Raw genomic sequence first — 54,676 nt, 5'->3', positions numbered from 1 at the left:
GGAGTTCAGGAGCTTGGCGAGCTTCTGGATCCGCGGGTCGCTCTGGTTGCCGTCCTTGACCGCGAGGAAGTTGGCGTAGGGGTTGCCCTCGGCCTTCTCCAGGGCGATCGCGTCCTTGGCGGGGGCCAGGTTGGCCTCCAGGGCGTAGTTGCCGTTGATGACGGCGGCGTCCACGTCGTTGAGGGCGCGCGGGACGGTGGCGGCCTCCAGCTCCTTGAACTCCAGGCCCTTCTTGTCGGTGATGTCGGACAGCTTGGCGGCCGTGCCGACGCCCTCCTTGAGGGTGATCAGGTTGTTCGCGGCGAGCAGCTGGAGCGCGCGGCCCTCGTTGGTGGTGTCGTTGGGGACGGCGACGGTCTGGCCGGGCTTGATGTCGGTGAGGGCCTTGGCCTTCTTGGAGTACAGGCCCAGCGGCTCCAGGTGCACGTTGGCGACGGGCACGACGTGGGTGCCGTTCTTCTTGTTGAAGTCGTCGAGGTACGGCTTGTGCTGGAAGTAGTTGCCGTCGACCTGGCCCTGCTCGGTGGCGGTGTTGGGCAGGACGTAGTCCGTGAACTCCTTGACCTCCAGCTTGAGGCCCTCCTTCGCCGCGAGCTTGTCCTTGACGAAGTTCAGGATGTCGGCGTGGGGGCTCGGGGAGGCCGCGATGACCAGGGGCTTGCTCTCGTCGGCCTTGCCGCCGTCCGCCTTCGCGGAGGACGGGTCGGAGGAGCTGCCGCAGGCGGTGAGGCCCAGGGTCAGCGCGGTGGCGGTGGCGGCGAGGGCGGTGAGCTTGATGTTCTTACGCACGAAGAGTGCCTTTCTTGCGGAACAAGTACGGAGTGACTTGCTGGTGGTGGCCCAAGCACGACAAGTGCGGGCTCTGAGGGGGAAATCGGTGGGGGCCGGGGCCCGGAGCGGGGCTCAGGCCGTGCGGCCGCGGCGGGCCAGCAGGCGTACGACGCCGTCGCCGATCAGCTGGATCACCGTGACGAGGACGACGAGGACCACGACGGTGGCGACCATGAAGCCGGTCTCGAAGCGCTGGAAGCCGTAGGTGATGGCCTTGGAGCCGAGTCCTTCGCCGCCGACGGCGCCCGCCATGGCGGAGTAGCCGACGAGGGTGATGACGGTGGTGGTGACACCGGCGACCAGCGAGGGCAGGGCCTGCGGGAGGAGCACCTTGCCGACCAGGGTCGGGACGCCGCCGCCCATGGACTCGACGGCCTCGATGAGACCGTGGTCCACCTCGCGGACGGCGGTCTCGACGAGCCGGGCGAAGAAGGGGACGGCGCCGATGGCGAGCGGGACGATCATGGCGGTGGGGCCGATGAAGGTGCCGACGACGGCGGTGGTGACCGGGATCAGGAAGATCAGCAGGATGATGAACGGCAGCGAGCGGCCTATGTTCACGATCACGCCGAGCACCTTGTTCAGTGGCTGGTTCTGCAGCAGTCCGCCCTTGTCGGTGAGGACGAGCAGGATGCCGATGGGCAGGCCGCCGAGCACGGTCACCAGGGTGGACCACAGCACCATGTAGAGGGTGTCGTAGGTGCCCTGGCTGAGCAGGGGCTGCATCTCGGACCAGGTCACTTGGCACCATCCTTGACCAGTTCGGCCAGTTCGTTGTCGATCTCGTCGACGACGTCGACCTGGAGGCCCTGCTCGCGCAGGAAGCCCACGGGCACGACGTTGTCCTCGTAGCGGCCGGGCAGTTCGATGCGCATCCGGCCGATCAGCCGGCCGGCGACGGTGTCCATCGCGGCGCCGAGGATCGAGATGTCGATGTTGTACGTGCGCGACAGCTGCGAGATGACCGGCTGCGCGGCGGCCTCACCGTGGAAGGTGACGTCGACGACCGTGCGGTCGGGCCCGGAGGCGGTGCCGGTGACCGGGAAGAGTTCGCCGGCCAGCTCGGAGCCGGGGGTGGCGAGCAGTTCGGCGACGGTGCCGGACTCGACGATGCGGCCCTTCTTCATCAGGGCGGCCGAGTCGCAGACGGTCTTGACCACGTCCATCTCGTGCGTGATGAGCAGGACGGTCAGGCCGAGCTGCTGGTTGAGGTCGCGCAGCAGTCCCAGGATGGAGCGGGTGGTCTCGGGGTCCAGGGCGCTCGTGGCCTCGTCGGAGAGCAGCACCTTGGGGTCGCCGGCCAGGGCGCGGGCGATGCCGACGCGCTGCTTCTGGCCGCCGGAGAGCTGGGCCGGGTACGCCTTGGCCTTGTCGGCGAGGCCGACCAGGTCGAGGAGTTCGAGGGCCTTGCGGGAGCGCTCGCGGCCGGAGACGCCCAGGATCTCCAGGGGCAGCTCGATGTTGGCCTGGACGGTGCGCGAGGACAGCAGGTTGAAGTGCTGGAAGACCATGCCGATCCGGCTGCGGGCCTCGCGCAGCTCCTTGCCGGCGCGGCGGCCCTTGCCGGCGAGCGCGGTGAGGTCGACGCCGTCGACGTGCACGCTGCCGGTGGTGGGGCGCTCCAGCAGGTTCACGCAGCGGATGAGGGAGGACTTGCCCGCGCCGCTCTGGCCGATGACGCCGTAGACCTCGCCGGGGCGGACGTGGAGGTCGACGCCGTCCAGGGCGGTGACCTCGCGGCCACGGGACTGGTAGACCTTCGTGAGGCCCGATGTGGTGATCACAGGAATTCCGTCGCTGTCGAGTGCGCGGCGCAGCGGGGTGCCGGCACGGGGCAAACATCTGGGGACGCGATACGGGACGAACCGCAAGAAATCGGCGGGTCCGGCGCATGCGCGGGGAAGCAGGGGGCCGAGCTCTTCATCAGCTGGTGACGTACTCGCGCGGCTGGTCTCGCTTCGGGGCGCGAGGCTCAGGAAGGGGCCCTCAGAAGGCGCACATTCGACACATACAACGAGCACCGGGCGTCATCGTCGCCTCGGTCGCAAGGGTGCGGCTGCTCGTCGTGGTCATGGGCCCCAGTAAAGCAGACGTATCCCCTCACCGATCAAAATTGTCCGCATAGCGGACGTGAATCGGCCGCATACCGGACAGTGCCGGTCAGGGCCGACAGCCCGTCCCACCCCCCGGATCCCTGCCCTGACCTGGCTCTACGCGGCTCTGGCGGGAGGCGGGAGGGGTGGCCCGGGGAGCCGCGCCGACGGGGTGGTTGTGGTCAAGGCCACGGTCCGCGGGCCGGGCGGGCGCAGGGGCGGCCGGAGCGGGCGTCCGGGGCGGGCGGACGGAGCGGGCGGACGGCTCCGCGCAAGGGGCGCGCACATCGGGCTCCCGCGCCCGTAATACCCTCGCTGCATGCTCGACGCCCTGACGGTCGCCATCGGCGTGGCCGCACTCGCCCTCGCCGCCTGGTGCGCCCATGCCGCCTGGCGGGACCAGCCCACCAAGGACTGGCACTTCATCGGCATGGCCGTCGTGACCGTGCTGGTCCTGGCCCAGCTGGTGATCGGCCTGGTCCAGCTGGCCCGGGGCGAGAAGCCGGACGAGGGCACGGTGATCTTCGTGGCCTACCTGCTCGGCGCCTTCGCCGCGGTACCGGCCGCCGGGCTGCTCTCACTGACCGAGCGGACCAAGTGGGGCTCGGTGACGGTGGCCGCGGGCGCGGTCGTCCTCGCCGTCCTCGAAGTACGGCTCTACGACATCTGGGGAACCACCGGTGCCTGACGCAGACACGACGACCGCCACCCCCGCCCCCGCCGGGCGCAAGCGGCTGGTCTCCGGGCCGGGGCTGCTGCTGGTGTGGCTGTACGGGGTGATGGTGGTGGGCGCGGTCTCGCGCTCGGCCTACCAGATCTCCACCGAGTTCCACCGGGCGCCGCTGGCCTACTCGCTCTCCGCCGTGGCGGCGCTGGCGTACGCCTTCATCACGTACTCGCTGGTGCGCGGCGGCGAGACCGCGCGCAGGGCGGCGCTGTTCTGCTGCGCCGCCGAGCTGGCGGGCGTCCTGGCCGTGGGCACGTGGACCGTGCTGCGGCCGGATTCCTTCCCGGACACCACCGTGTGGTCCCAGTTCGGCATGGGCTACCTGTTCATCCCGGTGATCCTTCCGGTCACCGGGATGCTCTGGCTCCGCAGGAAGCGCTAGTACTGAATCCCTGTGAGCGCTAGGCGCTGACCGCGAAGTCCGTCGGGCTCTTGGCGTCCTTCTCCAGGATCACCAGCTGCACGCCGTCCGAGGCGGTGCGGCCGCCGACCAGGACGTAGCCGGCCCGGCGGTAGAGGCGGATGTTGGACTCGCTCTTGTGTCCGGTGTGCAGGCGGAAGCGGGTGGCGGTGCCGGGGCTCGCGAGGGCCGCCTCCACCGCGCGCAGCAGGCGGGCGCCGAGGCCGTGCCCCTGGAGGCGGGGGTGGACGCAGAGCTTGGCGATCTTCGCGGTGCCGTCCTCGTCGACGCTGCCGCGCACGGTGCCGACCACCTCGTCGCCGAGCCGGGCGACGAGCACGGTGTCCGTGGCCAGCTCGCCCTTGAGGGAGTCGAGGGACTGGGTGAGCGGCTGGATGAGGTAGTTGCCGTACAGCTCGGCCTCGCGCTGGAAGGCCAGGTACTGCAGCTTGAAGATCTGTTCGGCGTCCTCGGCAGTCGCCGCCGAAATGGTCACGCTCATGCCCATGTGCGCATGCCTCCGCTCACCCGCTAGCCCGCTGGTCTACGGCTCCCTTCCCCGAAGGCCGGGAGCCGCAACCTCTGCCGCGAGCATTCTGCGCAGACATCCCAGGCAACGGGAACGTACGGGCCCTAAACTTCCTTGTGAGATACCCAACTCTCCTGCGATTTCACGGTAGGTGAGGTCCCTGGGCGAAAGAAGTGCCCTGAGCAGTTCGGGGCAGCGCCCGGGCAGCCGGGCGACGGCCGACCGGAGGGCCCGGTTCTCCTCCCCGTCCAGAAGGGCCGGTTCCGGTTCCTGCCCGGCGCCGCCGCCGGTCCGCCCGCCGCCCTCCTCGGGATGCCGGGGGTGGCCGTACGGGATCTCCCGGCGGGCGCGCCGCCGGGCGAGGCGAGCCTCCGCGCGGACCGCCCGGCGCAGCCAGCGGGCCGGTTCGGCCGGGTCCTCGGGATCGGGGGCTCGCCGGCTGCTCTCCAGCAGCCTGACCCAGACGGCTTGTTCCAGGTCGGCGGCGTCCATCCCGGCGCCCGGGGCCTCCGCCGCGGCCTCCGCGGAGAGCAGCGGGCCCAGTTCGCCGACGAGGTCGGGGTCCTTCAACAGGTCCATGCCGGGCGGGACGATTGGGCGGGGCCCGGCGGTTTCCCCGCCGGGCCCCGCCCACTCGTTCGGGAAGCCGCGGTCAGCGGTTGACGGGGCGCCGGCCGGGGTGGAACGCCTCGGCGGCGTGCAGTCCGGTGTCCGGGTTGTCGGTGAAGATGCCGTCGATGCCCTGCTCGAAGTAGGTGCGGAAGGCGGTGAGGGCGTCCCCGTACGCGGCCGGATCCGTACCCCTGCGGTATTCGGCGGGCAGGAAGCTGTTCTCGTTGCGCGCGGTGTAGGGGTGCAGCAGCAGTCCGCGGGCGTGGGCGTCGCGGACCAGGGTGGTCGGCCTGCCGAGCCGGCCGTCGGCCTCGCGCGGCAGGATCAGGTCCATGGTCGGGCCGATGCCCTGGGCGAAGCCGGAGATCCACCTGAGGCCCGCCGGGGTCACCAGGTCCGCGACCGTGCGCGGGTCGCCCGCCTGCTCGAAGTCCCAGGGGCGGGTGGCGGCCCCGGAGAGGAGGACGACGCGGGGCGCGGAGACCAGCCGGGAGAGCCGCTGGATGCTGGAGGGCTCGAAGGACTGGAGGAACATGGCGGCGTTCCGGCCGTCGCGGCCGTACCGGCGCAGCAGCCGGGCCAGGGGCTCCTCCAGGCCGAGGCCGAGGGCGCGGAAGTAGCTGGGGTGCTTGGTCTCGACGTGCAGCCAGACGCGGCGGCCGCGGCGGCGGCCCTCGCGGTCGGCCCAGCGGAGCACGTCCTCGAAGGTGGGCACGGCCCACTGGCCGTCGTAGAGGGTGTTGCGCTGGCGGATGGCCGGAATGCGTTCCTTCGCGCGCAGCCTGCGCAGCTCGGCGAGGGTGAAGTCCTCGGTGAACCAGCCGGTGACCGCGACCCCGTCCACGGTCTTGGTGGTGCGCCGGGCGGCGAAGGCGGGGTGGTCGGCGACGTCGGTGGTGCCGCCGATCTCGTTCTCGTGGCGGCACACGAGGTGGCCGTCCTTGGTGGGGACCAGGTCCTGTTCGACGATGTCCGCGCCGAGGTCCAGGGCGAGCTGGTAGGAGCCGAGGGTGTGCTCGGGCCGGTAGCCGCTGGCGCCCCGGTGGCCGATGACGGTGGGGTACGGCAGGTCCCGGTAGCCGCCCTCGTCGTGCCCGCCGCCGTCGGCCGCGGCCGCGGCCGGACCGGCCGTGAGCCCGGTGATGCCGGTCCCGGCCGCCAGTACGGCCGCCCCCAGGACCGTGCGCCGCGCTGCTGCCCCACCCTGCGTCATGAGTGCCACTCCTCGTCGTGGAGGCCCTACGGGCCGTGAAGGTCGTGATCGGCCCGCCGATGGTAGGCAAACGCGGGTGTCCGCGGGGGGTGCGCGGGAGGCACGGGCGGGGAACGTGGCGAAAACGCGCGTCAACAATGCGTATCCGACACGTGAACCCGATGTGCGCGCGGAGCGGACCCGCGAGTATCGTCCTCACCTGCGCCCCTGCCGTGCGGTCGGGGCGCGCGCCGCTTTTCGATGCCGGAGGGCCCACGTTGTTCCGTACGAAGCTCATCAAAGCCACTGTCGGACCGGTCATGCGCATGATGTTCCGCACCCGCGTGGAGGGCATCGAGAACATCCCCGGCTCCGGGCCGGTGATCCTGGCGGGCAACCACCTCACCTTCATCGACTCCATGATCCTGCCGCTGGTGTGCGACCGTACGGTCCACTTCATCGGCAAGGACGAGTACGTGACGGGCAAGGGCCTCAAGGGCCGCGCCATGGCCTGGTTCTTCACCGGCGCGGGGATGATCCCGGTGGACCGGGACGGCGCCAACGGCGGTGTCGCCGCGCTGATGACCGGCCGCCGGATCCTCGAAGAGGGCAAGATCTTCGGCATCTACCCGGAGGGCACCCGCTCCCCCGACGGCCGCCTCTACCGGGGCCGCACCGGCATCGCCCGCCTCACCCTGATGACCGGCGCCCCGGTGGTGCCGTTCGCGATGATCGGTACGGACAAGCTGCAGCCCGGCGGCGCGGGCATGCCGCGTCCGGGCCGGGTCACCGTCCGCTTCGGCGAGCCGATGGAGTTCTCCCGCTACGAGGGCATGGACCGCGACCGCTACGTCCTGCGGGCCGTCACCGACTCGGTGATGGCCGAGGTCATGCGGCTGTCGGGCCAGGAGTACGTGGACATGTACGCGACCAAGGCGAAGGCCGCGTAGCCCCCTTCCCTACTGGCGTCGCAGGGACCGGCTGACGCCCGCCGCCGTGGTGGTGGCGAGGACCCAGCCGGTCACGATCAGCAGGTACGACAGCCACTGGTACCAGCCGGCCGGCGCATAGGCGGACTCCTGCCCGAAGCCGATGATCGGCAGCATCAGGTCGATCGTGTAGAAGACGGCGTTGAAATCGGGGGCCTCCCCCGCCTTGAGCGGGCGCGGCGGGGTGAGCGCGTAGGCGATCGTCCCGGTGAGCAGGAGCGCGGCCAGCCAGCCGGTGGCCCGCAGCGGCCGGAAGCCGTAGCCGACGGTGGCGTCCTGGAGCAGCCCCCAGGCGCGGGCGTGCCGGGGCAGGGTGCGGCGGTGCCGGCGCAGCTTGGCGAGCATGACCGTACGGGCGGCCGCCTCGTCCCCGGCGGTGCGGTAGGCCGCGGCGAGCTGTTCGTAGGCGTACGGGAGGTAGCCGGACTCCTCCCGCTCCAGCGCGGGCAGCCGCTCCTCGGCGGGCAGGTGCGGGGCCAGGGTGCGGTAGGTGAGCCCGTCGATGCGGATCCGGTCGGGCCAGGTCTCCGACGGTACGTGCAGGATGTCGATGTGGGAGCGGCGCAGGTTGAGCGTGCCCTGGATCCGGTCGCAGCCGCGCAGCCACATCTCGCCGATGGCGCAGCTGGAGGCGCGCAGGGCGGTGCCCTCGGGGTGGGCGAAGACGGCGCTGGCCAGGTAGAGCTGGCGGGGTATCCGGGCGCCGGAGAGGTTGACGGTGCCGCGGGCCTCCAGGCCGTGGGCGCGCAGGTCCGTGCCGACGGCCAGGGTCTCGGCGTGCAGGGCGATGCCGCCGGGGGCGAGCAGGCGGGCGTTGTCGAGGAGGACCTGACCGCCGACGACGGCGCCGTTCAGGCGGAGCTGGCCGTGGACGGTCAGGTCGTTGGCGATGATGTCGGTGCCGACCTCCACATGGTTGAGCTGGAGCGGCGGCTCGGCGGACTCCTCGCCCGGGGCGGGGCCGATGACCGCGCCCTGGAGGAAGAGACCGCCCGCGATCTTGGCGCCCTGGAGCCGGACGGGGCCGGTGATCCGGCAGCAGGAGAGCCGCAGGACGACATCGACGCGCAGGGTGGCGGCGGTGAGACCGGGGAGGGTGGAGTAGCCGAGGACGAGGGCCTTGAGCTGGGCCCCGTAGATGAGGGGTTTGCGCTCGAACCAGCAGTCGCGCAGCCGGATGGGGTGGTCGATCACCGCGTAGCGCAGGTCGAGCTTGCCGGTGATCCGCGCGCCCTTGATCTTGAGTCCGGCGACGCGGCTCTCGGCGGCGGGGGCCGCGCCGAGCAGGAGGGCCCGCAGCACCTCGGCGCGTACGGTGCGCCCGGGGCCCCAGCCGGCGCCGTCGGCGGAGCTGTCGTCCGGGCGCTCCCGGAAGTCGACACCTTCGCCGCGGGGGAATGCCTCCCATACGCGGCGTTCGGCCGGGGTCAGGTCGTTGATCTCCATCGCCTCGGATGGTGTCCCGGCTGTCACGGGCTGTCAACTCGTGTCGGGACACCACCCGTTGGCGGTGTGGGTCAGTGCTCGACGCCGTCTTGGAGCCGCTGGCCGCGCAGCAGGAACCAGGCGGCCACGGCGGTGGCCAGGAGGACGGCCGCGCCCACGCCGGAGGCCATGCGCAGGCCGTCCACGAAGGCGTCCTGGGCGGCGCCCACCATCTCGGAGGCGGTGGCCGGGTCCAGGGACTTGGCCGCCTCGACGGCTCCGCCGAGGGAGTCGTGCGCGGCGTCGGCCACCGGGCCGGTGACGGAGGCGGGTGCGGTGAAGGACTGGTAGACGCCGGTGACGATGGAGCCGAGCAGGGCGATGCCGAGGGCGGCGCCGAGCTCGTACGCCGTCTCGGAGACGGCGGAGGCCGAACCGGCCTGCTCCTTGGGCACGCTGGAGAGGATGACGTCGGCGGTGACGGTGAAGGAGAAGCCGGCGCCGAGGCCGACGACGAGCAGGGCGGCGCCGAGCAGCGGGTAGCCGCTCTCCTTGTGGATCACCGTGAGGACGGCGAGGGCCAGGCCGATGGCGCCGAGGCCGCCGGCCACGACGGACCGTACCGAGTACCTGCGGGCGTAGCGGCCCGCGACGAGTCCGGTGACCACCGCGCCGATGGCGGCGGGCAGTTCGGCCAGGCCGGCCTCCAGCGGGTCGCGGCCCTGCACGAGCTGGAGGAACTGGGAGAGGAAGAAGACCAGTCCGGAGAGGCCGAAGACGGTGAGGAGGTCGGCGAGGACCGCGCCGGAGAAGCCGCGGTGCCGGAAGAGCCGCATGTCGAGGAGGGGGGAGGACAGGGTGAACTGGCGGCGGACGAAGGCGTACAGCGCGGCGGCGCCGAGGACGGCGGCGCCGGCCACCTCCCAGGTCAGGCCGTGCGTGGCGGCTTCCTTGACGGCGTAGACCACGCTGATGACGCCGACGAGGGAGAGGGCGACGCTGACCAGGTCCCAGGGGCCCGCGACGGGGTTCTTGGACTCGGGCAGCAGCTTGATGCCGACGAGGACGAGGGCGATCATGACGGGCAGGTTGATCAGGAAGACCGAGCCCCACCAGAAGTGCTGGAGCAGGGCTCCGCCGACGACCGGGCCGACGGCCGCGCCGGCGGAGGCGGTGGCGCCCCAGATGCCGATGGCGAGGCTGCGCTCCTTGGGGTCGTGGAAGATGTTGCGGATCAGCGCGAGGGTGGACGGCATCAGGGTGGCGCCGGCCACGCCGAGCAGGGCGCGGGCGACGATCATCATCTCGGGGCTGGTGGCGTAGGCGTTCAGGACCGAGACCGCGCCGAAGGCGGTGGCACCGGCCAGGAGGAGCTTCTTGCGGCCTATGCGGTCGCCGAGGGAGCCCATGGAGACCAGGAGTCCGGCGATGACGAAGGAGTAGATGTCGCCGATCCACAGCAGCTGGGTGCCGGAGGGCTTGAGGTCCTCGCTGAGGGAGGGCGTGGCGAGGCCGAGGACCGTGGCGTCGACCGCGACCAGCAGTACGGCCAGGACGAGCACGGACAGGGCGAGCCAGCGTCCGCGGCTCTTCCCCTCCACCCCCGTCTGACGGTTCAGCAGTTCGGTACGGGTCATTTCTCCACACTCCGTCGGGCGCCACCGAGCAGCAGCTCGGTGATCATGTACTGGAAGTCCTTGGCGGCGACCCGGCCGTCCATGACGGCCCAGGCGCAGCTGCCGATGAGGCCGTAGAACGCCTCGGTGAGCCAGGCGGGGCTCAGGTCGATCCGGATGTCGCCCTCCTCCTGGCCGCGCCGGAAGAGCGCGGTGACGCGGGCGTCGAGGCGGGCCCAGCCCTCGTTGACCTCGTCGCCCTCGAAGAGCTGGTTCTCGGTGACGAGGAAGGCCAGCAGCTGGGCGTTGGGTTCGGCCTCGCCGACCAGCCGCCGCAGCGCGTCGACCGCGGAGCCCTCGTCGAGGCGGGCCCGGTCGAAGGCGGCCCCGAACTCGCGGATGCCGAGGTCTTCGAGGGCCCGTACGAGGGCGTCGCGCCCGGCGAAGTGCCGGTGCAGGGTGGCCCGCCCGACACCGGCGGCGCGGGCGACCTCGTCCATCGTGGCGGTCGACTTGCGGGAAAGCAGGGCCGCGGCATCGCGCAGCACCTGGTCACGATCCATGGCCATGAGACAAGCATACCCCAAATGAGACGTCGACGTCTCATTCCATCGAAAAACGAGCTGCCCCTGGGCGGCGGAACGGACACCCTCCCCCGATGAAGCCCTTGCTGCTGATCGACGTGGACGGCCCCCTGAACCCCTACGCGGCCAAGCCCCAGCGCCGCCCCGCGGGCTACACCACCCACCGGATGCGCCCGGCGGGCTGGACCGAGAAGGAGAGCGCGAAACCGCTGCGGCTCTGGCTGAACCATGCCCACGGCGCGGAGCTGCTGGCCCTCGCCGGCTCCTACGACCTGGTGTGGGCCACCACCTGGAAGGACGAGGCGAACGACTGGATAGGCCCGCACCTGGGCCTGCCCCGGCTCCCCTGGATCGACTGGCCCCGGATGCACGGCCGCGCCCCGCGCGGCACCTTCTGGAAGACCCAGTACATCCTGGAGTACGCGGGCGAGCGCCCCTTCGCCTGGATCGACGACGACATCACGGCGCCGGACCGCGAGTACGTCACCCTGCACCACCCGGCCCACGCCCTGCTGCTGCGCGTCGACGAGCAGATCGGCCTGACGGCCACCGACTTCGAGACCCTGGCCGACTGGGCGCGGTGACGGGCGGCGGGGCCGGACGCACCGAAGGGGCGGCCCCGGGAGCGTGGGCTCCGGGGCCGCCCCTTCGGGGGTTCCGTCGCGTGCGGACGTACAGGCCCGGCGGGTTCGGCGGGCGTGCGGGACGCAGGGCGGCGGGGGCTGGGGGTGGCTACCGCTTGTGGGTGGCCCAGGCGTGCTGGATGACCAGGTCCGCCTTGAGTTCGGTGAGCTGGAGGGCGACCGCCGAGGGGGCCGTGCCGCCGCGGCCGTTGCGGGAGGCCAGCGCGCCCGGCACGTTGAGCACCGTGCGCACCTCCGGGGTCAGGTGCTCGGAGATCTTCGCGAACTGCTCGTCCGTGAGCTCGTCCAGCTCGATGCCCAGCGCCTCGCACTCCTTGACGCACTCGCCGGCCACCTCGTGCGCCACCCGGAAGGGCACACCCTGCTTGACCAGCCACTCCGCGATGTCGGTGGCGAGGGAGAAGCCCGCCGGGGCCAGCTCCTCCATCCGCTCCCGGTGCACCGTGAGGGTGGCCATCATGCCGGTGAAGGCCGGCAGCAGGACCTCAAGGGTGTCGCAGGAGTCGAAGACCGGCTCCTTGTCCTCCTGGAGGTCCCGGTTGTAGGCGAGCGGCAGCGCCTTGAGGGTGGCGAGCAGGCCCGTCAGATTGCCGATGAGCCGGCCGGACTTGCCCCGCGCCAGCTCCGCGATGTCCGGGTTCTTCTTCTGCGGCATGATCGAGGAGCCGGTGGAGAAGGCGTCGTGCAGGGTCACGAAGGAGAACTCCTTCGTGTTCCAGATGATGATCTCCTCCGCGATCCGGGAGAGGTTGATCCCGATCATCGCGGTCACGAAGGCGAACTCGGCGACGAAGTCGCGCGAGGCCGTGCCGTCGATGGAGTTGCCCACCGAGCCCCGCTCGAAGCCCAGGTCCGCGGCGACCGCCTCCGGGTCCAGGCCCAGCGAGGAGCCGGCCAGCGCGCCCGAGCCGTACGGGGAGACCGCCGTCCGCGTGTCCCACTGCCGCAGCCGCTCCGCGTCCCGGGACAGGGACTGGACATGGGCCAGGACATGGTGGGCGAAGAGCACCGGCTGCGCGTGCTGGAGATGGGTCCGGCCCGGCATGGCCACGTCCGCGTGGCTCTCCGCGAGCCCGACCAGCGCGTCCTGGAGGTCCGCGATCAGACCGCCGATGATCCGGGCGTGGTCGCGCAGGTACATCCGGAAGAGGGTGGCCACCTGGTCGTTGCGGGAGCGCCCGGCGCGCAGCTTGCCGCCGAGGTCCGGCCCGAGCCGTTCCAGCAGGCCGCGCTCCAGGGCGGTGTGGACGTCCTCGTCGGCGATGGTGCCGGTGAAGGAGCCGTCGGCCACATCGGCCTCCAGCGCGTCGAGACCGGCGATCATGCTCTCCAGCTCCTCGGCCGTGAGCAGCCCGGCCCCGTGCAGCACCCGGGCGTGGGCGCGGGAGCCGGCGATGTCGTACGGAGCGAGGCGCCAGTCGAAGTGGACCGACGCGGACAGCTTCGCCAGGGCCTCGGCCGGGCCGTCGGCGAACCGTCCGCCCCAGAGCCGGACGTCACCACCGTTGTTGCTGCTGACCACTACTGCTCCTCAGGACCGCGTGCATGGTGTGGATGTACGACGGACTCCCCGCCGCGGAGGTAGCGGGGAGGCCGTCCTGGTACGCGTAACGACGGGGACCGGGCCGGGTCGCGCCCGGCCGGGATCCTCGGCGGCGGAGCGCGGATCCATCCAACGACAGGCATAACTATGCACTGCTCCGTATGTTTCGTCAATCTGCCCCCGCCCCGGACCACCGGCCGGCCCGTGCATCCGGCCCGTATATGGGGCGCGCCCCGCCCCGCGCCCCGCCTACGCTCTGCGGACCAGCCGGTAGAGGAGGACGTATGGGTGCCGGGACGGAAGCGGAGGCGGCGGCGGGCCGGGACGCGGCGGCGGCCCTGCTGCGCGGCGCGCGCACGGGCCTCGGCGGGGTCCGCCTGCCCTCACTGCCCCTCTCCTGGCTCGCCTTCGACGAGGAGGTGCGCCGCGGCCACTCCGGCCCGCGCCCCGCCCGGGTCGAGCTGCGGCTCTGCCACCCCGACGGCCGGATCCGCGCGGCCGCGCTGGACGACCCGCGCCCGCCGCTCCCGCTCGTCGCGATCCGCTGCGCCGACTGGGCACCGGCCGTGCGCGAGCGGGCCCGCGAGGTCCTGGCGGAGGCACTGGCCGCCGATCCCGGCCGCACCCTGACCGAGCTCACCCCCCTCGTGCTCCGGCTGGCCCACCGCGAGCGCGGGCACTGGGCCCGCGAGCTGTTCACCGCGGTCCTCGGCGCCGAGGACCCGGTGCCCGCCCCCTGGTGGCGCCCCGCGCGCCCGGCCCTGTGGTGGCGCCCGGCGCGGGCCGCCCGCACCCTGACCGGCGAGGAACCGGACACCGTACTGGCCTGGCTGCGCCGCAGCGGCGATCTGCCGACCCGGCGGTTCGCCGCCGGGCTGACCCTCGCCGCCGGGCTGTTCGGCGTACGGGAGGTCGCGCGCCGGGCCGCCGCGGAGCGGGATCCGGCGACCGCCGCGCTGTGGCTGGACGCGGCCCTGGCAGCGCTGGCCGCGGAGGGCCCCGACACGGAGGCGGTGGACACCCTGCTGGCCGGGCACCTCCCGCAGGTCCGGGCCGGCGGGGTGACCGCCCTGCGCGCGGCCGGGCGCGGAGCCGAGGCCGCGGGCTTCCTGGCGGACCGCTCGGCGCTCGTACGGGCCTGCGCGCGCTGGCTGCTCCGGCAGGAGGGCGGGGACCCGTACGGGCACTGCCTCGCGCTGGTGTCGGATCCCGCGCGGATCACCCCGTACGCCGTCAGGGGCCTGGTCGAATGCGGCCGGGGGACGGACGCGCCGCTGCTGCACGCCCTGCTGGAACGGCCCGGCCGCGGCGGTGACCCCGTACGCGCCGCCGCCCTCGCCGGCCTGCGCACCCTGGAACCGCCGGACCCGGAACTGCTGCGGCCACTGCTGGACGACCCCTCGCCCGCGGTGGTCCGGGAGGCCGCGCTCGGACTGCTCCCGGCGGCGGGCGGGCTGCCCGCGGACTGGCTGCTGGAGCGCATCGCCCCGGACCGCCCCGTCCCCACCCGCCGGGCCGCGCACCGACTCCTGCGCGCGCACGGCGGACCCGCCGCTCTGCGGGCCGCCGCCGCAGCGCTGACGGACCCGGACCCGCGGGTGCGAAGTCGGGGCCGGGCGCCGGTCGTTCCGGACGCGGCGGGCCGATAATCGGCCCATGGGAAAACTTCACGAACGGATAGACGACCGGCTGCGGAAGTTCATCGAGGCGCAGCCGGTCTTCTTCACCGCGACCGCGCCCCTCGCGGGTGACGGCCACATCAACCTCTCCCCCAAGGGCCGCGCCGGGACGCTCGTCGTCCTCGACGAGGAGCGGCTCGCCTACCTGGACTTCGGCGGCAGCGGCGCCGAGACCATCGCGCACGTGCGCGAGAACGGCCGGATCACCCTCATGTGGTGCGCGTTCAGCGGGCCGCCGAACATCGTCCGCATCCACGGCCAGGGCGAGGCCGTCTTCCGCGACGACCCGCGCTGGGCGGAGCTCATCGGGCTGTTCGCCGAGGCCGACGGGCCGGGCGCGCGGGCCATCATCCTGGTGCGGGCCCACCGGATCGCGGACGTCTGCGGCTATGCCGTCCCCTTCATGGAGTACCAGGGCGAGCGCACGCTCCACGCCGAGTTCCTGGGCCGCAAGACGGACGAGGAGTTCTCGGACTACTGCGAGAAGAAGGATTTCATCGCGACGAGTGTCGACGGCCTGCCGGGGCTCCCGCTGCCCCTTCCGCCCCGTACCGTCTGACATGTGCTGCGTACCGCTCTTGTCACCGGCTCACTGATCGTCACCGCCCTGCTCCCGCAGGTGCCTTCGCCCGCCCCCGGCCCGCTGCCCGACCGGCTCGCCGACACCGGCGGCGGCAGCCAGCTGATCACCGCCGTGGCCCCCGGCCCCGGCTCCACCACCGGCCTGCTGACCTGGTGGGACCGGCGGGCCGGGCGCTGGTACGAGGCGGGCAGCGCGCCCGCCCGCTTCGGGGCGAACGGCCTGGCGGAGGGCACGACCCGTACGCAGGGCACCAGCACCACCCCGGCCGGCCTGTACGCGCTCCCGTACGCCTTCGGGATCCGGCGGGCACCGGCCGGGACGCAGCTGAGCTACCGGCCGGTGACCGCGGACTCCTGGTGGTGCCAGGACAACGCCTCCACCGCCTACAACCGCTGGGTGGAGCCGCTGCCCGCGGACTGCGCGCCGGGCGAGGCCGAGCACCTGGTCACGTACGAGAAGCAGTACACGCACGCGGTGCTGATCTCCTTCAACTACGACCGGCCCGTACGCGGCCGGGGCGCGGGGATCTTCCTGCACGCGAACGGCAAGGGGGCGACGGCCGGTTGCGTGTCGGTGCCGGAGCGGTCCATGCGCGCCATCCTGCGCTGGGCGGATCCGGACCGGCGCCCGCACATCGCCATCGGGACGGAGTCCGGGGCGCTGGACGTCACCCGCTACTAGCGGCTGGGGCGCCCGGCCCGCTCAGTAGGCGCCGGGCAGGTCCATGCCGGTATAGATGCGGTTGAGGAGCGTGGGCAGCATGGCCTGGGCGGTGGTCCGGTCGTCGGGGGCCACGGTCAGGTTGGTCCAGACGACGAGGGTGACGTCGTTGTCGGGGTCGTGGCCGATGAAGGAGTTGAAGCCCGGCAGTTCGCCGCCGTGGTAGTACATCGCCGCGCGGGGGCCGAAGCGCTGGTGGGCGATCCCGTAGCCGTACTTCTGCCCGTCCGGGCGGGCCGGGTCCTCGGCCTGCGGGCTGTCCCGCCACTGCTTCTGCGTGGCGGGGGCGAGCACCTTGCCCGTGGTGAGGGCCCGGATCCAGGTGGCGAGGTCGTCGGCGGTGGAGACGGCGCCTCCGGCGGCGGTGGCGTAGGACGGGTTCTGGTGGGTGTAGTCCACCGGTGGCAGCTTCCCCGAGCGGATGTCGGCCTTCATGCGGGCGGAGTAGGGAGTGTCGACCAGCGCGTAGGCGGTTCCGCCGTACATGTAGCCGTGCGCGTAGGGCTCGGGCAGGGCCGTGTCCCGGATGCCGGGCAGTTCGGTCCCCCGGAGGCCGAGCGGGGCGAAGAGCCGTTCGCGGAACTGCTGTTGCAGCGGCCGGCCGCCCGCCTTCTCGGCGACGAGGCCGAGCAGCGCGTAGTTGGTGTTGCTGTACTCGTATTGCGCGCCCGGCGCGAACCCGGGCGGGCGGGCGAAGGCGAGCGCCAGCATCTCCTGCGGGGTGCGGGCGGCGCCCGGGTCGGCGTCGAGGGAGGCGGCGAGTTCGGGGGCGTTCGTGTAGTTGTAGAGGCCGCTGCGCATCCGCAGCAGGTCGGCGAGGGTGATGCGGTCGCCGCCGGGCACGCCGGGGACGTAGCGGGAGACCGGGTCGTCCAGCCGGAGCCGGCCCTCCTGGGCGAGCCGGAGGATCAGGGCGGCGGTCATGGTCTTGGTGTTGGAGGCGATCCGGAAGTGGTCGCCGGTGGTGGGCGTCCTGCCGCCACCCCGCTCGGTGGTGCCGGTGGCCACCCGGAAGGTGCCCTGCGGGGTACGGACCAGGACCACGGCGCCGGGGACGGAGAGGGCCTTGGCGGCGCGCTCCACGGCCGCCTGGAGCTCGGCCGGATCGATGCGCTTCACGGCGGGGCCGGTGGGGTCGGGGGGCTCGGGGGTGCCGGCCGGGGCCGTCGCGCGCGCCGCGGCGCCGGGAGGCGGGGCCGGGTCGGCCGGTCCGGCGGGCGGGGAGAACCCGGCGGCGAGCAGGGCCGCGCACGGGAGCAGCAGCAGGGCGCGCCGGCCGGCGGATCGGGAACGGCTCATGCGGCTCACAGCCCCTCGTGCTCGGAGACCCCCGCCGCCCGGAAGAGTGGGACAAACCGGCACGATTTTATCATTTTGCCGCCATGGGCCGCCCCCGCGTGGCCTAGCCCTCCTTCTGCGCCAGGCGCAGCAGGTGGTCCGCCAGGGCCTGGCCGCCCGTCGGGTCGCGGCTGATCAGCATCAGGGTGTCGTCACCGGCGATGGTGCCCAGGATCGCGCTCAGTTCGGCCTGGTCGATGGCCGAGGCCAGGAACTGGGCCGCGCCCGGCGGGGTGCGCAGGACCACGAGGTTGGCCGACGCCTCCGCCGAGATCAGCAGCTCCCCGGAGAGGCGCCGCATGCGCTCCTCCTTCGCGGACTCGCCGAGCGGCGCCTGCGGGGTGCGGAAACCGCCCTCGCTGGGCACCGCGTAGATCAGCTCGCCGCCGGTGTTGCGGATCTTGACCGCGCCCAGCTCGTCCAGATCGCGGGAGAGCGTCGCCTGGGTGACGCTCAGCCCGTCGTCCGCCAGCAGCTTCGCCAGCTGGCTCTGGGAGCGGACCGGCTGCCGGTTGAGGATGTCCACGATCCGGCGGTGCCGCGCGGTGCGGGTCTGCGGGACGGCCTGCCCGCCTTGCTCGTTGTCCTGCGCCTGGGTCATCGTCGTCTCATTCTCCGGATCCGTCCCCGCCGCTTGCGTCCAGGATGCCGGGCAGGGCCCGGACGAACGCGTCCGCCTCCGCCTCGGTGAGTACGTACGGGGGCATGAGGCGTACGACGTCGGGCGCGGGCGCGTTGACCAGGAAGCCGGCATCCTGAGCCGCCTGCTGCACCCGGGCGGCGGACGGCTCGGTCAGCACGATACCCAGCAGCAGGCCCGAGCCCCGGACGTGGGAGACCAGCGGGTGTCCCGTGCCCTCGATCCCGGAGCGCAGCCGCTCGCCGCGTGCCTTGACCTGGTCGAGCAGCCCGCCGGTGGCGATGGCGTCGATGACGGCGAGGCCGGCGGCGCAGGCGACCGGGTTCCCGCCGAAGGTGGTGCCGTGCTGGCCGGGCCGGAGCAGGTCGGCGGTGGGGCCGAGGGCGATGACCGCGCCGATGGGCAGTCCGCCGCCCAGCCCCTTGGCGAGGGTGACGATATCGGGCTCGACGTCCTCGTGGGCCTGGTGCTCGAACCACTGGCCGCAGCGCCCGATGCCGGTCTGGACCTCGTCCAGGACGAGCAGGGTGCCGGTGGCGCGGGTGATCTCGCGGGCGGCCGTCAGGTAGCCGGCCGGGGGGACGACGACGCCGTTCTCGCCCTGGATGGGCTCGATGACGACGATCGCGGTCTCCTCGGTGACCGCGGCCCGCAGCGCCTCGACGTCGCCGTAGGGGACATGGGTGACATCGCCGGGCAGCGGCAGGAAGGGCTCCTGCTTCTTCGGCTGGCCGGTGAGGGCGAGGGCGCCCATGGTCCGGCCGTGGAAGCCGCCGTCGGTGGCGACCATGTGGGTGCGCCCGGTCAGCCGGCCGATCTTGAAGGCGGCCTCGATGGACTCGGCGCCGGAGTTGCAGAAGAAGACCTTGCCGGGGCGGCCGATGAGCTGGAGCAGCCGCTCCCCGAGCGCGACGACCGGCTCGGAGATGAACAGGTTGGAGACGTGCCCGAGGGTGGAGATCTGCTCCGTGACGGCGGAGACGATCGCCGGGTGGGCGTGGCCGAGCGCGTTGACGGCGATGCCGCCGACGAAGTCGGTGTACTGCTTGCCGTCGGCGTCCCAGACCTGGGAGCCCTCACCGCGCAGGAGGGTGACCGCGGGCGTGCCGTAGTTGTCGGTCAGCGCCCCCTGCCAGCGTGCGGCGTACGCCTGATTGCCGGTGCCACTGGTCATTTCGTTCCCCCAGGCTTGCCGTCGGGCACGACCATCGTGCCGATGCCGGAGTCCGTGAAGATCTCCAGCAGGATCGAATGCGGGACCCGTCCGTCGAGGACGCGTGCGGTCTTCACGCCGCCCCGGACGGCGTGCAGGCAGCCCTCCATCTTGGGCACCATGCCGCTGGACAGCTCGGGCAGCAGCTTCTCCAGCTGGCTGACGGTGAGCCGGCTGATGACCTCGTCGCTGTGCGGCCAGTCCGCGTACAGGCCCTCGACGTCGGTGAGGACCATCAGGGTCTCGGCGCCGAGGGAGGCCGCGAGGGCCGCGGCCGCCGTGTCGGCGTTGACGTTGTAGACGTGGTGGTCGTCGGCGCTGCGGGCGATGGAGGAGATGACCGGGATCCGGCCGTCCGCGAGCAGGGCCTCGATGGCGCCGGGGTCGACGGCGGTGATCTCCCCGACCCGGCCGATGTCGACGGTCTCCCCGCCGATCTGCGGGCTGTGCTTGACCGCCGTGATCGTACGGGCGTCCTCGCCGGTCATGCCGACGGCGAGCGGGCCGTGCTGGTTGAGCAGCCCCACCAGCTCGCGCTGGACATGGCCCGCCAGCACCATCCGTACGACGTCCATCGCCTCCGGGGTCGTCACCCGCAGGCCGGCCTTGAACTCGCTGACCAGTCCCTGCTTGTCGAGCTGGGCGTTGATCTGCGGGCCGCCGCCGTGCACCACGACCGGCTTGAGGCCGGCCTGGCGCAGGAAGACCACGTCCTGGGCGAAGGCGGCCTTGAGGTCCTCGTCGATCATGGCGTTGCCGCCGAACTTGATCACGACGACCTTGCCGTTGTGGCGGCGCAGCCAGGGCAGGGCCTCGATGAGGATCTGCGCCTTGGGCAGGGCGGTGTGCTTGCGGGCGGTGCCGCCGGAGGCGCCGGGCTGGCCGGCCTTCGCGTCGCTCATGAGGAGTAGGCGCTGTTCTCGTGGACGTACTCGGCGGTCAGGTCGTTGGCCCAGATCACGGCGGACTCACTGCCCTCGGAGAGATCGGCGGTGATGCGGACCTCGCGGTCCTTCATCGAGACCAGGTCGCGGTCCTCGCCGACGGAGCCGTTCTTGCAGACCCAGACGCCGTTGATGGCGACGTTCAGCTTGTCCGGGTCGAAGGCGGCGCTGGTGGTGCCGATCGCGGAGAGCACGCGGCCCCAGTTGGGGTCCTCGCCGTGGAGGGCGCACTTGAGGAGGTTGTTGCGGGCGATGGAGCGGCCCACCTCGACGGCGTCGTCCTCGGTGAGGGCGCCGACGACCTCGATGCGGATGTCCTTGCTGGCGCCCTCGGCGTCCCCGATGAGCTGCCGGGCGAGGTCGCCGCAGACGGTCTGGACGGCCCGCGCGAACTCCTCGTACGCCGGGACCGCACCGGAGGCGCCGGAGGCCAGCAGCAGCACGGTGTCGTTGGTGGACATGCAGCCGTCCGAGTCGACCCGGTCGAAGGTGGTGCGGGTGGCGGCGCGCAGGGCCTTGTCCAGGGTGGCGCTGTCCAGGTCGGCGTCGGTGGTGAGGACGACGAGCATGGTGGCGAGGCCCGGGGCGAGCATGCCCGCACCCTTGGCCATACCGCCGACGGTCCAGCCGTCCTGGGAGACGGAGGCCGTCTTGTGGACGGTGTCGGTGGTCTTGATGGCGATCGCGGCCGCCTCGCCGCCGTCCTCGGACAGGGCGGCGGCAGCCGTCTCGATGCCGGGGAGCAGCTTGTCCAAGGGGAGCAGGACGCCGATCAGGCCGGTGGAGGCCACGGCGATCTCGCCGGCGTTGAACGCCTCGCCGAGGACCTCGGCGGCCTTCTCGGCGGTGGCGTGGGTGTCCTGGAAGCCCTTCGGGCCGGTACAGGCGTTGGCGCCGCCGGAGTTGAGGACCACGGCGCCGACGGTGCCGCCGCGCAGGACCTGCTCGGACCAGTGCACGGGCGCGGCCTTGACGCGGTTGGAGGTGAAGACGCCCGCGGCGGCGAGGCGGGGACCGTGGTTGACCACGAGGGCCAGGTCCGGGTTGCCGTTGGCCTTGATTCCGGCGGCGATGCCTGCCGCCGAGAATCCCTGTGCAGCCGTAACCGTCACGGCGCGACTCCAATCGTCGAGAGCCCGAGCTGCTCCGGCAGCCCGAGGGCGATGTTCATGCTCTGCACCGCGCCACCGGCGGTGCCCTTGGTGAGGTTGTCGATGGCGCTGACGGCGATGATCCGCTGGGCGGAGGCGTCGAAGGCGACCTGTACGTGGACGGCGTTCGAACCGTGGACGGACTTGGTGGACGGCATCCGGCCCTCCGGGAGGAGGTGGACGAAGGGCTCGTCCGCGTACGCCTTCTCGTAGGCGGCGCGCAGCGATTCGGCGGTGGTGCCGGGCAGCGCCTTGGCCGAGCAGGTGGCGAGGATGCCGCGGGCCATGGGGACGAGGGTGGGCGTGAAGGAGACGGAGACCCGCTCCCCGGCGAGCGGGCTGAGGTTCTGCACCATCTCGGGGGTGTGCCGGTGGCCGCCGCCGACGCCGTAGGGGGTGACGGAGCCCATCACCTCGGCGCCGAGCAGGTGCGGCTTGAGGGCCTTGCCCGCGCCGGAGGTGCCGGTGGCGGCGACGATCACGGCCTCCGGTTCGGCGAGCCGGGCCTGGTAGGCGGGGTAGAGCGCGAGGGAGACGGCGGTGGGGAAGCAGCCGGGGACGGCGATGCGCTTGCTGCCCTCCAGGGCGCTGCGGCCGCCGGGCAGTTCGGGGAGGCCGTAGGGCCAGGTCCCGGCGTGCGGGGCTCCGTAGAAGGCGTCCCAGTCGGCGGAGTCCTTGAGCCGGTGGTCGGCGCCCATGTCGACGACCAGGACCTCCTCGCCGAGCTGGGCGGCGACGCCGGCGGACTGGCCGTGCGGGAGGGCGAGGAAGACGACGTCGTGGCCGGCCAGGACCTCGGGGGTGGTGGCCTCCAGGGTGCGTCCGGCGAGCGGGACGAGGTGGGGCTGGAGGGAGCCGAGGAGCTGTCCGGCGTTGGAATTGCCGGTCAGGGCGCCGATCTCGACCTCGGGGTGCGAGAGCAGCAGGCGCAGGACTTCTCCGCCCGCGTATCCGCTCGCTCCGGCCACCGCTACACGTACCACCATCGGACCCTCCTCATTGATGGCATGACTATACGTACGTCTGCACGTTTATGCAATGTCGGAGATCTTGGCGGACGGGCCACGCCGGAGGAACGGGCGCGCGGCGCACCGTTCTGGAAGATGTCTAGCAGGAAAGCCGGGATTCCGGCGGTGATTCCGGAGGTCCGGCCGGGAGCGGATCCCGGAGTTGGACCGCACTGGACGGTCAGGTGCCGACCGCGCCCCCGCACGGAATGTCACACGGTGTTCACGCGGCGGGCTGGAGGCAGAGGTGCCAGTCCCCGGGGCGGCCGGTCAGGGTGACCGTGGACAGCGGCCGGACGTCCACGTTCCAGTACGTCGGCGGGGGCGCCTTGAGCGCGTAGACCAGCGCCGCGCGGATCACCGAGGGCTCGGCCACCGCCACGATCGCGCCGCCGTCCTCGGCGGGCCGGGTGTCGAGCCAGCCACCGATCCGGGAGATGAAGGCGAGCAGGGATTCACCGCCGTGCGGGGCGGAGTACGGATCGCTGAGCCAGAGGTCCACCGCCGCCGGCTCCCGGGCGGTCACCTCGGCCAGGGTCAGCCCCCGCCAGCGGCCCATGTCGCACTCGCGCAGCGCGGGCTGGGCGAGGGGCGCGTAGCCCAGGGCCTCCCCGGTGGACCGGCTGCGCGGGGTCGGGGAGCAGTAGCGCAGCTCGGCGGCGGCCAACGGCACCAGACCGGGGGCGGCGTACTCCACCGAGCGCCAGCCGATGCCGTCCAGCGGGCGGTCGTCGTCGAAGCGCTCGGCGAGCAGCGCGGAACTGCGGGCTGCGGCGACGAGCGAGACCCGAACAGGCATGCGGTGATGGTGGGCCGCGTACGGCCTGCGGTCAAGCGTCCGGACCGGGCCCGCCGGGGGCGGGGGCCGGCCGGAGGCTGTCCAGGCCCGCCCGCAACCGCTGGACGCTCTCGGCCAGTTCGCCCGGCCCGGAGACCCCGGCGAAGCTCAGCCGGACGTACGGAGCCGGCGGTTCCGCGCAGAAGTAGGGGCGCCCGGGAGCCACCGCGACCCCGGCCCGCAGGGCGGCCGCGGCGAAGGCCGCGTCGTCGCCCTCGGCCAGCCGGGCCCACAACTGGTAGCCGCCGGAGGGCAGATGGGGCAGGGCCAGCTCGGGCAGCTCCCGCCGCAGGGCGCCCGCGAGCACGTCCCGGCGGTGGCGCAGCTCGGTGGCGACGGCCCGCAGATGGCGTGGCCAGGCGGGCGCGCCGACCAGCTCCAGGGCGGCTTCCTGGAGGGGCCGGGGTACGAAGAAGCTGTCCACGACCTGGATGGCGCGCAGCCGCTCGGTGACCGGGCCGCGGGCGGCCAGCGCGCCCACCCGCAGGCTGGGCGAGGTGGCCTTGGTGAGCGAGCGCACGTGCACCACCACCCCGTCGGGGTCCTCGGCGGCGAGGGTCGCGGGCAGCGGTCCGCAGTCCTCGTGCGCGAGGGCCCGCGCGTAGTCGTCCTCGACCACGAAGGCGCCGGCGGCGCGGGCGATCCGCAGCACCTCGGCCCGCCGCCCCGGGGCCAGGACCGCCCCCGTCGGGTTCTGGAACAGCGGCTGGCATACGAAGACCCGCGCGCCGGTGGCCTCGAAGGCGGCGGCCAGCAGCTCCGGCCGGACCCCCTCCGCATCCACCGGCACCGGTACGGGCCGGCACCCGGAGGCGCGGGCGAGGGCGAGCAGCCCGGGGTAGGTCGGGGACTCCACCAGGATCGGGGCGCCGGGCGGGGCGAGCGCCCGCAGGGCGGTGGCCAGGGCGCTCTGCCCGCCCGCGGTGACCAGCACATCGGCGGCGGCCACCGCTCCGCCGATCTCCCGGGCGAACCAGTCGCGCAGCTCGGGCAGCCCCTCCATGGGCGGCCGCTCCCAGGCCCCGGGGCGCCGCCCGGCGCGGGCGAGCGCGGCGGCCATGGCCCGCTCGGGCTGGATGGAGGCGTGCAGGTAGCCGCTGTTGAGCCCGATCACCGAGGGCGGGGGCGCGGCCAGGCAGGCCAGCACCCCGGAGGCGTCCACCGAGCGCGGCACGATCTCCCCGGACGCCTCCGCGCTCAGGGCGACCTCCTGCCAGGAGGTGTCCCCGGCGGTGGGGGCACTCGTACGCGGCGCCGCGCGGAAGACCCCGGCGCCGGGCCGGGTGACGACCAGGCCCTCGGCGGCGAGCTGCGCGAGGGCCCGGGAGACGGTGACGGGGCTGACCCGGTGGCGCTCCACCAGGGCCCGGCTCGACGGGAGCTTTCCACCTACCGAGTAGCGGTCGAGCTCGGACCGCAGGGATGCCGCCAGCTCCGCCACACTGCTACGCTCATACATGACAGCACAGAATAGCGCTACTCTCCCGGCCGCGATAGCGGTCAAGGGGGACAGGAACCCCCTGGCACGCGGGACCGCCCTCGCCGCGCTCGGCGTCGTCGCCTTCTCGCTGACCTTCCCCGCCACCGCGTGGGGGCTGGAGAGCTTCGACCCCTGGTCCCTGGTGGCCCTGCGCAGCGTCCTGGCGGCGGCCGTCGCCGGGGTCTTCCTGCTCGCCCTGCGGGTACGGCCGCCCGCGCGCGAGCACTGGGCCGGGCTGGCGGTCGTCGCGGGCGGGGTCGTGATCGGCTTCCCGCTGCTGACGACGCTGGCCCTGCGCACCTCCACCACCTCGCACGCCGCCGTCGTCGTCGGCCTGCTGCCGCTCACCACGGCCGCGCTCTCCGCGCTGCGCACCGGGCACCGGCCCCCGCGGGCCTTCTGGGCCGCGGCCGTCGCCGGGGCCGTGGTGGTGCTCGGCTTCACCCTCGCGCAGAGCGGCGGCTCCCTCTCGGCGGGCGACGGCTACCTCTTCGGGGCGCTGCTGGTGTGCGCCGCCGGGTACACCGAGGGCGGGCGGCTCGCGCGGGTGCTGCCGGGCTGGCAGGTGATCGGCTGGGCGCTGGTGCTGTGCCTGCCGCTCAGCGTGGCCGGTGCGGTGCTGGGGCTCGCGTACGAGCCGGTGCGCCTCACCGGCCACGGGGTGGCCGGGCTGGTCTGGGCGGCGGCCGGCTCGACCTTCCTCGGCCTGTACGTCTGGTACCGGGGCATGGCCGAGATCGGCACGGCCCGGGCCAGTCAGCTCCAGCTCGCCCAGCCGCTGCTGACCCTGGTCTGGTCGGTGGCGCTGCTGGGCGAACGGCTCTCGCCCGCGGCACCGGCCGCCGCCTGCGCGGTCCTCGTCTGCATCGCGGTCACCCAACGGGTCAAACACCCCTAGAACGACCTAAACTGCTAGCACCGGATCGGATCCCCACCGAGGGAGGTCAGTGATGCGAGCGACCGAGGGCGACCAGCTGGTGCAGCACGGCAGGATCGTCGGACAGCATGACAAGGTGGGCGAGATCACCCAGGTGCTCGGCGAGAACGGCACCCCTCCCTACCGGGTCCGTTTCGAGGACGGGCACGAGGCCCTGATGGCTCCCGGACCCGACTGCACGGTCCGCCACCCCGCGGAGCCCGCGCACTGAGTCCCCGCACCGGGTCCCGGCGCCGAGCCCGGGCACCGGGTCCCCGCCCGCCGGATCAGCGCGGGGGCACCGCCGAGCCGTAGTGGTCGGCCACCACCCGCGCCATCGCGCCGTTGGGGTCCGCGGCCACCTGCGTCGCCGCGAAGTAGACGTGGCCGAGCACCTCGGGGTACCCGCGCGCGAACCGCACATGCTTCGACAGCTCGGCCGGATCGCGCCAGGCGGGGGTGTCGCTGTTGCGGTCGCAGCGGTACAGCCCCTCCCCCACGTACAGGTCGACGCCGGTGCCCGCGACGGTCCGGGCCCACCAGGGCACCAGGGCCGTGTAGTCGGCCGTCGGGTGGCCGATGTGCCAGTACGCCTGGGGCGCGATGTAGTCGATCCAGCCCTCCCGGACCCACCGGCGGGTGTCCGCGTAGAGGTCGTCGTAGGCGGCGAGCCCGCGGGTGGCCGAACCGGCCGGGTCCCGGTCGGAGTTGCGCCAGATCCCGAAGGGGCTGATGCCGAAGCGCACGGCGGGCCGCAGGGCGCGCAGCCGCGCGGACATCTCGCGGACCAGGGTGTCGGTGTTGTTGCGGCGCCAGGCGGCGCGCGAGGAGAAGCCGCCGCCGTAGGCGTCGAAGGCTTCGTCGTCGTCGAAGTACTCCCCCTCCACCGGATAGGGGTAGAAGTAGTCGTCCCAGTGGACGGCGTCCAGCCGGTAGCGGGTGACCGCGTCGAGCATGGCGTCCTGCACGAAGCGCCGCACCTCGGGCAGTCCCGGGTTGTAGTAGAGGCGGCCGCCGTACTCGACGGTCCAGCCGCTGCGGCGCGCCGGGTGCCAGGAGACCAGCCGGCCGAGGTCGGCGTGGTTGGCCACGCGGTAGGGGTTGAACCAGGCGTGCAGCTCCAGCCCGCGGGCGTGCGCCTCGGTGACCGCCGTGCCGAGGGGGTCCCAGCCCGGGTCCACGCCCTGCTGGCCGGTCAGCCACTGCGACCAGGGTTCGAGGGGCGAGGGCCACAGGGCGTCGGCCGCCGGACGGACCTGGAGGATCACCGCGTTGAGCCGGCGGCGGACGGCGGTGTCGAGGAGGCCGAGCAGTTCCGCGCGCTGGGCGGCGGCCGACAGCCCGCTGCGCGAGGGCCAGTCCACATTGGCGACGGAGGCGATCCACATCCCCCGGAACTCCGCCGTAAGGGCGCCGCCGGAGCCCGACCGGCGCCGCCCGGGGTCCCGCGTCCCGGCGAACGCCGGCCCCCCGGTCGCGGCGGCGACCACCCCCGCCGCCCCGGCCAGCAGCGCCCGTCGACCGATGTACGCCATGTGATGACTCCGTTCCGCTGAGTGACAGTGCACGGTGTCCGCTCAGCATGCCCGCCCCGGGCCCCCGTCCCGCGCAAGTGCGGGGGTAACGTCGGGGGGCGTGGCGGGCGCCGGAATCGTACGGGGGACCCGCCGACGGATGAGCTGCGAAAGGCACGAAGTGACTGACCTCCCTTCCGACATCACACGAGTCGGCGTAGTGGGCTGTGGCCAGATGGGCGCGGGTATCGCCGAGGTGTGTGCCCGCAGCGGCCTTGAGGTCAAGGTCGCCGAGACCACCGGCGAAGCCCTGGAGATCGGCCGGACCCGGCTGTACAACTCGCTGACCAAGGCCGCCGAGCGCGGCAAGATCACGGAGGAGGAGCGGGACGCCACCCTGGCGCGGCTCAGCTTCACCACCGACCTCGGGGAGTTCGCCGACCGTGATCTCGTGATCGAGGCGGTCGTGGAGAACGAGCAGGTGAAGACCGAGATCTTCCAGGTCCTGGACCAGGTGATCACCCGGCCGGACGCGATCCTCGCCTCCAACACCTCCTCGATCCCGCTGGTCAAGCTGGCGGTGGCGACCTCGCGGCCCGACCAGGTCATCGGCATCCACTTCTTCAACCCGGCCCCGGTGCAGAAGCTCGTCGAGCTGATCCCGGCCCTCACCACCGGCGAGGAGACGGTCAAGCGCGCGGAAGCCCTGGTGCGGACCGTGCTCGGCAAGCACGCGGTCCGCGCCCAGGACCGTTCCGGCTTCGTCGTCAACGCCCTTCTCGTGCCCTACCTCCTCTCCGCGATCCGGATGTTCGAGTCGGGCATCGCCAGCCGCGAGGACATCGACAACGGCATGGAGCTGGGCTGCGCCCACCCGATGGGCCCGCTCAAGCTGTCCGACCTGATCGGCCTGGACACCATCGCCTCCATCGCCGACTCGATGTACTCCGAGTACAAGGAGCCCCTGTACGCCGCTCCCCCGCTGCTCCAGCGGATGGTCGACGCGGGCCGCCTGGGCCGCAAGACGGGCGCGGGCTTCTACCCGTACAGCTGACCCGTACGGTCTGCGCTCAGGGCCTGCCCAGCCGCAGATGGTGCAGGAGGAGCAGCCCGGCCGCCATGTTGGCGGCCGGGATCTCCCCGCGGGCGATCATGTCCGGCACCAGCTTGAGCGGGACCCACTCGCGGCGCGAGGACTCGAAGTCGTCCTCGGGATGCCCGGTCCAGGTGGCCCCGTCCGCCCAGTACAGGTGGTGGCGGGCGTCGGTCAGGCCGTTGGAGGGCTCGACGGTCATCAGGTGATGGAGCGGGCCGGGCCGCCAGCCCGACTCCTCCTCCATCTCGCGCGCCGCGGCGGCCGCGATGTCCTCGCCGTCCTCCACCACCCCGGCGGGCAGCTCCCAGCCCCAGCTGTCGGTGATGAACCGGTGCCGCCAGAGCAGCAGCACCTCGTCGGCCTCGTTGACCGCCGTGGCGACGGCGACCGGGCGCAGCCGGATCACGAAGTGGTCCAGGTGCCGGCCGTCGGGGAGTTCCACATCCGCCAGGTTCACATCGAACCAGCGGTTCTTGTACACGGTCTGCTCACTCAGGTTCGTCCACTGCACGACTGTGCCACCTTTCGTTCGAGTAGGTGGCACACATGGCATCAGCTCCCCTGTCACAGGGGAACGCGCAGCGCTCCGTCGATGAGCTGCGCGGTCTCCCGCGCGTCCGGACAACCGCTGGTCAGAAGCTGTGCGCGGACCGTCCGCAGCCGGTCGCGCAGTCTCAGCGACTCCATCCCGCGCGCCCGCTCGGCCATCTCGGCCGCCCCCGCCGCCGCGCGGTCCGCCTCCCCCTGGCGCAGCTGGATCTCGCACAGCATCGCCAGCCGGTGCACCCGGCCGCGGTCGTGCGCGGGGGTGCCGACGGCGGCCGTGGCCTGCGCCCGCGCGGCCTCCAGATCGCCCAGGCTGAGCAGGGCCTCGGCCACCTGGACGTTGACCAGGCCGGGCTGGACGTAACCCGTCTCGTCCGGTTCGCTGCCGGGTCTGATCAGCGCGGCGGCCGCCTCGGCCTGCCGGATGCAGGCCAGCGCCGCCCGCGCGTCCCCGAGCTGCGCGTACGCCTTGGCCTGCATCGCGTACAGGTCGGCGCAGAGCGCGGCCGTGGTGTGCCGGCCGGCGGCGCGCAGGGCGGCCTCGGCGAAGGCGACGGCCTGGCGGTACTCGCGCAGGTGCAGGGACTGGTTGACGATCAGCGCGATGACATAGGCCCCGAGCCCCCGGTCCCCGCTGGCCTTGGCCAGCCGCAGCGCCTGGTGGAAGTAGCGCTGGGCCAGGCCGTGCGCGTCCGAGTCGTAGGCGCAGATCCCCGCCACCGCCACGAGGGAGCCGGTCGCCCGGTGGAGGCGGCGGCCGAGGCCGTCGGAGTAGCTTCCGCGCAGCATGGGCGCCGTCTCGCTGCCGAGGAAGCGGACGATCCGGTCGCGGGTGGCGACCCCGCCCGCCCGCCGGTACATCAGCTCGTAGTGGGCGCGGGCGGCCTTCAGCACCTCGATGTGCTCGGGGCCGATCCGGTCCGGCCCCTCGCGCGAGACGTCGGCGTCCTCGGGCGGGTTCTCCCATTCCCAGACCGGGATGACGGCCGGCGTACCGGTGACCGCGGCGGCCTTGAGGAGCTGGGGGCGGGCCTGGCCGTCCGAGCGCCAGAGCGCGGCCGCCCGGTCCACGAACCCGTTGAGCTGCGAGGCGTGCGGGGAGAGCGGCCGGCCGGGCACGCCGAGCCCGATGTCGTCCAGGCCGACGGGCCGCCCGAGGCGGCCGCCCAGTACCTCGCAGATCAGGTCGGGGACCTGGCCGCGCGGGCGCTGGCCCTTCAACCACCGGGCGACGGCGGTGTGTTCGTAGCGCAGGGCGAGACCGCGGCTGCGGCCCGCCTGGTTCACGTGGGCGGCCAGTCCCGCATGGGACATGCCCGCCTCGGCGAGGAGGGCGTCGAGCAGGACATTCGACTGCATGGGCCGCTCCTGGGGCTCGTCGGTCTCAGGCTAGTGGGTACGCGGTTCACACGGGGTGTGAAGTGAGTACGCGCATAAATGCGCTGCGCACCCTGCCGCACGGCCCCCCGCTCGCGGTTCACTTGAGTCCCTCGCCAAGAGGAGCTCGGGTCGTCGGCTCCCCCTCGAACAGTGCGACGACCCGTCACCGCGCCGCCCGTCCTGCTGTCTGCCCGACACTCCATGGCAGGCGGGCGGCGCGCCCCGGTCCCGGCCGGCGCCCGGTTGGTCGCCGGGCCCCGGCAGGGACCGGAACGGGCGCGTGCCGGGCCCCTCCACCGGGTCCGGCACGCGTGTCCACGCCCGCCACCAGCCGCGCGGGCGTGAGCCGCGCCCGCGCGTGATCATCCGTAGGACTCCCCTCCCGGCCGGAACGATTGTGGCGACCGGCCGGTGCCCGCCGCACACGGACCCCCGGCGTTCTCACCCGAAGGAGTGAGCGGGCCCCGGCCGCGGCCGTCGGGCCGCCCGAACATGCGGAAGGGGCGCATCCGGTGATCCGGATGCGCCCCTCGGCATGCCTGGAACGGCCCGACGGCCGCGCGGCGGCTACGCGCCCCGCAGCACCGCCCCGGTCCGCTCGCCCGCCAGCGCCACCGCCGCGTCACGCGCGGCCGTGGACTCCTCGGCGGTCAGCGTCCGGTCGGCCGCGCGGAAACGCAGCGCGTACGCCAGGGACTTCTTGCCCTCGCCGACCTGCTCACCGGTGAACACGTCGAACAGCCGCAGCGACTCCAGCAGTTCGCCCGCGCCCTTGCGCAGCGCGTCCTCCACCGAGGAGGCCGGGACCGACGCGTCCACGATCAGCGCGACGTCCTGGGTCGCCACCGGGAAGGAGGAGATCCGCGGCGCCGCCACCGGCTCGCCGCCGGCCGCCGCGAGGCGGTCCAGGTCGAGCTCCATCGCGCTGGTCCGGGCCGGCAGGCCCATCGCCTTCACCACACGCGGGTGCAGCTCACCGGCGTGGCCGATGACCTGCTCCACACCGTCGACGGTGACGACCAGCTCGGCGCAGCGGCCCGGGTGCCAGGGACCGTACTGGCCCTGGCGGACCACCAGTTCGGCACCGGCCTCGACGGCCAGCGCGCGGGCCGCCTGCACGGCGTCCGCCCAGTCGGCCGGACGGCCCTTGCCCCACCAGCCGGCCTGCTCGCGGGCACCGGCCAGCACGACCGCGGCGTACCGCGGCTGCGCGGGCAGCGCCGCGTCCAGGGTGGCGATCTCCTCGTCCGTGGGACGCCGGTCGACGGGCAGCCGTACGGCGACACCCGGCCGGGCGGCGGCCCGGAAGACCGAGCCGGTCTCGAAGAGCGCGAGGTCGTGGCTGCCCCGGCTGTCGTTGCGGCGCAGCGCGCCGAGCAGACCCGGCAGCAGCGTGGTGCGCAGCGCCGGCTCCTCGTCGGAGAGCGGGTTGACCAGCGTGACCACCTGGCGGGCCGCGTCGTGCGCCGGCAGCTGGAGCTGGTCGAAGACGCCCTCGCCGAGGAACGGGTAGTTCAGCGCCTCGACGTAGCCCGCGCCGGCCAGCGCGCGGCCCACCCGGCGGTGCAGCTGCTGCCGTTCGGTCAGACCGCGGCCGGACGGCGCCTGCGGCAGGGTCGACGGGAGGTTCCCGTAGCCCTCCAGCCGGATGACCTCCTCCGCGAGGTCGTTCGGCGCGGCGAGGTCGGGACGCCACGAGGGCACGGTCACGACGAGCTCGTCCTGGCCGTAGACGTCGCAGCCGACCTCCTGGAGCCGGCGGACGACGGTCTCGCGGCCGTACTCCATGCCCGCGACCCGGTCCGGGTGGTCCGCGGGCATCGCGATGGTGCGCGGCGCGCCCGGGGCGACGACCTCGGTGACGCCCGCCTCGGCGGTACCGCCGGCGAGCAGCACGAGCAGGTCCACGGTGCGCTGCGCGGCCGCGGCGGCGGCCGCCGGGTCCACGCCGCGCTCGAAGCGCTTGGACGCCTCGGAGGACAGCTTCATCCGGCGCGCGGTGCGCGAGATCGCCACGGCGTCGAAGTGCGCGGCCTCGATGACCACCTCCGTGGTCCCCGTGACCTGGCCGGTGGCCGGGTCGGTCACGGAGTCCGCGATCTCGGTGTCGGCGCCGCCCATGACACCGGCGAGCCCGATCGGCCCGCTGTTGTCGGTGATCACCAGGTCCTCGGCGTCGAGCGTGCGCTTGACCCCGTCGAGGGTGGTGAACTTCTCGCCCTGCTCGGCCCGGCGCACACCGATGGTGCCGTCGATCCGCGAGCGGTCGTAGGCGTGCAGCGGCTGGCCGAGCTCCAGCATCACGTAGTTGGTGATGTCCACGGCGAGCGAGATCGGGCGCATGCCCGCCTTCTGCAGGCGGCGCTGGAGCCAGATCGGGGACCGGGCCTCCGGGTCGAGACCGGTCACCGTGCGCGCGGTGAAGCGGTCGCAGCCGGCCGGGTCCTCGACGGAGACCGGGTGGCCGTACGCGTTCGGCCCGGGCACGTCGATCAGCGCCGGGTCGCGCAGCGGCAGACCGTAGGAGGTGGCCACCTCGCGGGCGATGCCGCGCAGGGACATGCAGTAGCCCCGGTCGGGGGTGACGTCGATGTGCAGCACCTCGTCGACGAGCTGGAGCAGCTCGATCGCGTCGGTGCCGGCCTCGTGCTCCGGCGGCAGCACGATGATGCCGTGCGTGCCGTCGTCGCCCATGCCCAGCTCCTCGCCGGAGCAGATCATGCCGTGGGAGGTCTTGCCGTACGTCTTGCGCGAGGCGATCGCGAAGTCGCCGGGCAGGACGGCGCCGGGCAGGACCACGACGACCTTGTCCCCGACGGCGAAGTTCCGCGCGCCGCAGACGATCTCCTGGGGCTCGCCCGTGCCGTTGGCACCGGCGACGTCCACCGTGCAGAAGCGGATCGGCTTGCGGAAGCCCTCCAGCTCCTCGATGGTCAGTACCTGGCCGACGACGAGCGGGCCCTGGAGCCCGGCGCCCAGCCGCTCGACGGTCTCGACCTCAAGGCCGGCGTCGACGAGCCGCGCCGCGACGTCGCGACCGGTCTCACCCGCGGGGAGGTCGACGTACTCCCGCAGCCACGAAAGCGGGACCCGCATCAGATCTCCATCCCGAAAGGCCGGGTGAAACGGACGTCACCCTCGACCATGTCTCGCATGTCTTCAACGTTGTGACGGAACATCAGCATCCGCTCGATGCCGAATCCGAAGGCGAACCCGCTGTACTTCTCCGGGTCCACACCGCAGGCGGTCAGCACCTTGGGGTTGACCATGCCGCAGCCGCCGAGCTCGATCCAGCCCTCGCTGGAGCAGGTGCGGCACGGCCGGTCGGGGTTGCCCACCGACGCGCCCCGGCACACGTAGCACTGCATGTCCATCTCGGCGGACGGCTCGGTGAAGGGGAAGAAGTGCGGGCGCAGCCGGGTGGTGGTCTCCTCGCCGAACAGCTCCTTGACCATGTGGTCGATGGTGCCGCGCAGGTCCGCCATGGTCAGGCCCTCGTCCACGGCGAGCAGCTCGACCTGGTGGAAGACCGGGGTGTGCGTCGCGTCGAGCTCGTCGGTGCGGTACACCCGGCCCGGGCAGACGATGTAGACGGGGGGCTTGCGCTCCAGCAGCGAACGCGCCTGCACCGGGGAGGTGTGGGTGCGCAGCACGACACCGGACTCGTCGCCCTCGGTGCCCTCGGGGCCCCGGACGAAGAAGGTGTCCTGCATCTGGCGCGCCGGGTGGTCGGGCGTGAAGTTGAGGGCGTCGAAGTTGAACCACTCCGCCTCGACCTCGGGCCCCTCGGCGACCTCGTAGCCCATGGCCGTGAAGATGTCCGCGATGCGGTCCATCAGCGTGGTCAGGGGGTGCCGGGCGCCCGCGGGGGTGCGGTCGTAGGGCAGCGTGACGTCCACCGCCTCCTCGACCAGCACCCGCTCGTCGCGCTCCGCTTCGAGCTGGACGGTGCGGGCCCCGAACGCCTTGTTCACGGCGCCGCGGGCCTGGCCCACGCGCTTGCCCGCCTCGGCCTTGGCCTGCGGGGGCAGGGCGCCGATCTCGCGGTTGGCGAGCGCCAGGGGCGAGCGGTCGCCCATGTGCGCGGTCTTCGCCTCGCGCAGCGCGTCGAGGTCGCCGGCGGACGCGAAGGCGGCGAGCGCCTCGTCCCGCATGCGCTCGATCTCTTCCGGTTTCAGTGCCTCGACCTCGACAGGGTCGTACGACTTGTTCGGTGCCGACATCTCTTCCCGTACTTCCGATGGCTGGCTGGTTGGGTCCCCCGCGCGACGAGCGGTGCGCGCTCGGCACAAGGACACAAAGGTGCCAAAGGACGAGTCTAAGGGCCGCGGGGGGTGAGGAAGCCCGTGGGCCGCCCGCCGGGACGCTCCGCAGGACTACTGCGTGAGGTACGCCGGGGCGCTCACGGGCAGGATAAATCGGAACTCGGCGCCGCCGCCGGGGCCGCGGCCGACGGTGATCGTCCCGCCGTGGGCCTCCACGATGCCCTTGACGATGTACAGGCCCAGGCCGGTGCCGCCGCGCTTGCTCCCCCGCCAGAAGCGGGTGAAGACGCGCGCCATCGATTCGTCGGGGATCCCGGGGCCTTCGTCGCTCACGGTGACGGCGGTTCCCTTCTCGTGCGGCGATACCCCGATGGTGACCGTTCCGTCGCCGTGGCGCACCGCATTTTCGAGGAGGTTGCCGAGGATCTGGTCGATCTTGTCCGGATCGGCCCACAGATCGGGGAGCGGCCGGGTGACGCTGACGAGGAAGCGCTCGGGGGCCTGCCCGTTCGCGGTGAGGGCCTGGACGTGGCGGCCGACGGCGGTGGCGATGTCCACCGGCTGGCGGCGCACCTCCAGCCGCCCCGAGTCGATGCGGGAGATGTCGAGCAGTTCCGCGATCAGGCGGGTGACGCGGTTGGCGTCGGCGTCGACCGTCTCCAGCATCAGCCGCTTCTGGTCGTCGGTGAAGCGTTCCCACTTGGCGAGCAGGGTGGCGGTGAACCCCTTGACGGAGGTCAGCGGCGAGCGCAGCTCGTGGGCGACCGTGGCGATCAGCTCGGCGTGGCTGCGCTCGGTGCGCCGACGCGCCTCGGTGCCGCGCAGGGTGACCACGAGGCGGCGCACCGGGCCGGTGGGGTGGGTACGGACGTAGCTCGCGGAGACCAGCACCTCGCGGCCCCCCGGGAGCAGCAGGTTCCGCTCGGGCTGTCCGCGCCGGGTGGCGAGGCCGCCGTACGGGTCGGTCAGCGCCCACCAGCGGCGGCCCTCCAGGTCCTCCAGCGGGAGCGCGCTCTCGATGGGGGCGCCGAGGGCCCGGTCCGGCGCCAGGGCGGTGATCCGTGCGGCGGCGGAGTTGAAGCAGATCACCCGGCCGCGGTCGTCGGCGACGACGAGCCCGTCGGGCAGGCAGTCGGGGTCCACCCCGAGCGGGCCGGGGGAGATCCCCTCGGCGGGGGCGTCCGCGGGCACCGGCGCGGCCCGCCGCGCGCGGGCGCCGGAGGCCCGGCCCGAGTCCACGGCCTGGGGCGGTACGCCGCTCAGTCCGTCGGCGGCCGCGGCGGCCTCGGGGGCGCCCCGGAACCGCTCCTCGGCCGCTCCGGCGGCCCCGGGCGAGCTGTTCGTACCCACGGTCATGTCCCCGTACCCCACATCTCCGAGTAGCGCAGTGGGCCCCCGGGCCGCCACATTACTAGCTGGGGGTCACGGAGCGGCACCCTCCGGGCGCCCGCTGTGCACGGGCGGACGCGTAGAGACACACGGCGGCGGCCGTCGCGAGGTTCAGGCTCTCCGCCTTTCCGTGGATCGGGACCCGCACCACGGCGTCCGCGAGGGCCCGGGTCTCCTCGGGCAGACCCCACGCCTCGTTCCCGAAGACCCAGGCGGAGGGCCCGCCCATGGTGCCCGCGTCCAGCTCGGCGTCGAGGTCGTCCTCACCGGCGCCGTCCGCCGCCAGGATCCGTACGCCCGCCGCGCGCAGCCCCTGCACGGCATCCTCCACCGGGACGCCGACCGCGACCGGGAGGTGGAAGAGGGAGCCGACGGAGGCCCGTACGGACTTGGGGTTGTACAGGTCCACGGAGGCGTCCGTCAGCACTACGGCGTCCGCGCCCGCGGCGTCGGCGCAGCGCAGCACCGTACCGGCGTTGCCGGGGTCGCGGACGTGCGCGAGGACGGCGACGAGCTTGGGCCCGGCCTTGAGGATGTCCGCGAAGGGCGAGTCCAGGAAGTGGCAGACGCCGACCAGCCCCTGCGGGGTGACGGTCTGGGAGACCTCGGCCAGCACCTCGTCGGAGGCGTAGTGCACGCGGGCGCCCGCCTCGCGCGCGGCCTCGACGATGCCGGCGTAGCGCTCGGCCGCCTCGACGGTGGCGAACAGCTCGATCAGCGTGGACGCCCCCGCGGCACCGCGGTGCTCGACGGCCTCGCGGACCGCCTGCGGGCCCTCGGCGATGAACCGGCGCTCCTTGGTGCGGAAGTTGCGCCGCGCCAGTCGCCTGGCGGCGGCCACCCGCGGGGATCGGGGGGAGATCAGCTCGGCGGGGGTAGCCATGGTCTTCGCGGTTCTCTCTCGGGGTTCCGGAGCGCGCGGGGCGCGGCCGGCGCGGGCGGGCGTGGAGCGGGGCGAGGTGCGGGGAGCGGTGCCGAAGCACGCGGAGGGCCGAAGCACACGGAGGGGGGCAAAGCACACGGACCCGCAGGCGAATGCCTGCGGGTCCGTGGGGGCCGGCCGCGTGAGCGGGCCGGCTAGCCCTTAGGCAGCGGCCTTGGGGGCGTTGACGTCGGCCGGGAGGGCCTTCTGCGCGACCTCGACCAGCGCGGCGAACGCGTTGGCGTCGTTGACGGCCAGCTCGGCGAGGATCTTGCGGTCCACCTCGATGTTGGCGGCCTTGAGACCCTGGATGAGGCGGTTGTAGGTCATGCCGTTCTGGCGGGCAGCGGCGTTGATGCGCTGGATCCACAGCTGACGGAAGTCGCCCTTGCGCTTCTTGCGGTCGTTGAAGTTGTAGACCAGCGAGTGGGTGACCTGCTCCTTGGCCTTGCGGTACAGGCGCGAACGCTGACCGCGGTAGCCGGAGGCCGCCTCGAGGATCGCCCGGCGCTTCTTGTGGGCGTTTACTGCCCGCTTGACGCGTGCCACTTTTTAACTCCTTGTAGCGGGGCCGTGGAAGTCCTCACACGGCCCGAAATTCGATGGGGTCCCGGTCTGAACGTGGATCCGCTCCCTGCACCGGGAGCGGAGGACGTCAGATGCCGAGAAGCTTCTTGATCTTCGCGGCGTCGCCGGGAGCCATCTCCGCGTTGCCGGTGAGGCGACGGGTCAGGCGGGACGACTTGTGCTCGAGCAGGTGGCGCTTGCCGGCGCGCTCGCGGAGCACCTTGCCGGAGCCGGTGACCTTGAAGCGCTTCTTGGTACCGCTGTGCGTCTTGTTCTTCGGCATGGCGCCGTTATCTCCTCGTCGGTGGCGCTCCCACCGGCCCAGTCTCGGACCGGCTCACGGGAGCGTCAGTTGTGTGGGTGATCAGGGACGGATGTCCCGGATCATGCCTCGTCGTTCGGCCCGTCGGCCTCGGCGGAGGCGACCTCGGGGGCGGCCTCGGTGGCGTCCTCGGCCGGCGCGGTCTCCTCCGCGGGAGCCTCGTCGCCTGCCGTGGCAACACCCTGGCGCTCCGCCTTGCGGGCGGCCTGCGCCTCGCGGGCCTCGGCCATGGCCTCGGTCTTCTTCTTGTGCGGACCGAGAACCATGATCATGTTCCGGCCGTCCTGCTTCGGGTTCGACTCGATGAAGCCGAGCTCCTCGACGTCCGAGGCGAGACGCTGCAGCAGCCGGTAGCCGAGTTCCGGCCGGGACTGCTCACGACCGCGGAACATGATCGTGATCTTGACCTTGTCGCCCTGCTTGAGGAACCGGACGACGTGACCCTTCTTGGTGTCATAGTCGTGCGGGTCGATCTTCGGCCGGAGCTTCATTTCCTTGATGACCGTGTGCGCCTGGTTCTTGCGCGCCTCACGGGCCTTCATGGCCGACTCGTACTTGAACTTGCCGTAGTCCATGAGCTTGCAGACCGGCGGGCGTGCGGAGGCCGCGACCTCGACCAGGTCGAGGTCGTACTCCTGCGCGAGCTCAAGCGCCTTGGCAAGCGGCACGATGCCGACCTGCTCACCGCTGGGACCGACAAGCCGTACCTCGGGAACGCGAATCCGGTCGTTGATGCGGGGCTCGGTGCTGATGGATCCTCCTCGGTTGCACCCACGACTGCCTGGCAGACAGCCGCTGACGTGTATGTCCGTCGGACCGACCACAGCGGGAGAATGAAAAAAGCCCCGCCGGGCACAGGCAGGGGCTCCAAAACAACCGGAACACCGCCGCATGCGGGACGCGGGGCGCAACATCGGGCGGCTTTCCATCGTCCGTACGGAACGATGGATGCCGCCTGACCGGTGACCCGCCGCCCCGGAGGGTGGTCGGGTGGGAGAACGGAGCCTCCACTTGTGGGCCGGACACGCGAGTATCCGGCCGGTCGTGCTTCATACTAGCACCCGCGATGCAAGCCCGCCGCACGGCATATCGTGGGGCGTATGACTGACGCGACCCCCTCCACCGAAACCGCCGCCGACGGCGCCCCCGACTACGACGCCATGACCCGCGACATCGCGGACGTGCCCGCCGTCGAGGTCATCACCACGGTGGCCGTGCACCTGCTGAGCGCCGCGGCGGTCAACCTGGGCCTGGACAAGCCGGACTCCGAGCACAAGGACCTGGACGAGGCCCGCAAGCTGATCACGGCCCTCGCCGGCCTGGTCACCGCGAGCGCCACCGAGGTCAGCTCCTTCCACGCCGCCCCGCTGCGCGACGGCCTCAAGTCCCTCCAGCTCGCCTTCCGCGAGGCGTCGGTCGTCCCGGACGAGCCGGGCCAGGGTCCGGGCGAGAAGTTCACGGGCCCCGTCTTCGCCTGATCCCCGCACAGCCTGGTCCCCGCACCGCAGGAGAGGCGGGTCACACGGATGTCCTCCGTGTGACCCGCCTCTCTCTGTCCTCCGGGTTCTCCGCTCTCCGGGTGCTCCGCGCCCCTCAGCGCGTGAACAGCGGCTCGCCGGGCGGTACGGGCCCCTCCGCCGGCAGCAGCGCCAGGTTCAGCCCGCGCACCAGCCGGGCCCGCAGGGTGGGGTCCGCGGCCAGGGTCTCCGCGACCCGCCGGGCCGCCGCCTGGGCCGGGGCGTCCGGGGCCAGCACGATCGCGAGGGTGCCGTCGGCCTCGGCCCCGCCCGGCCCGAGGTGGGCCCGCAGCACGGCGGGCTCCGCCGCCACGGCAGCCCGTACGGCCTCCCGTACGGCCGGATCGGCCAGCGGGTCGGCGTCGGTGCGGCCCTCGGCGAGGGCGAGCAGCGCGGGGCCGGTCAGCTGGTAGGTGACGGGCCCGGCGAGGTCGATCACCACGGTGTCGGCCTTCTCGTGCGCGGCGGCCGCGAGGGCCTGGTGCAGCGGCACCGCCACCGGGCGGGCGGCCGGGTCCCAGAGCGCGAGCGAGGCGATGGAGGTGAAGGCGGGCAGGGCCCGCCGGTCGCCCGCGCGCAGGGTCGGGACGGCCATGTCGCTGGTCTTCTCGCGCCGGAGGCCGGTCTCCGGGTCGGTCTCGACCTCACCGAGCACGGCGACGACGGGCACCAGCAGCCGGGCGCCCTTGAGCGCGGCCAGCACGCGCGGCTCGGCGCTCCGGTCGGCGGCCCAGGCCGCCAGGGCCTCGGTCAGCCCGGGGTCGGCGGAGCCGTCGTCGTCGGAGAAGCCCGGGTCGGGAATGTTCTTGTTCGCCATGTTCGCCATGTTCGCCACAGTTACCCGACCCTACTCGGCCGCGAGCGTGTCCCCGTCCCGGGTCCCCCGCCGCGGGCGCCGGGCCAGTACGCCGGCCAGCACGAGGAGCACCGCCCCCGCGGCCGCTGCCGCCGCGGCGACCGGCCGGGAGCCGTGCCCGGCGGGGCGGACCGGCTCCGGGCCGGGCCCGAAGTACGTACGGCCGGCCGCGACCGGCGCGGGCACCGCGGGCTCCGGGCGCAGGGCGTCGGCGCTCTGGAGGGCGGCGACCGGGTCCACCGTGCCGTGGCCGCGGGCGTCGTCGCGGCCACCGGCCGGGGAGTCGGTGGCGGTGTCCTCCAGCAGCTTCTTGATCTGCGCCGGGGAGAGGCCCGGGTGGGCCGCCCGGACGAGGGCCACGGCGCCGGAGACGAAGGCCGCGGCCGCGCTGGTGCCCCAGCCCTCGTAGTAGGAGCGGTCGGGGTCCGCGATGACCACGTCGACGCCGGGGGCGCTGACGGTGGCGTACCAGTTGCGGGTGGAGAACTTGGCCTTCTTACCGCGGCGGTCCACGGCCGTGACGGCGATGACCCCCGGATAGGCCGCCGGGTAGGAGACGCGGTCGCCGGATTCGCCGCCGTTCCCGGCGGAGGCCACCACGACCACGCCCTTGGCCAGGGCGTACTGCACGGCCTCGTCCTCGCCGGCCTCGTGGTGCGCGGAGTCGCTGTCGTCGCCGAGGGACAGGTTGATGACGTCGGCCCCGTGGTCGGCGGCCCAGCGGATGCCCTCGGCCAGGGCGCCGCCCTTGTTCTCGCGGGCCTTGGCCCGGCCCGGGTCGCCCTCTTCGAGGATCACGCGGACCGGCAGGATCCGGGCCTGCGGCGCGATGCCGAGGACGCCCTGGGAGCGGCTGGGGCCGTGGCCGTGTCCGGCGATGATGCTGGCCATGGCGGTGCCGTGGCGGGCCCAGGTGCGGTCCCCGCGGCCGGCGCCCGTGCCGATGAGGTCGTTGCCCGCGAGGACCTGCCCGGCGAGGTCGGGGTGGGAGTCGTCGACCCCGGTGTCGAGGACGGCTACGGTCACGCCGTCGCCGCGGGTGGTGCCCCACGCCTCCTCGGCGCGCAGGGCGAGCAGCCCCCACTGGCGGTCGCGGACGGTGTCGGCGGCGGCCGGGGAGGCGGCCACGGGCACCAGCAGCGCGGCGGCGGCCAGGGCAGCGGCGCCCCGCGCGCGGGTCCGGCGTACGGGACGGCCCACGGGTCCGCGGGCTTCGGCGGTCATCGGGCGGGCTCCGGGGCGGGGGTGGCGGGCGGCGGCAGGGCGAGGGCGGCGAGGCCGTCGTCGAGGCGGGCGGCGACGGCCTGGGCCTCGTGGCCGAGGCCGGCCTGGGCGGCCGCGCCGGTGGCCTCCTTCTTGACCAGCTCCTCGGCGGGCCGGGGCGCGTCCACGGGGCGGCCGTCGGCGAAGGCGGAGACGGCGTAGACGACGACGGGGGCCTCCTCGCTGACGGAGGCGGCCCAGGCGGCGCGCCGGCCGTCGGCGAAGCCGTAGGCGGGCGGGGCGGTGAGGCGGCCGCGGAGGGCGCCCAGCGTGGGGGCGTCGGCGGGGGTGAAGACCATGCCGACGGCGATCAGGGAGCTGCGGGTGGCGTCGGTGTAGGTGGCGCGCAGGACGCGGGTGCAGCCGGCCGGGGCCAGCAGTGCCTGCCAGTCGGCGGCGAGGGCGGCCGGGCAGTCGGCGTCGGGGGCGACGGAGAGGCGGGTCCAGGTGCGGTCGGCTCCGCCGGGGCCGGTCGCGGCGCCGCTGAGCACGGGCGGCAGGAGGCTGTCCACGGGGGCGGAGCGCCAGAGCGAGCCGGCCTTGCGGTAGGCGGCGTCGGCGGGCAACGGGCGCTGTGCGGCGCGGTGTTCGGCCCAGGTGGAGACGGCGGCTCCGCCGAGGAGGCCGCCGCCGAGCAGCAGGCAGAGGGAGGCGGCGAGGACCCGCCCGGGGTGGCGGCGCGGGGGTGCGGGGGCGGCCGGGGGCGGCGGGAGCCAGGGGTCGGGCTCGCCGGGGATCGTGGTCCGCGGTGTCGTCGTGGTCATCCGGCGGCTCCGCCCCCCGTTCCGTACGGCTGCCTGTCCGTACTCTACGGGGTTCCCGGCGGCGGCCCGGCCGGGCGGCGGGGGCGCGGGGAGGCGGAGGGCGGGCCGCGGACCCCTACCCACCGGTACGGACCTCTGGCAAGCTGCCGCCCATGAACTCCCCCGCCGCCGACCGCGCCCGGTACGACCGGGCGACCGCGCATCTGGACGCTCCGCTGGCCGTCGTGGATCTCGGCGCCTTCGACGCCAATGCCGAGGATCTGGTGCGCCGGGCCGGCGGGAAGCCGGTGCGGGTCGCCAGCAAGTCGGTCCGGTGCCGCGCCCTGCTCGAACGGGTGCTGGCCCGGCCCGGGTTCGCCGGGATCATGTCGTACACGCTCGCCGAGTCGCTGTGGCTGGCCCGCTCCGGTTTCGAGGACGTGCTGCTCGCGTATCCGTCGGCCGACCGGGCCGGGTTCGCGGAGCTGGCGGGTGACGCGAAGCTGGCCGGCGCGGTCACGGTGATGGTGGACGACCCGGCGCAGCTGGAGCTGATCGACGCGGCGCGGGAGGGCGGCGCCGAGGAGATCCGGGTCTGCCTGGAGCTGGACACGGCCCTGCGTCTGCTGGGCGGCCGGGTGCGGGTGGGGGCGCGGCGCTCCCCGCTGCGCGAGCCGGAGCAACTGGCCGCTCTGGCCCGTACGGTCGCGGCCCGGCCCGGGTTCCGGGTGGTGGGGCTGATGGCGTACGAGGGCCATGTCGCGGGGGTCGGGGACCGGCTGGCGGGGCGCCCGCTGCGGTCGCGGGCGATCCGGCTGATGCAGGGCGCGGCCCGCAGGGAGCTGGCGGCGCGGCGGGCGGCGGTGGTGCGGGCGGTGCGGGAGGTCGTACCGGACCTGGAGTTCGTCAACGGCGGCGGGACCGGCAGTGTGCAGGGGACGGCGGCGGAGGAGGCGGTGACGGAGATCGCCGCCGGGTCGGGGCTGTACGTACCGCGGCTGTTCGACAACTACACCTCGTTCCGCGGCCGTCCGGCGGCGCTGTTCGCGCAGCCGGTGGTGCGCCGGCCGGGGGTGGGGGTGGTGACGGTGCTCGGCGGCGGCTATCCGGCCTCGGGCGCGGCGGGCGCGGACCGGCTTCCGGAGCCGTATCTGCCGCAGGGGCTGCGCTACGACCCGCAGGAGGGGGCGGGTGAGGTGCAGACCCCGCTGCTGGGGAGCCCGGCGGACGATCTGCTGATCGGGGACCGGGTGTGGTTCCGGCATGCCAAGGCGGGTGAGCTGTGCGAGCGGTTCGACGTCCTGCACCTGGTGGAGGGCGAGCGGGTCACGGCCACCGTCCCGACCTATCGCGGTGAGGGGCGCACCTTCCTCTGACGGGCCGCGGCCGGGCGTCCTGGGACGCCCGGCCGGGTGCCGCTAGAGCGGGGTGACGTAGGCGCCGGAGATGCCGCCGTCGACGAGGAAGTCGGTGGCGTTGATGAAGGAGGAGTCGTCGCTGGCCAGGAAGGCGACGGCGGCGGCGATCTCGGTGGGCTCGGCGAACCGGCCCAGCGGGATGTGCACGAGCCGGCGGGCGGCGCGCTCGGGGTCCTTGGCGAACAGCTCCTGGAGCAGCGGGGTGTTGACGGGCCCCGGGCACAGGGCGTTGACGCGGATGCCCTCGCGGGCGAACTGCACGCCGAGCTCGCGGGACATGGCGAGGACGCCGCCCTTGGAGGCGGTGTAGGAGATCTGCGAGGTGGCGGCGCCCATGATGGCCACGAAGGAGGCGGTGTTGATGATGGAGCCGCGGCCCTGGCGCTGCATGTAGGGCAGGGCGGCCTTGCAGCACAGGTAGACGGAGGTGAGGTTGACGTCCTGGACGCGCTTCCACGCCTCCAGGCCGGTGGTGAGGATGGAGTCGTCGTCCGGGGGTGAGATGCCCGCGTTGTTGAAGGCGATGTCGACGGAGCCGTAGGTGTCGAAGGCGGTGCGGAAGAGGGCTTCGACGTCCTCGGGGCTGGTGACGTCGACCTTGACGAAGGTGCCGCCGACCTCCTCGGCGGCGGCCTTGCCGGCGGTCTCGTCGATGTCGCCGCAGACGACGTTGGCTCCCTCGGAGGCGAGGCGGCGGGCGGTGGCGAGGCCGATGCCGCTGCCGGCTCCGGTGATGACGGCGGTGCGGCCGACGAGGCGGCGGCAGACGATCTCGTCGGTGCGGTCGGCGGGGGCGGTGGTGCCGGTGGTGTCGGTCATGTCGGTTCATGCCTCCGTGCTGATGAAGACGTTCTTGGTCTCGGTGAAAGCGGTGAGGGCGTCGGGGCCGAGCTCCCGGCCGAGGCCGGACTGCTTGTATCCGCCGAAGGGGGTCCAGTAGCGGACGCTGCTGTGGGAGTTGACGGAGAGGTTGCCGGCGGCGACGGCGCGCGAGACGCGCAGCGCGCGGCCGATGTCGCGGGTCCACAGGGACCCGGACAGTCCGTACTCGGTGGCGTTGGCCAGGCGTACGGCGTCCTCCTCGTCCTCGAAGGGCAGGACGACGGCGACGGGGCCGAAGATCTCCTCGGTGGCGACGGGCGCGGTGGGGCCGGCGCCGGTGACGAGGGTGGGCGGGTACCAGAAGCCGGGGCCCTCGGGGGCGCTGCCGCGGACGGCGGTGAGGTCGTCGGTGACGAAGGACCGTACGCGTTCCAGCTGGGCCCGTGAGATCAGCGGCCCCATCTGGGTCTTCTCGTCGAGGGGGTCGCCGACGGTGACGGCGGCGATGCCGGGGGCGACGAGCTCCAGGAAGCGGTCGTAGGCGGAGCGCTGGACGAGGATGCGGGTACGGGCGCAGCAGTCCTGGCCGGTGTTGTCGAGGAAGGACATGGGGGCGGCGGCCGCGGCGGCCTCCAGGTCCGCGTCGGCGAAGACGATGTTCGGGCTCTTGCCGCCGAGTTCGAGGGTGACCCGCTTCACCCGGTCCGCGCACTTCGCCATGATCTGCTTGCCGACGCGGGTGGAGCCGGTGAAGACGATCTTCGCCACGCCGGGGTGCTCGACGAGGGCGTCGCCCGCGGTGTCGCCGTGACCGGGGAGCACCTGGAAGAGGTGCTCGGGGAGCCCGGCTTCGAGGGCGAGTTCGGCGAGGCGCAGCGCGGTGAGCGGGGTGGTCTCGGCGGGCTTGAGGAGGACGGCGTTGCCGGCGGCGAGGGCCGGGGCGAGGCCCCAGGCGGCGATCGGCATGGGGAAGTTCCAGGGGGCGATCACGCCGATGACGCCGAGGGGTTCGAGGAAGGTGACGTCGATGCCGCCGGCGACGGGGATCTGGCGCCCGGAGAGCCGTTCCACTCCCCCGGCGGCGAAGTCGAGCAGGTCGCGGACGTTGCCGGCCTCCCAGCGGGCGTTGCCGAGGGTGTGGCCGGCCTCGCGGACCTCCAGCAGGGCCAGTTCCTCGGTGTGCGCGTCGACGACGGCGGCGAAGCGGCGCAGCAGCCGGGCCCGGTCGGCGGGGGCGGCCGCGGCCCAGCGCTCCTGGGCCGCGGCGGCGCGGGTGACGGCGGCGTCGACGTCGTCCCGTGTGGCGGCCGGGACGACGGCGACGAGTTCCTCGGTGGCCGGATTCAGCACTCTCAGGTGGGAAGGGTCCAGCGCATCGGACACGTGGTGCCTCACAGTTTCGGTTCGGTGGCGCGGATGGCTACAGGCGTTCGAAGGAGCGGCGCAGCTCCCAGTCGGTCACCGCGGAGTCGTAGGCGTCGAGTTCGACGCGGGCCATGTTGCGGTAGTGGGCGACGACCTCGGGGCCGAAGGCGGCCTTGGCGATCTCGCTGTTCTCCCAGAGCTCGGCGGCCTCGCGCAGGGTGGCGGGGACGTGCGCGTACTCGCCGGTGTAGGCGTTGCCGGCGCAGACGGGCGGGAGTTCCAGCCGGTTCTCGATGCCGTAGAGCCCGGCCGCGACCAGGCCGGAGACGGCGAGGTAGGGGTTGACGTCGCCGCCGGGGAGGCGGTTCTCGAAGCGCATGGAGCGGCCGTGGCCGACGACGCGCAGGGCGCAGGTGCGGTTGTCCACACCCCAGGCGACGGCGGTCGGGGCGAAGGATCCCGGCCGGAAACGCTTGTACGAATTGATGTTGGGGGCGTAGAGAAGGGAGAAGTCGCGCAGCGCGGCGAGCTGGCCGGCCAGGAAGTGGCGCATCACCGGTGACATGCCGTGCTCCTGGTCCTCCCCCTCTCCGGCCATCACGTTGCGCCCGTCGGAGTCGGTGAGCGAGAGGTGGATATGACAGGAGTTGCCCTCGCGCTCGTCGTACTTGGCCATGAAGGTGAGCGAGACGCCCTCCTGGGAGGCGATCTCCTTGGCGCCGGTCTTGTAGACGGCGTGCTGGTCGCACGTGGTCAGCGCCTCGTCGTAGCGGAAGGCGATCTCGTGCTGGCCGAGGTTGCACTCCCCCTTGGCGGATTCGACGGTCAGGCCCGCGGCCTGCATCTCGTTGCGGATCCGGCGCAGCAGGGGCTCGATGCGGCCGGTGCCGAGGACGGAGTAGTCGATGTTGTACTGGTTGGCGGGGGTCAGGCCGCGGTAGCCGGTGTTCCACGCCTGCTCGTAGGTGTCCTGGAAGACCATGAACTCCAGCTCGGTACCGACCATGGCGGTGTATCCGTGCTCGGCGAGGCGTTCCAGCTGGCGGCGCAGGATCTGCCGGGGCGCGGGGACGACGGGTGTGCCGTCGTTCCAGGCGAGGTCGGCGAGGAGGAAGGCGCTGCCGGGGTTCCAGGGGATGCGGCGCAGGGTGGCGGGGTCGGGGCGCATGGCGAAGTCGCCGTAGCCGCGCTCCCAGGAGGACATCTCGTACCCGTCGACGGTGTTCATGTCGGTGTCGACGGCGAGGAGGTAGTTGCAGCCCTCGGTGCCGTGCTCCAGGACCTCGTCCAGGAAGAACTGTGCGGCGAACCGCTTGCCCTGGAGCCGCCCCTGCATGTCGGGGAAGGCCAGGACCACTGTGTCGATCTCACCGCTGGCGACGAGGGCGCGGAGCTCCTCGGGCGCGAGCGGGGGCTTGCGGTCTACCACGGGAATCTCTCCTTCGGTGAGCCGAGGAGCCCTAAGGTATTGAACAGAACCATTGCTTGGGAAGGGGAGGAGCCGAGATGACCGGGACGACGAGCGGGGGCGACGCCGCCCGGCGCCTGGATCCGGTACTGCGCCAGGTGCGGGCGGGCAACGGCTTCGAGGAGGCGTTGCAGCAGATCCTGCAGGTGGTACGGCTGGGTCTGGTGCCGGGCGGGGAGCGGCTGCCGCCCGAGCGCGAGCTGGCGGAGCGGATGGGGATCAGCCGGGTCACGCTGCGCGAGGTGCTCAAGGTGCTCCAGGACCAGGGCCTGGTGGAGGCACGGCGCGGGCGCTACGGCGGAACGTTCGTGCTGCCCCGCCCCGACACCCCGGCCGGCGGCGCCGAGGAGGAGCTGCGGCGGCGCGTGGCGGGGGTGGACATCGAGGACGTCCTGCGCTTCCGCGAGGTCCTGGAGGTGGGCGCGGCCGGGCTGTGCGCCTCCCAGGGACTCTCGGAGGAGGGCACCGAGCGGCTGCTCGCCGCCCTGACGGCCACCCATGACGCCCCGCTCGCCGACTACCGCCGCCAGGACACCCTCTTCCACCTCACCCTCTGCGAGCTGGCCGGATCCGCCACCCTGACGGCCCAGTACGCGGCCGTCCGGGCGAGCGTCAACGACCTGCTCGACTGCATCCCGCTGCTCGTCCGCAATCTGGAGCACTCCCAGCAGCAGCACAGCGCGCTGGTGGAAGCGGTGCTGGAGGGGGACGCGGCGGGGGCCCGGGAGACCATGCGCGAGCACTGCTGCGGCACGGCGGCGCTGCTGCGCGGCTTCCTCGCCTGAGGGGGCCGGGGCGGATGTTCCGGGAGGTGCCCGAGAGGTTTTCGTAACCTCTGTTTTACGCAAGGGTCTTGCGCGCCCCGCTCCCCTCGGACAAAGGTACGCCCCACAACCATTGCCCCGAGGCAGGAGCGCACGATGGCCGACGAACCCGAGGCACGGCTGGCAGCCGTACCCGCATCCCCCGCGTCACCCGCCGGCGGCGACGGCCCGGACGACTACCTGGAGCGCCGCACCCTGCGCCGCGGCAGCGCCGGCTGGCTGCTCCTCACCGGCCTCGGCGTGGCCTACGTGGTCTCCGGCGACTTCTCCGGCTGGAACGTCGGCCTCGACAAGGGCGGCTTCGGCGGCCTGGCCATCGCCACCGTCCTCATGGGCACGATGTACGCCTGCCTGGTCTTCTCCCTCGCGGAGCTGTCCACCATCCTGCCCACGGCGGGCGGCGGCTACGGCTTCGCCCGCCGCGCCCTCGGCCCCTGGGGCGGCTTCCTGACCGGCACGGCCATCCTGATCGAGTACATCCTGGCCCCGGCCGCGATCGTCATCTTCATCGGCGACTACGTCGAATCCCTCGGCCTCTTCGGCCTGACCTCCGGCTGGCCGGTCTACCTCGGCTGCTTCGTGATCTTCATCGGCGTGCACCTCTGGGGGGTCGGGGAAGCCCTCCGGTTCAGCCTGGTGGTGACCGCGATCGCCGTCGCCGCGCTGCTGATCTTCGCGGTGGGGGCCTTCACCGAGTTCGACGCCGCCGGGCTGAACGACATCCCCGTGGACGCCGACGCCTTCGGCTCGAACTCCTGGCTGCCGCTGGGCCTGCTGGGCATCTGGGCGGCGTTCCCCTTCGGCATGTGGTTCTTCCTCGGGGTGGAGGGCGTACCGCTGGCCGCCGAGGAGGCCAAGGACCCGGTCCGCTCCATGCCGAGGGCCCTCGCCATCTCCATGGGCGTCCTCGCCCTGCTCGCACTGATCACCTTCTTCGCCGCCACCGGCGCCCAGGGCGCCGACGCCGTCAAGTCCGCCGGGAACCCCCTGGTCGTGGCCCTGGAGGGGGACGGCGGCCCGACCGCGCTCAGCCGCTTCGTGAACTACGCGGGCCTCGCCGGGCTCGTCGCCTCCTTCTTCTCGCTGATCTACGCGGGCTCGCGCCAGCTCTTCGCCCTCTCGCGCGCCGGATACCTGCCCCGCTTCCTGTCCCTGACCTCCCGGCGCAAGGCCCCGTACCTGGGCCTGGTCATCCCCGGCGCGATCGGCTTCACCCTGGCGGCGGCCACCGGCGACGGCGCCCGCATGCTGAACATCGCGGTCTTCGGCGCGACCATCTCCTACGCCCTGATGGCCCTCTCGCACATCGTGCTGCGCCGCCGGGAGCCGCACCTGGAGCGCCCCTACCGCACCCCGGGCGGCGTCCTCACCTCCTCGGTGGCCTTCGCCCTCGCCCTCTCGGCCCTGGTCGCCACCTTCCTGGTGGACAAGGACGCGGCGTTCATCGCCCTGGCCGTGTACGCCGTCGCCCTCGCCTATTTCGCCTTCTACAGCCGGCACCACCTCGTGGCCTCGGCCCCCGAGGAGGAGTTCGCCGCCCTCGCCGAAGCGGAGGCGGAACTCTCCCGCGACTGAAACCCTGTCCTCGACCGACCCCCGCCCCGCTGGAGGTAAGGAACGTGCCCAGGCCGCTCATCGGCATCACCACCTACGTGGAGGACTCCACCCGCTACGGGGTGTGGGACCTCGCGGCTTCCGTCGTACCGTCCGGGTACTACGCACTCGTCCAGGCGGCGGGCGGCGCCGCCGTACTGCTGCCGCCGGACGAGCCCGGAGCGGCGGCGGAGGTGCTGAGCCGGGTGGACGGCCTGGTGGTGGCGGGCGGCCCGGACGTGGACCCGGCCCACTACGGCGCCGCCCGCGACCCCCGTACGGGCGCCCCCGCGACCGTACGCGACCAGTGGGAGCTGGCCCTGATCGCGGCGGCCCTCGACGCCGGGCTGCCGCTGCTCGGCATCTGCCGGGGCATGCAGGCGCTGAACGTCGCCCTCGGCGGCACGCTGATCCAGCACATCGACGGCCACGTGGACACCCCCGGGGTGATGTCCTGGCACCCGGTCCGCCCGCTCCCCGGCACCCGGTACGCGGAGCTGGTCCCCGAGGAGGCGCAGGTCCCGACCTACCACCACCAGGCCGTGGAACGCCTGGGCGACGGCCTGGTGGTCTCGGCCCGCGCCGTGGACGGCACGGTGGAGGCCATCGAGCTGCCGGATCCGGCCCGCTGGGTCCTGGGCGTCCAGTGGCACCCGGAGCGGGACACCGACACCCGCGTGATGTCCTCCCTGATCCGGGCCGCCGCGCTGCGCGGCGCGGTGCCGGTGGCCTGACGGACCGCCGGCCGCGGGCCCCGCGCTTTCCCCGGCGCGGGCCCGCGGGCGGTGCCGGTGCGGCCGTCGGCCGGTGCCGCCCTCAGCCGGTGCCGCCCCCGGCCACGAATGGCCCTCCGGGCATCCAGCGTGCAGGCTGGAGGGGTGAGAACCGAGGCGCACAGCGCGGCCACCGGCCCCGTGGCAGGGTTTCTCGACAACCCGGTCGTGGGCATGGCGCCGTGGATCATCTTCTCGTTGCTGGTCGGCCCCGGACGGTTCGAACTGGCCGTCGGGCTGGCCCTGGCCGCGGTGATCTCCCTGATCGCCCTGACCCATCTGGTCAACCGCGGCAGCTCCTGGAAACTGCTCGAACTGGCCGACGTGGTGTTCTTCACCGCGCTCGCCGTGATCGGTGCGCTGGCGAGTCCGGGCACCCTGAAATGGCTGGAGACCTACGCGGGCGAGCTCTCGAGCATCGCCCTGGCGGTGATCGCCTTCGGCTCGATGGCGGTACGGATGCCGTTCACCATCCAGTACGCCCGCGAGCAGGTCGACCCCGCGCTCTGGCACACCCGCGGCTTCCTTCGGACCAACTACATGATCACCGGGGTATGGGGCCTCGCCTTCCTGATCGGGGCCGCGGCGGGGGCGTACGGCGATCTGGTCCTGCACAACCCGAACAACATCTGGACCGGCTGGATCATCCAGATCATGGCGATCGTCGCCGCGCTGAAGTTCACCGTCTGGTACCCGGACGTGGCCCGCGCCCGAGCGGTCCGCGAGGCCACGGGTCAGCCCCCCGAACCCACCCGCTGGGCCGGCTTCCTGGTCCCGCTGGCGGGCCTGCTCGTACCGGTCGGCATCGCGGTCCTGATCTTCGACAACATGTGGTGGCTGGGCGTCGGCCTCATCGTGGCGGGCTCCTTCCTGACGAAGTCCCTGCACGCGCGCAGCGAGGAGGAACCGACCGCCTGAGACCGGCGGGGCTCAGGGCCCGGTTACGGGAGGCGGCGGGTCAGCAGCGCGTGCAGGGTCCTCGTCGCCGTGACGAGCCAGGCGGTGAGCAGGGCGGCGAACAGGGCGGCGGCCAGCCAGGAGAAGGCCGTGAGGCCGGTGTGGCGGGCGAGGCCCGCGGCGGCGGTCACGCAGGTGCCGACGGGGAAGGTCAGCGCCCACCAGGTCATCGCGAAGCCCATGCCGTCGCGTGCCGCCCGTACCAGCAGGGCCGTCGCCAGGGCCAGCCAGAGCAGGGCGAAGCCCATCACGGGCACCCCGTAGACCACCGCGAAGGCGCCCAGCGCGGCCGCGTAGGCGCCGTCGACCGACTGCGGGGCGACATCGGCGAGCTGGTTGACGGCGGTGGTGGACTGGCCGAGCGGGCCGAGCACCAGGAACAGGGTCGGGGTGAGGGCCAGGGGCAGCGGCCCGCCCACGAGCAGGCGGCCGAAGATCAGCGGCAGCATCAGCAGGGTGGCCAGCAGGCTGAGCCCGAACATGGCGTAGCAGGCGAGCAGCAGGGCCTCGCGGGGCTGGCCGGCGGGCAGATGCGGTATCAGCAGCGGGCCGACCGCCGCGGAGACCATCGGCGCGACCAGCGGCAGCAGCCAGACGGGGGTGGCCTGGCGGGGCTCGGCCTTGTGGCGTACGACCATCAGGTAGGGCACGGCCACGGCGGCGGCCAGGCCGGTCACGGTACCGGCGGTGAAGAGCACGGCGTCCACGGCGACGGCGGCGCCGGTCCCGATGAGGTCCTTGCCGACGAGGAGGGTGCCGCTGCCGACGGCCAGCAGGGCCATCGCGAGGCAGCCGTAGAAGGGGGCGACGGCCGGGTCGAGGAGATGGGCGCGGGCCCGGTCGCGGTGGTGCAGCCAGTGCCCGGCGCGGGCGGTGAGCAGGACGGCGAGGGCGGCGGCGGACAGCGCCCAGACGAGCTGGCAGGCCACGCGCTGGCCGGGGAGCTGGTACGGGAGGCTCGCGCCGGCGCCCGCGACGATCGCGGTGCCCATGACGGAGGCGTACCAGTTCGGGCCGAGGTTCCGCAGCGCCGGGGCCTTGTGGGCGGGGGGCGCGGCTTCGAGGAGGGTGCGGGGTCGCACGAGGGTGGTGGCCATGGGTCCAGCGTCCCGGCGGGGCGGGCCGATCGGCAGAGGTGATCTGTCTATAAGGCCATAAACTGATGTTATGGGTGAGGAGAAGTGGGTTCCGCTGGCGTACCGGGTCCCGGACCTCGGGGCGCTGGAGCTGCTGCTGGCGGTGGCCCGGGTGGGCAGCCTGAGCGGGGCCGCCCGTCGGCTGGGCATCACCCAGCCAGCCGCGAGCAGCCGGATCCGGGCGATGGAGTCCCGGCTCGGGGTGGCCCTGGTGGACCGCTCCCCGCGCGGGTCGACGCTCACGGCGGAGGGGGCGCTCGTCACCGACTGGGCGCGACGGGTGGTGGAGGCGGCCGAGGCGCTCGACGCGGGGGCGCAGGCGCTGCGGGGGCGGCGGGACTCCCGGCTGCGGGTGGCGGCGAGCATGACGATCGCGGAGTACCTGCTGCCGGGCTGGCTGATCGCCCTGCGCGGGCAGCGGCCGGACACGGCGGTGTCGCTGCACGCGGGGAACTCGGCGGTGGTCGCGAGCCGGGTGCTCGCGCACGAGGCGGACCTGGGCTTCGTGGAGGGGCTGACCGTGCCGGAGGGGCTGGACTCGGCGGTGATCGCCCAGGACCGGCTGGTGGTGGCGGTGGCTCCGGGGCACGCGTGGGCGCGGCGTACGAAGGGGGTGGAGGCGGGGGAACTGGCCTCGACGCCGCTGATCCTGCGCGAGCGGGGGTCGGGGACGCGGCAGGTCCTGGACGCGGCGCTCGCGGGGTACGGGGGCCTGGCGGCGCCGCTGCTGGAACTGGCCTCGACCACGGCGGTGAAGGCGGCGGCGCTGAGCGGGGCGGGGCCGTGCGTCCTGTCGGAACTGGCCCTGGGCGACGAACTGGCCTCCCGCCGCCTGCTGGAGGTCCCGGTGACCACGACCCCCCTGAACCGAGCCCTCCGCGCCATCTGGCCCCAGGGCACCCGCCCCAGAGGCCCCGCCCAAGACCTCCTCTCCCTCACCCACCACGCCACCTGACCCCGACACGGGGTCCCGCTGCGGGGGGGGCGGCTCTGTCCCCGGGGCGGGGGGGCCGCTGCGCGGGGTGGTCCTGGCCCCGGGCAGGAACTCGGGGTGCGGGGTGGCTCTGCCCCTGGGGCGGGGGTCCCGCTGCGCGGGTCGGGCCCTGCCCCCGGGGGCGGGGGCTTCCGCTGCACGGGGCGGCCCAGCCGTCGGGGCAGGGGTTCGGGGTGCGGGGTGGCTCTGCCCACGGGGCGGGGGTTCCGCTGCACGGGTCGGGCCCTGTCCCCGAGGCAGGGGCTCCGCTGCGCGGGGCGGCCCTGCCCCCGGGGCGGGGAGCCGCTGCGCGAGTCGGGCCCTGCCCCGGGCGAGGGGGCGTCGCGCGGAGCGGGCCATGTCCCGAGCGCGAGGCGTTTCGCCCGCCGGGCGGGACCTGGTCCCCGTCCCGGGTGGCTTCGCCCACTAGGCGGATCGCTTCACCCTGGCGGGGGCGGCGCCGGGCGGAGCCCAGTCCCGGTGCGGGGGTGCTTCGCCCGCTAACCGGCATTAGTCATCCTGGCGGGCGGTCCGCGGTGCCGGGGTGGGGTATCTCCTCGGCTCGCGCGTGCGGCGGGGTTCGTCCTGTACGGGGTGGTTGCGCGCTCGTCCTGCGGGGACACCCCACCCCGTCCCCGCTGCGTGCAGTACGAGCCCGATCCCCGAAACAGCCCAACCACCCCGACTCCACCCACCTGTACAAGCCAACTCCGCAAACACCACCACCCAGCCCCCACCATCCCTGTACAGGTCGATGCCGCGAACAACACCACCCGGCCCGGCTCCCCCGCCCGTACAGGCCGATCCCGCCAACACAACCACCCAGCACGCCGTTCCCATACGGGCCGATGCGGTGAACGACACCACCCAGCCCGACCATCCCCGCACGAGCTGATGCCGTGAACAGCACTGTCCGGCTCAGCTCTGTCCGCCCGTACTCGCCGACTCCCCGGACGCACCCGCCCAGCGCAGCTCCCCACCCATACGAGCCAGCTTCGCGAACAACACCGCCCCGGCCCTCACCCGTACGCGCACGGTCCCGCACCCTTACCTCCCCGCAGGCCCTCCCCCGCACGGGTAGGGCACGGTGCACCATGACGGGGCGGCCCGTACCGGCCGGGTCCGGGCGCAGCATCAGGCCCATGCGGGGACAGGGCCGGGCTGTCGGAGCCGGGGCGGTGGGGTGGGGACACGCAGGAGGGTCCCCGCAGGACGAGCGCGCAACCCAGGCCGTACGGGACGAACCCCGCCGCACGCGCGAGCCGAGGAGACC

Annotated in this window: 52 protein-coding genes (1 of these 52 cut by a window edge); 17 read left to right on the top strand and 35 right to left on the bottom strand. The window is 73.4% G+C overall.

The features are described from left to right. The 3 genes from ABZ873_RS05865 to ABZ873_RS05855 form a co-directional block, all read right to left on the bottom strand. Window positions 1–789: the 5' portion of a MetQ/NlpA family ABC transporter substrate-binding protein gene (locus ABZ873_RS05865; protein ID WP_360865767.1), read on the bottom strand. Its footprint begins 75 nt before the window's first position; the window shows 789 of its 864 coding nt (coding positions 1–789); its start codon is at window positions 787–789; the stop codon falls past the left edge of the window. 114 nt (window positions 790–903) lie between these two features. After that, window positions 904–1,572: a methionine ABC transporter permease gene (locus ABZ873_RS05860; protein WP_360865764.1), complete on the bottom strand. Its 669-nt coding sequence runs from the start codon at window positions 1,570–1,572 to the stop codon at window positions 904–906. Beyond that, window positions 1,569–2,615: an ATP-binding cassette domain-containing protein gene (locus tag ABZ873_RS05855; protein WP_360865761.1), complete on the bottom strand. Its 1,047-nt coding sequence runs from the start codon at window positions 2,613–2,615 to the stop codon at window positions 1,569–1,571. Before ABZ873_RS05855 ends, ABZ873_RS05860 begins: the two co-directional genes overlap by 4 nt. Before the next feature lie 628 nt (window positions 2,616–3,243). Between ABZ873_RS05855 and ABZ873_RS05850 the strand changes: the two genes are divergently transcribed. Together ABZ873_RS05850 and ABZ873_RS05845 are read left to right on the top strand one after the other, a co-directional pair. Next, window positions 3,244–3,612: a hypothetical protein gene (locus ABZ873_RS05850; protein WP_360865758.1), complete on the top strand. Its 369-nt coding sequence runs from the start codon at window positions 3,244–3,246 to the stop codon at window positions 3,610–3,612. Then, complete coding sequence (locus tag ABZ873_RS05845; protein WP_360865755.1) at window positions 3,605–4,033, top strand: hypothetical protein; 429 nt, start codon at window positions 3,605–3,607, stop codon at window positions 4,031–4,033. The genes ABZ873_RS05850 and ABZ873_RS05845 overlap by 8 nt, the downstream gene beginning before the upstream one ends. A 19-nt stretch (window positions 4,034–4,052) precedes the next feature. On the opposite strand, the gene ABZ873_RS05840 is transcribed toward ABZ873_RS05845, so the two are convergent. The 3 genes from ABZ873_RS05840 to ABZ873_RS05830 form a co-directional block, all read right to left on the bottom strand. After that, window positions 4,053–4,559 (bottom strand): GNAT family N-acetyltransferase, encoded by a 507-nt coding sequence (locus tag ABZ873_RS05840; RefSeq protein ID WP_360865752.1) that lies wholly within the window; start codon window positions 4,557–4,559, stop codon window positions 4,053–4,055. Between the two features lie 36 nt (window positions 4,560–4,595). Next, window positions 4,596–5,159, bottom strand: a complete 564-nt coding sequence (locus ABZ873_RS05835) for a sigma-70 family RNA polymerase sigma factor (protein ID WP_360865749.1) — start codon at window positions 5,157–5,159, stop codon at window positions 4,596–4,598. Window positions 5,160–5,232: 73 nt separating this feature from the next. Beyond that, a complete protein-coding gene (locus ABZ873_RS05830) occupies window positions 5,233–6,405 on the bottom strand; it encodes a glycerophosphodiester phosphodiesterase (RefSeq protein ID WP_360865746.1) in 1,173 nt (390 codons plus the stop codon). Between the two features lie 161 nt (window positions 6,406–6,566). Here ABZ873_RS05830 and ABZ873_RS05825 point away from each other — a divergent pair, with 161 nt between their 5' ends. Then, window positions 6,567–7,334, top strand: coding sequence for a lysophospholipid acyltransferase family protein (locus ABZ873_RS05825; RefSeq protein WP_360866167.1), 768 nt, complete (start codon window positions 6,567–6,569; stop codon window positions 7,332–7,334). A gap of 9 nt (window positions 7,335–7,343) precedes the next feature. Here ABZ873_RS05825 and ABZ873_RS05820 read toward each other — a convergent pair whose 3' ends face one another. From ABZ873_RS05820 to ABZ873_RS05810, 3 genes are all read right to left on the bottom strand, one after another. After that, complete coding sequence (locus ABZ873_RS05820) at window positions 7,344–8,819, bottom strand: membrane-associated oxidoreductase (protein ID WP_360865743.1); 1,476 nt, start codon at window positions 8,817–8,819, stop codon at window positions 7,344–7,346. 71 nt (window positions 8,820–8,890) lie between these two features. After that, entirely contained in the window at window positions 8,891–10,435 is a 1,545-nt protein-coding gene (locus ABZ873_RS05815; RefSeq protein WP_360865740.1) for an MFS transporter, read from the bottom strand. Further along, on the bottom strand, window positions 10,432–10,983 hold the full coding sequence (locus ABZ873_RS05810) for a TetR/AcrR family transcriptional regulator (RefSeq protein WP_360865737.1): 552 nt from the start codon (window positions 10,981–10,983) through the stop codon (window positions 10,432–10,434). The genes ABZ873_RS05815 and ABZ873_RS05810 overlap by 4 nt, the downstream gene beginning before the upstream one ends. An 89-nt stretch (window positions 10,984–11,072) precedes the next feature. Here ABZ873_RS05810 and ABZ873_RS05805 point away from each other — a divergent pair, with 89 nt between their 5' ends. Continuing rightward, on the top strand, window positions 11,073–11,582 hold the full coding sequence (locus ABZ873_RS05805; RefSeq protein WP_360865734.1) for an HAD domain-containing protein: 510 nt from the start codon (window positions 11,073–11,075) through the stop codon (window positions 11,580–11,582). Window positions 11,583–11,730: 148 nt separating this feature from the next. Here ABZ873_RS05805 and argH read toward each other — a convergent pair whose 3' ends face one another. Further along, window positions 11,731–13,164 (bottom strand): argininosuccinate lyase, encoded by a 1,434-nt coding sequence (gene argH / locus ABZ873_RS05800; RefSeq protein ID WP_360865732.1) that lies wholly within the window; start codon window positions 13,162–13,164, stop codon window positions 11,731–11,733. A 305-nt stretch (window positions 13,165–13,469) separates the two neighbouring features. Between argH and ABZ873_RS05795 the strand changes: the two genes are divergently transcribed. The 3 genes from ABZ873_RS05795 to ABZ873_RS05785 are packed head-to-tail and all read left to right on the top strand — an operon-like array spanning window position 13,470 to window position 16,128. Next, window positions 13,470–14,834: a hypothetical protein gene (locus ABZ873_RS05795; RefSeq protein WP_360865729.1), complete on the top strand. Its 1,365-nt coding sequence runs from the start codon at window positions 13,470–13,472 to the stop codon at window positions 14,832–14,834. Between the two features lie 7 nt (window positions 14,835–14,841). Then, the gene (locus ABZ873_RS05790; RefSeq protein ID WP_360865727.1) at window positions 14,842–15,423 is read left to right on the top strand and encodes a pyridoxamine 5'-phosphate oxidase family protein; all 582 of its coding nucleotides are present in this window, start codon (window positions 14,842–14,844) and stop codon (window positions 15,421–15,423) included. 33 nt (window positions 15,424–15,456) lie between these two features. Beyond that, the gene (locus ABZ873_RS05785; protein ID WP_360866164.1) at window positions 15,457–16,128 is read left to right on the top strand and encodes a L,D-transpeptidase family protein; all 672 of its coding nucleotides are present in this window, start codon (window positions 15,457–15,459) and stop codon (window positions 16,126–16,128) included. Window positions 16,129–16,149: 21 nt separating this feature from the next. Here the strand turns inward: ABZ873_RS05785 and ABZ873_RS05780 are convergent, their stop codons facing one another. From ABZ873_RS05780 to ABZ873_RS05745, 8 genes are all read right to left on the bottom strand, one after another. Then, window positions 16,150–17,466, bottom strand: a complete 1,317-nt coding sequence (locus ABZ873_RS05780; protein ID WP_360865724.1) for a serine hydrolase domain-containing protein — start codon at window positions 17,464–17,466, stop codon at window positions 16,150–16,152. 103 nt (window positions 17,467–17,569) lie between these two features. Next, window positions 17,570–18,106: an arginine repressor gene (locus ABZ873_RS05775; protein ID WP_360865721.1), complete on the bottom strand. Its 537-nt coding sequence runs from the start codon at window positions 18,104–18,106 to the stop codon at window positions 17,570–17,572. Window positions 18,107–18,113: 7 nt separating this feature from the next. Then, window positions 18,114–19,319, bottom strand: a complete 1,206-nt coding sequence (locus tag ABZ873_RS05770) for an acetylornithine transaminase (RefSeq protein WP_360865719.1) — start codon at window positions 19,317–19,319, stop codon at window positions 18,114–18,116. Beyond that, window positions 19,316–20,260, bottom strand: coding sequence for an acetylglutamate kinase (gene argB / locus ABZ873_RS05765; RefSeq protein WP_360865716.1), 945 nt, complete (start codon window positions 20,258–20,260; stop codon window positions 19,316–19,318). The genes ABZ873_RS05770 and argB overlap by 4 nt, the downstream gene beginning before the upstream one ends. Then, a complete protein-coding gene (argJ, locus tag ABZ873_RS05760) occupies window positions 20,257–21,414 on the bottom strand; it encodes a bifunctional glutamate N-acetyltransferase/amino-acid acetyltransferase ArgJ (RefSeq protein WP_360865713.1) in 1,158 nt (385 codons plus the stop codon). The genes argB and argJ overlap by 4 nt, the downstream gene beginning before the upstream one ends. Beyond that, on the bottom strand, window positions 21,411–22,439 hold the full coding sequence (gene argC, locus ABZ873_RS05755; RefSeq protein ID WP_360865710.1) for an N-acetyl-gamma-glutamyl-phosphate reductase: 1,029 nt from the start codon (window positions 22,437–22,439) through the stop codon (window positions 21,411–21,413). Before argC ends, argJ begins: the two co-directional genes overlap by 4 nt. 244 nt (window positions 22,440–22,683) lie before the next feature. Further along, window positions 22,684–23,259 carry a histidine phosphatase family protein gene (locus ABZ873_RS05750; RefSeq protein ID WP_360865707.1) on the bottom strand — a complete coding sequence of 192 codons (576 nt, stop codon included), beginning with the start codon at window positions 23,257–23,259 and terminating at the stop codon, window positions 22,684–22,686. 31 nt (window positions 23,260–23,290) lie between these two features. Then, window positions 23,291–24,757, bottom strand: coding sequence for a PLP-dependent aminotransferase family protein (locus ABZ873_RS05745; RefSeq protein ID WP_360865704.1), 1,467 nt, complete (start codon window positions 24,755–24,757; stop codon window positions 23,291–23,293). Between ABZ873_RS05745 and ABZ873_RS05740 the strand changes: the two genes are divergently transcribed. Further along, complete coding sequence (locus ABZ873_RS05740) at window positions 24,756–25,676, top strand: DMT family transporter (protein ID WP_360865701.1); 921 nt, start codon at window positions 24,756–24,758, stop codon at window positions 25,674–25,676. The genes ABZ873_RS05745 and ABZ873_RS05740 overlap by 2 nt on opposite strands. A gap of 52 nt (window positions 25,677–25,728) precedes the next feature. Further along, complete coding sequence (locus ABZ873_RS05735; RefSeq protein ID WP_189972711.1) at window positions 25,729–25,926, top strand: DUF1918 domain-containing protein; 198 nt, start codon at window positions 25,729–25,731, stop codon at window positions 25,924–25,926. A 55-nt stretch (window positions 25,927–25,981) separates the two neighbouring features. Here ABZ873_RS05735 and ABZ873_RS05730 read toward each other — a convergent pair whose 3' ends face one another. After that, complete coding sequence (locus tag ABZ873_RS05730; RefSeq protein ID WP_360865697.1) at window positions 25,982–27,229, bottom strand: family 10 glycosylhydrolase; 1,248 nt, start codon at window positions 27,227–27,229, stop codon at window positions 25,982–25,984. Between the two features lie 139 nt (window positions 27,230–27,368). On the opposite strand from ABZ873_RS05730, the gene ABZ873_RS05725 reads away from it, so the two are divergent. Next, complete coding sequence (locus tag ABZ873_RS05725; protein WP_360865694.1) at window positions 27,369–28,262, top strand: 3-hydroxybutyryl-CoA dehydrogenase; 894 nt, start codon at window positions 27,369–27,371, stop codon at window positions 28,260–28,262. A 16-nt stretch (window positions 28,263–28,278) separates the two neighbouring features. Here the strand turns inward: ABZ873_RS05725 and ABZ873_RS05720 are convergent, their stop codons facing one another. The 9 genes from ABZ873_RS05720 to infC form a co-directional block, all read right to left on the bottom strand. After that, window positions 28,279–28,815: an NUDIX domain-containing protein gene (locus tag ABZ873_RS05720; protein ID WP_360865690.1), complete on the bottom strand. Its 537-nt coding sequence runs from the start codon at window positions 28,813–28,815 to the stop codon at window positions 28,279–28,281. Window positions 28,816–28,868: 53 nt separating this feature from the next. After that, the gene (locus ABZ873_RS05715; protein WP_360865687.1) at window positions 28,869–30,209 is read right to left on the bottom strand and encodes a transcriptional regulator; all 1,341 of its coding nucleotides are present in this window, start codon (window positions 30,207–30,209) and stop codon (window positions 28,869–28,871) included. A 588-nt stretch (window positions 30,210–30,797) separates the two neighbouring features. Next, complete coding sequence (gene pheT, locus ABZ873_RS05710; protein ID WP_360865683.1) at window positions 30,798–33,326, bottom strand: phenylalanine--tRNA ligase subunit beta; 2,529 nt, start codon at window positions 33,324–33,326, stop codon at window positions 30,798–30,800. Next, window positions 33,326–34,453, bottom strand: a complete 1,128-nt coding sequence (gene pheS / locus ABZ873_RS05705) for a phenylalanine--tRNA ligase subunit alpha (protein WP_360865680.1) — start codon at window positions 34,451–34,453, stop codon at window positions 33,326–33,328. Before pheS ends, pheT begins: the two co-directional genes overlap by 1 nt. A gap of 153 nt (window positions 34,454–34,606) precedes the next feature. Next, entirely contained in the window at window positions 34,607–35,851 is a 1,245-nt protein-coding gene (locus ABZ873_RS05700; protein ID WP_360865677.1) for a PAS domain-containing sensor histidine kinase, read from the bottom strand. 55 nt (window positions 35,852–35,906) lie between these two features. After that, window positions 35,907–36,767 (bottom strand): RNA methyltransferase, encoded by an 861-nt coding sequence (locus ABZ873_RS05695; protein ID WP_360865674.1) that lies wholly within the window; start codon window positions 36,765–36,767, stop codon window positions 35,907–35,909. A gap of 201 nt (window positions 36,768–36,968) precedes the next feature. Then, window positions 36,969–37,355, bottom strand: coding sequence for a 50S ribosomal protein L20 (rplT, locus tag ABZ873_RS05690; protein WP_007263143.1), 387 nt, complete (start codon window positions 37,353–37,355; stop codon window positions 36,969–36,971). Between the two features lie 106 nt (window positions 37,356–37,461). Continuing rightward, entirely contained in the window at window positions 37,462–37,656 is a 195-nt protein-coding gene (rpmI, locus tag ABZ873_RS05685) for a 50S ribosomal protein L35 (protein ID WP_030770466.1), read from the bottom strand. Between the two features lie 101 nt (window positions 37,657–37,757). Beyond that, window positions 37,758–38,483 (bottom strand): translation initiation factor IF-3, encoded by a 726-nt coding sequence (gene infC / locus ABZ873_RS05680; protein ID WP_360866161.1) that lies wholly within the window; start codon window positions 38,481–38,483, stop codon window positions 37,758–37,760. A gap of 312 nt (window positions 38,484–38,795) precedes the next feature. Between infC and ABZ873_RS05675 the strand changes: the two genes are divergently transcribed. After that, on the top strand, window positions 38,796–39,173 hold the full coding sequence (locus ABZ873_RS05675) for a DUF1844 domain-containing protein (protein ID WP_360865670.1): 378 nt from the start codon (window positions 38,796–38,798) through the stop codon (window positions 39,171–39,173). Between the two features lie 115 nt (window positions 39,174–39,288). Here ABZ873_RS05675 and ABZ873_RS05670 read toward each other — a convergent pair whose 3' ends face one another. Genes ABZ873_RS05670 through ABZ873_RS05660 form a run of 3 tightly spaced genes read right to left on the bottom strand, consistent with a single transcriptional unit; the run spans window position 39,289 to window position 42,095 of the window. Continuing rightward, window positions 39,289–40,029 carry an SseB family protein gene (locus tag ABZ873_RS05670; RefSeq protein ID WP_360865667.1) on the bottom strand — a complete coding sequence of 247 codons (741 nt, stop codon included), beginning with the start codon at window positions 40,027–40,029 and terminating at the stop codon, window positions 39,289–39,291. A 30-nt stretch (window positions 40,030–40,059) separates the two neighbouring features. After that, window positions 40,060–41,292 (bottom strand): type VII secretion-associated serine protease mycosin, encoded by a 1,233-nt coding sequence (gene mycP / locus ABZ873_RS05665; RefSeq protein ID WP_360865664.1) that lies wholly within the window; start codon window positions 41,290–41,292, stop codon window positions 40,060–40,062. Beyond that, complete coding sequence (locus ABZ873_RS05660; RefSeq protein ID WP_360865661.1) at window positions 41,289–42,095, bottom strand: hypothetical protein; 807 nt, start codon at window positions 42,093–42,095, stop codon at window positions 41,289–41,291. The genes mycP and ABZ873_RS05660 overlap by 4 nt, the downstream gene beginning before the upstream one ends. Before the next feature lie 152 nt (window positions 42,096–42,247). Between ABZ873_RS05660 and ABZ873_RS05655 the strand changes: the two genes are divergently transcribed. Next, the gene (locus ABZ873_RS05655; protein ID WP_360865658.1) at window positions 42,248–43,450 is read left to right on the top strand and encodes an amino acid deaminase/aldolase; all 1,203 of its coding nucleotides are present in this window, start codon (window positions 42,248–42,250) and stop codon (window positions 43,448–43,450) included. A 42-nt stretch (window positions 43,451–43,492) separates the two neighbouring features. On the opposite strand, the gene ABZ873_RS05650 is transcribed toward ABZ873_RS05655, so the two are convergent. From ABZ873_RS05650 to ABZ873_RS05640, 3 genes are read right to left on the bottom strand one after another with little or no spacing between them, the layout of a single operon-like run. Further along, window positions 43,493–44,311: a 3-oxoacyl-ACP reductase gene (locus tag ABZ873_RS05650; protein WP_360865656.1), complete on the bottom strand. Its 819-nt coding sequence runs from the start codon at window positions 44,309–44,311 to the stop codon at window positions 43,493–43,495. 6 nt (window positions 44,312–44,317) lie between these two features. Continuing rightward, complete coding sequence (locus tag ABZ873_RS05645; protein WP_360865653.1) at window positions 44,318–45,697, bottom strand: aldehyde dehydrogenase family protein; 1,380 nt, start codon at window positions 45,695–45,697, stop codon at window positions 44,318–44,320. A 37-nt stretch (window positions 45,698–45,734) separates the two neighbouring features. Then, a complete protein-coding gene (locus ABZ873_RS05640) occupies window positions 45,735–47,108 on the bottom strand; it encodes a glutamine synthetase family protein (protein ID WP_360865649.1) in 1,374 nt (457 codons plus the stop codon). Between the two features lie 77 nt (window positions 47,109–47,185). On the opposite strand from ABZ873_RS05640, the gene ABZ873_RS05635 reads away from it, so the two are divergent. The 4 genes from ABZ873_RS05635 to ABZ873_RS05620 all read left to right on the top strand — a co-directional run bounded on the left by ABZ873_RS05635 (window position 47,186) and on the right by ABZ873_RS05620 (window position 51,255). Further along, a complete protein-coding gene (locus ABZ873_RS05635) occupies window positions 47,186–47,932 on the top strand; it encodes an FCD domain-containing protein (protein WP_360865647.1) in 747 nt (248 codons plus the stop codon). A 135-nt stretch (window positions 47,933–48,067) separates the two neighbouring features. Continuing rightward, complete coding sequence (gene eat / locus ABZ873_RS05630) at window positions 48,068–49,546, top strand: ethanolamine permease (RefSeq protein WP_360865644.1); 1,479 nt, start codon at window positions 48,068–48,070, stop codon at window positions 49,544–49,546. 44 nt (window positions 49,547–49,590) lie between these two features. Continuing rightward, a complete protein-coding gene (locus ABZ873_RS05625) occupies window positions 49,591–50,298 on the top strand; it encodes a gamma-glutamyl-gamma-aminobutyrate hydrolase family protein (protein WP_360865641.1) in 708 nt (235 codons plus the stop codon). A gap of 144 nt (window positions 50,299–50,442) precedes the next feature. Then, the gene (locus tag ABZ873_RS05620; RefSeq protein ID WP_360865638.1) at window positions 50,443–51,255 is read left to right on the top strand and encodes a hypothetical protein; all 813 of its coding nucleotides are present in this window, start codon (window positions 50,443–50,445) and stop codon (window positions 51,253–51,255) included. 23 nt (window positions 51,256–51,278) lie between these two features. On the opposite strand, the gene ABZ873_RS05615 is transcribed toward ABZ873_RS05620, so the two are convergent. Then, window positions 51,279–52,391 (bottom strand): TDT family transporter, encoded by a 1,113-nt coding sequence (locus ABZ873_RS05615; RefSeq protein ID WP_360865636.1) that lies wholly within the window; start codon window positions 52,389–52,391, stop codon window positions 51,279–51,281. Between the two features lie 70 nt (window positions 52,392–52,461). Here ABZ873_RS05615 and ABZ873_RS05610 point away from each other — a divergent pair, with 70 nt between their 5' ends. Further along, a complete protein-coding gene (locus ABZ873_RS05610) occupies window positions 52,462–53,385 on the top strand; it encodes a LysR family transcriptional regulator (protein WP_360865633.1) in 924 nt (307 codons plus the stop codon). Window positions 53,386–54,676 lie beyond the last annotated feature (1,291 nt).

Source organism: Streptomyces sp. NPDC047014 (assembly GCF_040644195.1).
Classification (GTDB): Bacteria; Actinomycetota; Actinomycetes; order Streptomycetales; family Streptomycetaceae; genus Streptomyces.
This window is presented reverse-complemented; position numbering and strand designations above follow the sequence as displayed.

What these genes read in the sequence shown, in the direction of transcription:
- ABZ873_RS05675 (WP_360865670.1), top strand. Translation starts at nt 38,796, where the DNA reads ATGACTGACGCGACCCCCTCCACCGAAACCGCCGCCGACGGCGCCCCC.
- ABZ873_RS05700 (WP_360865677.1), bottom strand. Translation starts at nt 35,851, where the DNA reads ATGACCGTGGGTACGAACAGCTCGCCCGGGGCCGCCGGAGCGGCCGAG.
- ABZ873_RS05660 (WP_360865661.1), bottom strand. Translation starts at nt 42,095, where the DNA reads ATGACCACGACGACACCGCGGACCACGATCCCCGGCGAGCCCGACCCC.
- ABZ873_RS05715 (WP_360865687.1), bottom strand. Translation starts at nt 30,209, where the DNA reads ATGCAGTCGAATGTCCTGCTCGACGCCCTCCTCGCCGAGGCGGGCATG.
- pheS (WP_360865680.1), bottom strand. Translation starts at nt 34,453, where the DNA reads ATGTCGGCACCGAACAAGTCGTACGACCCTGTCGAGGTCGAGGCACTG.
- ABZ873_RS05655 (WP_360865658.1), top strand. Translation starts at nt 42,248, where the DNA reads ATGAACTCCCCCGCCGCCGACCGCGCCCGGTACGACCGGGCGACCGCG.
- ABZ873_RS05615 (WP_360865636.1), bottom strand. Translation starts at nt 52,391, where the DNA reads ATGGCCACCACCCTCGTGCGACCCCGCACCCTCCTCGAAGCCGCGCCC.
- ABZ873_RS05735 (WP_189972711.1), top strand. Translation starts at nt 25,729, where the DNA reads ATGCGAGCGACCGAGGGCGACCAGCTGGTGCAGCACGGCAGGATCGTC.
- ABZ873_RS05695 (WP_360865674.1), bottom strand. Translation starts at nt 36,767, where the DNA reads ATGGCTACCCCCGCCGAGCTGATCTCCCCCCGATCCCCGCGGGTGGCC.
- ABZ873_RS05810 (WP_360865737.1), bottom strand. Translation starts at nt 10,983, where the DNA reads ATGGCCATGGATCGTGACCAGGTGCTGCGCGATGCCGCGGCCCTGCTT.
- pheT (WP_360865683.1), bottom strand. Translation starts at nt 33,326, where the DNA reads ATGCGGGTCCCGCTTTCGTGGCTGCGGGAGTACGTCGACCTCCCCGCG.
- ABZ873_RS05650 (WP_360865656.1), bottom strand. Translation starts at nt 44,311, where the DNA reads ATGACCGACACCACCGGCACCACCGCCCCCGCCGACCGCACCGACGAG.
- ABZ873_RS05830 (WP_360865746.1), bottom strand. Translation starts at nt 6,405, where the DNA reads ATGACGCAGGGTGGGGCAGCAGCGCGGCGCACGGTCCTGGGGGCGGCC.
- argB (WP_360865716.1), bottom strand. Translation starts at nt 20,260, where the DNA reads ATGAGCGACGCGAAGGCCGGCCAGCCCGGCGCCTCCGGCGGCACCGCC.
- mycP (WP_360865664.1), bottom strand. Translation starts at nt 41,292, where the DNA reads ATGACCGCCGAAGCCCGCGGACCCGTGGGCCGTCCCGTACGCCGGACC.
- ABZ873_RS05820 (WP_360865743.1), bottom strand. Translation starts at nt 8,819, where the DNA reads ATGGAGATCAACGACCTGACCCCGGCCGAACGCCGCGTATGGGAGGCA.
- ABZ873_RS05610 (WP_360865633.1), top strand. Translation starts at nt 52,462, where the DNA reads ATGGGTGAGGAGAAGTGGGTTCCGCTGGCGTACCGGGTCCCGGACCTC.
- eat (WP_360865644.1), top strand. Translation starts at nt 48,068, where the DNA reads ATGGCCGACGAACCCGAGGCACGGCTGGCAGCCGTACCCGCATCCCCC.
- ABZ873_RS05825 (WP_360866167.1), top strand. Translation starts at nt 6,567, where the DNA reads ATGTGCGCGCGGAGCGGACCCGCGAGTATCGTCCTCACCTGCGCCCCT.
- ABZ873_RS05835 (WP_360865749.1), bottom strand. Translation starts at nt 5,159, where the DNA reads ATGGACCTGTTGAAGGACCCCGACCTCGTCGGCGAACTGGGCCCGCTG.
- ABZ873_RS05780 (WP_360865724.1), bottom strand. Translation starts at nt 17,466, where the DNA reads ATGAGCCGTTCCCGATCCGCCGGCCGGCGCGCCCTGCTGCTGCTCCCG.
- ABZ873_RS05770 (WP_360865719.1), bottom strand. Translation starts at nt 19,319, where the DNA reads ATGACCAGTGGCACCGGCAATCAGGCGTACGCCGCACGCTGGCAGGGG.
- ABZ873_RS05840 (WP_360865752.1), bottom strand. Translation starts at nt 4,559, where the DNA reads ATGGGCATGAGCGTGACCATTTCGGCGGCGACTGCCGAGGACGCCGAA.
- ABZ873_RS05725 (WP_360865694.1), top strand. Translation starts at nt 27,369, where the DNA reads ATGAGCTGCGAAAGGCACGAAGTGACTGACCTCCCTTCCGACATCACA.
- ABZ873_RS05740 (WP_360865701.1), top strand. Translation starts at nt 24,756, where the DNA reads ATGACAGCACAGAATAGCGCTACTCTCCCGGCCGCGATAGCGGTCAAG.
- ABZ873_RS05815 (WP_360865740.1), bottom strand. Translation starts at nt 10,435, where the DNA reads ATGACCCGTACCGAACTGCTGAACCGTCAGACGGGGGTGGAGGGGAAG.
- argC (WP_360865710.1), bottom strand. Translation starts at nt 22,439, where the DNA reads ATGGTGGTACGTGTAGCGGTGGCCGGAGCGAGCGGATACGCGGGCGGA.
- ABZ873_RS05670 (WP_360865667.1), bottom strand. Translation starts at nt 40,029, where the DNA reads ATGGCGAACAAGAACATTCCCGACCCGGGCTTCTCCGACGACGACGGC.
- ABZ873_RS05775 (WP_360865721.1), bottom strand. Translation starts at nt 18,106, where the DNA reads ATGACCCAGGCGCAGGACAACGAGCAAGGCGGGCAGGCCGTCCCGCAG.
- ABZ873_RS05745 (WP_360865704.1), bottom strand. Translation starts at nt 24,757, where the DNA reads ATGTATGAGCGTAGCAGTGTGGCGGAGCTGGCGGCATCCCTGCGGTCC.
- rpmI (WP_030770466.1), bottom strand. Translation starts at nt 37,656, where the DNA reads ATGCCGAAGAACAAGACGCACAGCGGTACCAAGAAGCGCTTCAAGGTC.
- ABZ873_RS05730 (WP_360865697.1), bottom strand. Translation starts at nt 27,229, where the DNA reads ATGGCGTACATCGGTCGACGGGCGCTGCTGGCCGGGGCGGCGGGGGTG.
- ABZ873_RS05850 (WP_360865758.1), top strand. Translation starts at nt 3,244, where the DNA reads ATGCTCGACGCCCTGACGGTCGCCATCGGCGTGGCCGCACTCGCCCTC.
- ABZ873_RS05635 (WP_360865647.1), top strand. Translation starts at nt 47,186, where the DNA reads ATGACCGGGACGACGAGCGGGGGCGACGCCGCCCGGCGCCTGGATCCG.
- ABZ873_RS05790 (WP_360865727.1), top strand. Translation starts at nt 14,842, where the DNA reads ATGGGAAAACTTCACGAACGGATAGACGACCGGCTGCGGAAGTTCATC.
- ABZ873_RS05750 (WP_360865707.1), bottom strand. Translation starts at nt 23,259, where the DNA reads ATGCCTGTTCGGGTCTCGCTCGTCGCCGCAGCCCGCAGTTCCGCGCTG.
- ABZ873_RS05795 (WP_360865729.1), top strand. Translation starts at nt 13,470, where the DNA reads ATGGGTGCCGGGACGGAAGCGGAGGCGGCGGCGGGCCGGGACGCGGCG.
- ABZ873_RS05805 (WP_360865734.1), top strand. Translation starts at nt 11,073, where the DNA reads ATGAAGCCCTTGCTGCTGATCGACGTGGACGGCCCCCTGAACCCCTAC.